The sequence below is a fragment of the Allobosea sp. OAE752 genome, from assembly GCF_050433265.1.
GTDB classification, from domain to species: Bacteria; Pseudomonadota; Alphaproteobacteria; order Rhizobiales; family Beijerinckiaceae; genus Allobosea; species Allobosea spartocytisi.
In genome coordinates, this window is the sequence record NZ_JBNPXO010000012.1 from 56,062 (window position 1) to 111,200 (window position 55,139).

Sequence of the window (55,139 nt, forward strand, 5' to 3'; positions counted from 1 at the left end):
GGTGTCGCGGCCCAGGCAGCAAGTGGGCTCTATGGCCGGCATCAGGCCTGTGCCGGCATCGTCGCGCATGCCGATCTGCGGCTCGGTGAGCGGCTGGAGCCCGTGCTCGAAGCGTTGTCGCGCGCCGGCGGCAGCCGCTTGCGCGGCATCCGCAATCAGACGGCCTGGCATTCCGATCCAGCGATCGCCTCGAACCCGGTTCCGCCCGAGGAGGGCATCATGCGCGATCCGGCCTTTGCCGCTGGGGTAAGGCTACTCGCTCATCGCGGTCTCGTCCTCGATATCTGGGCCTACCACACACAGCTCGACGAGGTGGCGGCGCTCGCTGATGCCTGCCCCGAGACGAAGATCGTGCTCGATCATTGCGGAGGTCCTCTCGGTGCAGGCCCCTATCGCGGGCGTCGCAACGAGGTGTTCGCGCAATGGTCGGCCGCCATGGCTGCCCTCGCTCGACGGCCGAACCTGCGCGTCAAGCTCGGCGGTCTGGCGATGCGGGTCGGTGGCTCCGATTTCCACGAGGCGCTGTTGCCACCTTCATCCGAACAGCTGGCAGAAGCCTGGTCGCCCTATATCCTGCGCTGCATCGAGCTCTTCGGGCCGCAGCGCTGCATGTTCGAAAGCAATTTCCCGGTCGACAAGGGCATGGTCGGCTATGGCGTTCTCTGGAACGGCTTCAAGCGGATCGTCGCAAGCTTTTCCCCTCATGAGCGGGCCTGGTTGTTTCACCGCGCGGCGATGGAAACCTATCGTCTCGACCTCTCGCTCACGGAGACAGGCTGATGTTCTTTGCGCCGCCACCCGAGGTCGCCACCACCGTGTTCACGCGCTTGCCCGATCGCTTCCGCAAGCCTCGTGCGACGGCCTGGGCCGTGGCCAATCGCGGCGGGCTTGCGATCGACTCCTTCCTCGAAGGACCGAGCTTCGACCGGCGGGGCCGGCTGTATGTCACGGATATACCGTTTGGCCGCATATTCCGCATCTCGCCTGCGGGCGAGTGGGAACTCGTCGCCGAATATGATGGCTGGCCGAACGGGCTGAAGATCCACCGCGACGGCCGCATCTTCATCACCGACTACAAGCGCGGCATCATGTTGCTCGAGCCCGAAAGCGGGGCGGTGACGCCGTTTCTGGAGACGGCAGCCTCCGAGAGCTTCAAGGGCGTCAACGATCTCGTCTTCGCGGCGAACGGCGACCTCTATTTCACCGATCAGGGCCAGACCGGGCTGCACGACGCCACCGGCCGCGTCTATCGGCTGACACCAGAGGGCAGGCTGACGCGTCTGCTCGATACCATCCCCAGCCCCAACGGCATCGTCATCGATCCCGACATGACGCATCTGCTGATCGCCGTGACGCGGGCCCAGCAGATCTGGCGCCTGCCGCTCAACGACAGCGGCCTGACGACGAAAGTCGGCGTCTTCGCGCAATTGCATGGCGGGCTCGGCGGGCCGGACGGTTTGGCGCTCGATGCCGAAGGCGGGCTCATGATCGCCCATACCGGCTTCGGTTCCGTCTGGCGCCTGTCACGCACGGCCGAGCCGCTCCTGCGAATCCGCTCCTGCGCCGGGATATCGACCACCAATCTGGCGTTCGGCGGACCGGAAGGACGCGATCTCTTCATCACGGAATCGCAGACGGGCTCGATCCTGCGCGCCAAGCTCGATGTTGCAGGATCGGCGATGTTCTCGCATCAAGACTGAAGGCGGCCGCGACCTGGAAGCGGCGTCGCGGAGGCTTGGAACCATGCTCGACAAGAAGGCGAAGGCGCGACCGAAGCTGGAGGGCGTCGCATCGGCCGACAGGCTGCTGACGGTTCTCACCGCGTTCCGCCGTGGCGACGATGCGCTGGAACTCAGCGAGCTGGCGCAGCGCACGCAGCTGGTGAAGAGCACCATCATGCGCCTGTGCATCTCGCTGGAGCGTTTCGGGCTGATGGAGCGGCTCGACGACGGCCGCTATCGGCTCGGCACCGAGATCGCGCGGCTGGGCTCGGTCTATCTCCAATCCTTCGCGCTCGAAGCCCATGTCATGCCGGCGCTGGAAGCTCTGGTGGCCGCCTCCGGCGAGACGGCTTCCTTCTATATCCGCCGCGGCGACCAGCGCCTGTGCCTGTTCCGGGTCGATTCGCCCTCGCCTTTGCGGATGCATGTCCGGCCGGGCGATCTGCGGCCGATGGATGCCTCCTCGATCGCACAGGTTCTGCGTCGTTTCGATCCCACCAGCAGCGCCGAGGACAAGGCCGTCGAGACACCGATCTATTCCAGCGGCGTCACCGATCCGCATGTCGCCTCGATCGCCACACCGGTCTTCGGGGCCGGTGGTCGGCTGCTCGGCGCGCTTGCGTTGACGGGGCCGGCCTCACGCCTGACGAGCGAAAGCGCGGAGAAGATCGCCCCGGTCCTCAAGCAATCGGCCGGCGTGCTGACTCATGCCCTCGGCGGCGGACTCGATCTATAACGTTTTTTGAAACGCCGTTTCATTTTATCTTTGCTTCCCTGCTCGGCCGTGCTAGGTCGTTGCAGATGGGACGGTCTGCAAGGCCGCCCCGGCGAAGAGGCGCAGCAAGCGCCCGATGCCGCAGGGAAGAAGCGCCAGGTCCGCCGCTGAAGGGCTGCGCTGACCACACCTTCCCGCCATCGGGCTGCGAGGCTGGAGGGAAACATGGCTGCCACGATCATTGTCACGGGTGCGGCGCTGGCGAAGCCGGCGATGGATGCCGCGGAGCGGCGCGGCGCCCGCATCATCACGGTCGCGCCCTACACGCCGCCGGCCGAGATCGCCGCGCTGGCGGTCGCCGAGAAGGCGGACGCGATCATCGTCCGCGCCGCCCATGTCACCGAGGAGGTGATCAAGGCCGCGCCTTCGCTCAAGGTCATCGTCAAGCACGGCATCGGCGTCGACACGATCGACCTCGCCAGCGCGACGCGCCACCGCATCCCCGTCCTGATCACCCATGGCGCCAACGCGCAATCCGTCGCCGAGCACGCCTTCGGGCTGATGTTCGCCGTGGCGCGCCAGAGTGCCTGGCTCGACGCCCGCATGCGCGGCGGCCACTGGGACAAGGCGTCGAGCTTCGGCAGCGAGCTTTCGGGCAAGTCGCTCGGCGTCGTCGGGCTCGGCAGCATCGGCTCGGCGCTGATTGAACTGGTGCGCCCGCTGCGGATGACCATCCGCGGCTACGATCCCTTCTTCCGCGGCAAGCTCGACGGCGTCGAGATCGTCGAAGACCTCGATGCGCTGCTGCGCGAGAGCGACATCGTCAGCCTTCATGTTCCGCTGACGGCCGAGAACCGCAACCTGTTCGACGCCCGCCGCCTCGGGCTGATGAAGCGCGGCGCCATGCTGATCAACACTGCCCGGGGCGGCCTGATCGATCATGAGGCGCTCGCCGCGGCCCTGACGAGCGGTGCGCTCGTCGGAGCCGGCCTCGACTGCTTCCCGGTCGAGCCGCCGAAGGAGAACCCGCTGTCAGACCTGCAGAACGTGGTGATGACTCCGCATGTCGGCGCCAACACCCGGGAAGCGGCCGAGCGTGTCGGCGTGCGCGCGATCGAGCAGGCGCTCGATGTGATCGAGGGCAAGCCCTTCGATCCGCGCGCCAACGTCAATCCGGACTACGCGGCGGCTGCCGCCTGAAGAGCGCCCTCGAGAAGCCGCTCTCTACTTTGGGAGGATACTGATGAATCAGATCTCGCGTCGCAGTGTCTTGAAGGGCAGCCTCGCCACCTTCGCGGTCGGCGCGCTACCGATCCGGGCACGCGCAGCCACCACCGTGACGATCGCGATGCAGAACGGCATCGGCTATCTGCCGATCATCGTCGCCGACGCGCTCGGGCTCTTCGGCAAAGCAGTGGAGGCGGCCGGCGCGCCCGGCACGCAGGTCGTCGTGAAGAAGTTCAGCGGCGCCCCCGCCATCAATGACGGGCTGCTGTCGAACACCATCCAGCTCGGCGCGATGGGCACGCCCGGCATGCTGGTCGCCTGGGAGAAGACGCGCGGCTCCTACGACATCCGCGGCCTGACGCCGCTCTCGATGGGGCGCTACGCACTCTACACATCGAAGCCGGAGGTGAAGACCGTCGCCGACTTCCCCGACAGCTCCCGCATCGCCGTGACCGCGCTCAACACGCCGCAGGCGATCCTGCTGCGCATGGCTGCGGAGAAGCAGCTCGGCGAAGCCGGCATCCGCCGCTTCGACAAGATGATGGTCAGCCTGCCGCATCCGGATGCGGCGACCATGATGGCCTCGGGCTCGACGGCGATCGACGGCTATTTTGCCAACGACCCCTTCATCACGGTGCTGGAGGCCAATCCGAAGCTGCACGTCGTGACGACGTCGGAGGAAATCCTCGGACATCCCGCGACGAGCGGGCTGCTCGCCACCACAGGCAAGTTCATGACCGAGCAGCCGGCGGTGGCGAAAGGCATCGTCGCGGCGATCGCGCAGGCCGAGGACTTCATCAAGGCAAAGCCCGCGGAGGCCGGCGAGATCTATTTGAAGTCGGAGCCCTTCAATCTTTCGAAGGACGCGCTGACCGCGATGATCCGCGACAACAAATGGTCGACCGAGCCGCACGGCATCATGGCCTATGCGAGCTTCATGACGAAGATCGGCATGCTGAAGAAGGCCCCCGCACGCTGGCAGGACACCTTCTTCGCGCCGGTCGCGAACGGTGCCGGCGACTGAGCCGGCAGGCCAAAGCAACAAGCAAAAAACGACGAGGAGGAAGCAGGATGATCCACCCCTCACGCCGCGCCACGCTCGCGCTCGGCGCCGCCGCATTCAGCGGCCTTGCCTTGCCGGCCCGCGCGCAGACGAAAAAGACCGTGACCATCGCCATCCAGTTCGGCACCAGTCATCTGGCTACCACCGTCGCCGACAAGCTCTCGCTCTTCGCCAAGCATGCGAAGGAGAACGGCATCGGCGACACGACCTTCGCCGTCCAGCGGGTCAGCGGCTCGCCGGCGATCAATGACGGCATCTTCAGCGGCAATCTCGAGGTCGGCGCCTATGGCCCGACCGCGCTGCTCGCCGCCTGGCTGAAAACCCGCGGCTCCTTCGACATCAAGGGCATCGCCGCCTGCAACGAAGCCGTTCTGACGCTCTACACGAACGATCCTTCGGTGAAGTCCGTCTCCGACATCAAGCCCGAGATGCGCATCGCGGTCACCGCGACGACGGCGCCGCAGGCGATCCTGCTCAGGATGGCAGCGGAGAAGGCCTTCGGACCCGGCCAGGCCGGACGCTTCGACAAGCAGATGGTGATCATGCCGCATCCGGATGCGACGGCGGCGCTGATCTCGAAGGCCGCGATCCAGCTCTACTTCGCCGCCCCGCCCTTCATCTCGACGCTCGAATCGTCGGGCAAATGCTTCAAGGTCGTCGACGGCAACGACATCATCGGCCGCTCCTATTCGGGCGCGCTGCTCGGCGCGACAAGCAAGTTCGCGAGTGCGAACCCGGCCGCGGTCACCACCATCGTCGCGGGCCTGCGCGAGGCGATGGATCTGATCAAGTCGAACCCCGCCCAGGCGGCCAAGCTCTACATGGAGGTCGAGAAGACCGCACTCACCCCCGCCGAGGTCGAGGCCGCGATCAAGGCCCAGACCTTCACCGTCGAACCGCAGGGCATGATGGCCTTTTCCGGCTTCATGCAGCGCAACGGGGAGCTCAAGGAAGCGCCCGCCAAATGGCAGGACATCATGTTCCCGCCGGTCAGCCAAGGACAGGGAAGCTGATGCTCGCGACCGAAAAGATGCCGGGCGTTGCCGTCCGGGCCGGAGTGCAGACGCTGCTGCAGGTCGATGGCGTGACCCTGCAATACAAGACCCGCGACCGGCTGGTCACCGCGACCTATCGCGTCTCCTTCGACGTCAAGGAGCAGGATCGCTTCATCCTGCTGGGCCCCTCGGGCTGTGGCAAGTCGACCCTGCTGAAATGCGTCGCCGGCTTCCTGAGCCCGACCGAAGGCACGATGAAGCTCGACGGGCGCGTCATCGACCGCCCCGGCCCGGACCGCATGATGGTCTTCCAGGAATTCGACCAGCTCATGCCCTGGCTGACGGTGCTCGACAACGTCATGTTCGCGATGCGCCGCTCCGGCCGATTCCCGAAGAACGAGATCCGGGACCGCGCCCGCCGCGCGACCGTCAAGGTCGGGCTCGAACGCTTCCAGGACGTTTATCCGCACATGCTCTCCGGCGGCATGAAGCAGCGCGTCGCGATCGCGCGGGCGCTCGCCATGGAGCCGCGCATCCTGCTGATGGACGAGCCCTTCGCCGCGCTCGACGCGCTGACGCGCCGGCGCATGCAGGAGGAACTGCTCGAACTCTGGGACGATGTCCGCTTCACGCTGATGTTCGTCACGCATTCGATCGAGGAGGCGATCATCCTGGGCTCGCGCATCCTGGTGCTGACGCCGCATCCCGGCCAGGTCCGCGCCGAGCTCGATGCCACCGCCTACAGCCACGAGCACCAGGGCGACGCGGAGTTCATGGCCTTCAACCGCAAGATCAACGGCATGCTCTTCGGCACGCAGGAGACGGCCCATGACTGACGCCACCGTCACGCAGCTGCGCAACCGGCCGCGCCCGGATATCGAGCGCGAGCCGGAGGACATCAGCCGGATCGGCGAGATCAGCCGGCCCATCGGTCTGTGGGAAGGCATCTTCGCGATCACGGCGGTGCGCCGCGCTCTGGTCCTGGTCGGGCTCGGCATCGCCTGGGAGGTCTATGCCCGCTGGGTCGGCAACCCGCTGATGTTCCCCTCGCTCAGCGACACGCTCTCAGCCTGGTGGGCGGACATGTCGTCGGGCCGACTGCCGGGCGCCGCCGCAAGCTCGCTGCGCGTGCTGCTGATCGGCTACGGCACCGCGATCGCGCTGTCGGCGGTGATGACGACATTGGCCGTTTCGACCCGCGTCGGCACCGACCTGCTGGCGACGCTGACCGCGATGTTCAATCCGCTGCCGGCGATCGCGATCCTGCCCCTGGCTCTGCTCTGGTTCGGGCTCGGCACCTCCAGCATCGTCTTCGTCATCGTCCATTCGGTGTTGTGGGCGGTCTCGCTCAACACCTTCACCGGCTTCCTCTCGGTCAGCCAGACGCAGCGCATGGCCGGACGTAACTACGGGCTGGGCGGCCTGCGGCTCGTCATCTTCATCCTGATCCCGGCCGCGTTCCCCTCGATCCTCGCCGGCTTGAAGATCGGCTGGGCCTTCGCCTGGCGCACGCTGATCGCGGCGGAGCTCGTCTTCGGCGTGTCCGGCAATGCGGCAGGCCTCGGCTGGTACATTTTCGAGGCCCGCAACGCGCTGGAGACGGCGACCGTCTTCGCAGGCCTCCTGACCGTGATCCTGATCGGCCTTGCGGTCGAAGGCATCGTCTTCCGCTCGATCGAGGCGGCGACGATCCGCAAATGGGGGATGCAGAACCACTGACCACCCGAAGGAGAAGGCCGGGCGGCCGGCTGTCTCCCACGAACATAAACGGAGGAAACATCATGAAGCCTATGCGCATTCTCGCGGCAGCCGCGCTGACGGCCTTGCTGGCGGGGCCTGGCGTCGCCCAGGATTATCCGACCAAGCCGATCCGCATGGTCGTTCCCTTCCCGCCCGGCGGCGGCACGGACGTGGTCTCGCGCGTGGTCGCGCAAAAGCTCGGCGAAGCGACGGGCTGGACCATCGTCATCGATAACAAGCCCGGCTCCGGCGGCAGCGTCGGCCTCGGTCTCGCCGGCAAAGCGCCCGCCGACGGCTACACCATCGTGATGGCGCAGAACGCCAACCTTGTGATCAACCCGATCCTTGGCAAGGCGAATTACGACCCGATCAAGGATTTCGCGCCGATCGGGCTCAGCGCCTCGGCGCCGCAGGTTCTCGTCGTCGCCAAGGATTCCCTGATCAGGACCGTCGAGGATCTGCTCAAGGCGGCCAAGGACAAGGGCGGCAAGCTGACCTTTGCGTCCCCCGGCATCGGCACGAGCTCGCATCTGGCGGGCGAGCTGCTGCAGCAGATCGCGCAGGTGAAGTTTCGCCACATCCCCTATAAAGGCGCTTCGCAGGCATTGCCCGATCTGATGGGCGGTCGCGTCGACTTCTATGTCTCCTCGGTTCCCTCGGTCTCGGTGCAGATCAAGGAAGGCGTGCTGCGCCCGATCGCGCTGTTCGCGACCAAGCGCGACGCCGAATTCCCGGATGTGCCGACCTTCGAGGAAAAGGGCATCAAGAACTCGGATGCCGCGACCTGGTGGGGCCTCGCCGCGCCCGCGGGCACTCCGGCTGAGATCGTGACCAAGATCAACGCCGAGCTCAACAAGGTGCTGAAGGACTCAGACACGCAGGCGAAGCTGCGCGCGGCCGGTGCAGAGGCGACGGGTAGCAGCGCGGGCGAGTTCGCGGCGCTGATCAAATCCGACGTGCCGAAATGGACCGCCGTGATCAAGACGGCCGACATCAAGGTCGCCGACTGAGCTGCGGGCGGCTGCTCCAGGCGCCCGTCGTCCTGACGCGCCGTGCCGGCTTGGGACACGTCGATTCTGGGACCCAAGCCGGCCCATCTGCGCTTTCTCATTCAAGACACGCCATGAGGCCGCCGCTGTCGCTGGCGCGCCGGGAGGCTCCATGAAGCTCAAATCGATCTCGAACCAGGACGCGATTGCCGGCCTGATCTTCATTGCGCTCGGGGCCGTCGGGCTCGTCATCGCTCTCCGCTACAGCTTCGGCACCTCCGTCGAGATGGGGCCGGGATATTTCCCGCGCGCGCTCAGCATCATCCTCATCGCTTTCGGCGCGCTCATCTTCATCCGCGGCCTGCGCAGCGGCGTCACGGTCGAGGGGATCTGGGCGTGGCTGCCGCTCGCCTTCATCACCCTCTCGATCGTCCTGTTCGGAGCCGCGATCGAGCGGTTCGGTCTCGTGCCCGCAGTGATGCTGCTCGTCGCGGCCTCGGCTTATGCGGGCCATGAATTCAAGCTGCGCGAGGTCTCGGTGCTGGCCGTGATCATGGCGGTGTTCGCGACGGCCGTCTTCGTCTGGGGTCTGCGATTGCCTTACCCGCTCTTCGCCTGGAACCTCTGAGATGGAATTCCTCGATCACCTCATGCTGGGTTTCGGCGTCGCGATGTCGCTGCAGAACCTGGCCTATTGCTTCCTCGGCGTGCTGCTGGGAACGCTGATCGGGGTGCTGCCGGGCGTCGGTCCGCTCGTCACCATCTCGATGCTGCTGCCGATCACCTTCGGGCTCTCGCCGGTGGCGTCCGTCATCATGCTCGCCGGCATCTATTACGGCGCGCAGTACGGTGGCTCGACCACGGCGATCCTGGTCAACCTGCCGGGCGAAACTTCCTCGGCCGTCACCTGCCTCGACGGCTACCAGATGGCACGCCAGGGCCGCGCCGGAGCCGCGCTCGCCATCGCCGCTTTGTCCTCTTTCGTTGCCGGCTGCATCGGCACGATCCTGATCGTCGCGCTCGGCGTGCCGCTGGCGGGCTGGGCATTGCGCTTTGGCGCGGAGGACTATTTCGCGCTGATGCTGCTCGGCCTCGTCGCGGCATCGGTCCTGACCCATGGCGACCTTCTCAAGGCGCTCGCCATGGTCATCCTCGGCCTGCTGATCGGGCTCGTCGGTACGGATGTCAATTCCGGTATCGAGCGCTACACCTTCGGCCTGCCCGAGCTAGCCGACGGCATCGGCTTCACCGTGCTTGCGGTCGGCATCTTCGCAGTGGCAGAGGTCGTCTCGAACCTGGAGCAGAAGGAAACCCGCGAGGTCTTCACCAAGACCATCGGCGGACTGCTACCGAGCTGGAGCGACCTCAAGACCGCCGCATTGCCGACGCTGCGTGGCACCGCGATCGGCTCCTTCTTCGGTATCCTGCCTGGCACCGGGCCGTCGATCTCCTCCTTCTCCTCCTACATGGTCGAGAAGAAGCTTGCCCGAGACCCCTCGCGCTTCGGCAAGGGTGCGATCGAAGGCGTCGCCTCGCCGGAGGCGGCCAACAACGCCGCCGCGCAGACCGCCTTCATCCCGATGCTGACCTTAGGCATCCCCGGTACTGCAACGATGGCGCTCATCCTCGGCGCGCTGGTGATGAACGGCATCCAGCCCGGGCCTTCGGTGATGACCCGCAATCCGGAGCTGTTCTGGGGCGTCGTCGCCAGCATGTTCATCGGCAATGCGATGCTGGTCGCCCTGAACCTGCCGCTCGTCGGGATCTGGGTCCGCCTGCTGACGATCCCCTATCGCTGGCTCTTCCCCGCGATCATCCTGTTCTGCGCGCTCGGCAATTACAGCCTCAACAACAGTTCGATTGACGTCTATCTCTGCGCGGCGGTCGGCATCCTCGGCTACGTCTTCGCCAAGCTGAAATGCCCGCCGGCCCCTCTGATCCTCGGCTATGTGCTCGGACCGATGATGGAGGAGAACATCCGGCGCGCGCTGCTGCTCTCCGAGGGCGATCTCTCGATCTTCGTGAAGAGTCCGATCAGTGCGACGTTGCTTGTGATCTCGGCGCTTCTACTCGTCAGCATGATCCTGCCCGCAATTCGAGCGAAGAAGGAGCAGGCTTACGCGGAAGGTTAGGTTTGGCGCCCTTGCGCCAGAAGCTGCCGTTCGGCGCCTGCCAGGAAGCGGACATTACAAAGCAAGCTTGGCGACCGGTCGCAGTCGGCCTAATGCCGGCCTTCGGCACCTCAACTTTAAGGCTCCTGCGCCGGCCAAAGGCGCACGTTCATATAGCGTTTTATGCGATTGGGAGCGGAAGAGCGGCCTGCGCCGCCTCGCGCGCCGCAATAATTTCGTACCATCGCTGTAGGTGCGGCCGCGGCGCCCGTGCCACCGGCATGTTCAGCCATCGGTGCACGCTTGGGCCCAGCACGATCTCGGCCATGCCGAAACGATCGCCGCCGACATAGCTCCGACCCTTGGCGAGATGGGCCTCAAGAATGTCCAGGCAATGCTCGGTGCGGCTGATCGAGCTCGCGATCTCGACGGGATCGGCTGTCGCCGGCTCGCGCATCAGCCCCCAGAACGCCGGCACCATCACCCGTTGCAGTTCGCCGAGGGCCCAGTCCATCCAGCGATCACTTTCGCTGCGCCGCGCCGGATCCTCTTCCCAAATCGTATCCCCGCCGTATCGCGCTGCGATGTATCGGACAATGGCGTTCGATTCCCAGATATGGGCGTCGCCATCCTCAAGGACCGGCACCTGCCCGTTGGGATTCTTCGCCAGATAGGCCGGCTCGCGGTTGCCGCCGAACGGGCCACCGATGTCGATCCGCTCGAACGCCTGACCGGTTTCGCCTGCGGCCCACACCACCTTCTGGACATTGACCGAGCTCAAGCGCCCCAGAATCTTCAGCATCGTGTTCCCCCTCTTGATTCTCTATCGATTAGGGAGATTGGCGGCACCACCGGCGGCTGCGTTGCCGCCGGTGCGTATGTAGCTGCGGGCGACGACTAGGATCCGGCGAGCTTGTCCTGGGTCCGGGTCTCGAAGTCGCCGGCCTCGTGACGCTCGTGAAGCTGCTCGGACGGGTCTCCAACCGCGCGGTTGACCATGCGGCCTCGCTTCACGGCCGGCCGGGCGAAGAGCTGTTCGGCCCAGCGGACGACGTTCTTGTAGTCCTGCACCGAGAGGAATTCGGCCGCACCGTACTGCCAGCCCATGACGAGCCCGCCATACCAGGGCCAGATCGCCATGTCGGCGATCGTATAGAGGTCGCCAGCGATGAACTCGTTGTCGGCGAGGCGTCGGTCGAGCACGTCGAGCTGGCGCTTCACCTCCATGGCGTAACGGTTGATCGGATATTCGAGCTTGCTGGGCGCATAGGCGTAGAAGTGACCGAAGCCGCCGCCGAGGAACGGCGCCGAGCCCATCTGCCAGAACAGCCAGGAGAGGGTCTCGGCCCGCGCCGGCTGCTCCTGCGGGAGGAATGCGCCGAACTTCTCGGCGAGATGCACCAGGATCGCGCCGGATTCGAAGATGCGGATCGGGGTCGGCCCGCTGCGGTCCAGCAGCGCCGGGATCTTCGAGTTGGGATTGACCTCGACGAAGCCGGAGCCGAACTGATCGCCATCGCCGATCTTGATCAGCCAGGCATCGTACTCGGCTCCCGTGTGGCCGGCGGCCAGCAATTCCTCCAGCATCACGGTGACCTTGATGCCGTTCGGAGTTCCCAGCGAATAGAGCTGGAGCGGATGCTTGCCGACGGGCAGCTCCTTTTCATGGGTCGGGCCGGCGATGGGGCGGTTGATGTTGGCGAAGCGGCCACCGCTGGCCTTGTCCCAGGTCCAGACCTTCGGCGGAACGTAGTCTGTCGTGTCGCTCATGAATTGATCTCCAGGCTTCGGCTTCAGGCCGCGGGGGGATAATTCGAGGGGAAGAGCGCCCGCTTCGCCTCCTCGTCGCGGACCTGCTTGAAGGCATGATCCTGCCCGACCGCGCGAGCCCGCGCGACCGCAGGCCGCGCATCGACGCTCTCGAACAGACGCCTGAGATTGGGGAACGGCGCGAGCGGATCCTCGGCGCCCTTGCGCACGCGCGAGGCGCGGTCGAGCCAGCCCCAGGCCGACATGTCTGCGATCGTATAAGTCTCGCCGACGATATAGCTGCGTCCCGCGAGATGGTCATCGAGCACCTGATAATGGCGCTCCGCCTCACGGCGATAGCGGTTCACGGCGTAGTCCAGCCCTTCCGGCGCCGCGAACTGGAAATGCACCGCCTGTCCCGAAAACGGGCCGAGGCCGGAGGCGAGGAACAAGAGCCAGGAGAGCAATTCCGGCCGGTCTTCCGAAGCGCCGAGAAACTGCCCGGTCTTCTCAGCGAGATAAAGCAGGATTGCGGTGGAATCGAACACGCGCGCCTGGCGGCCGCCCGGCCCTTCCGTGTCGACGATGGCCGGCACCTTGCCGTTCGGATTGACGGCCCGGAAGGCGGCCAGGTGCTGTTCGCCCTTGCTGGTATCGACGGGGATCGTCTCATAGGCCAGGCCGGCCTCCTCCAGGAACAGCGCGACCTTCGCGGGGTTGGGCGTGGGATGGAAATAGAAGCGGATCATCGGTTTTCCCATCGTTCATCAGGCGGTGCGGGCTTTCGTGCGGCGAGCAGGACCCCGGACACGATGACGGCGATCGCCACACCCTCAGCCGGCGTCGGGTGCTCGCCGAGGATCGGAATGGCCAGCAGCGAGGCGATCGCGGGGATGAGCGCGATGATCGCGGTCGCGGCCGAGGACCCAAGCAGCGAGACAGCGCGGTTGAAGGTAAAGATCGCGACGCCGCTCATCAGCACGCCCTGATAGACGGCCTGCAGCGCGATTTCGCCCGCGCCGGCGTGATCGAGTCGGCTCAGGCCGCCGAACGAATAGATCGGCAGGAAGAGCACAGCCGACCAGAAGCAGATCAGCGCGGCAGACTCGATCGGAGCAAGGCCGCTCCGGCGGAAGAGAAGCGTATAGATCGCCCACATCGCGGCGGCCGCCGCAAGCGCACCGATGCCGGCTGCGCTCGGCGGCCCGCTCGCCACCGCGCCCGCCAGCAGGAGCAGTGACAGTCCGGCCAGGATGGCGCCGTATCCGCTCCAGCGCCACCGGCCCTGCGCTTCGCCCAGGAAGGTCCAGGCGAAAACGCCCGCGAAGAGCGGCATCAGGGTCGGGGCGATCGAGGCGGCCTGCGCTGCGGAGGTGAAGCTCAGGCCGAGCGCAACCAGCAGCACGAACGGCACGCCCCACAGCACGGCGAAGACGAAGCCCATGCCCCAGGCCGCCGGAGCCAGGCGTGTCCTGTTTCGGACAAGGACCGGCGCCAGCAGCAGCGCCCCGATCCCGAAGCGCAGCGCCGTAATATCCCAGATATGCAGCTCCCGCGTCACGCTGAAGCGCGTGATGACGAACCAGCCGGAAAAGATCGACACCGTAAGTGCCGCCCACGCGATGCCGGCGGCGCGACCGCGCGGGCGCGCAAGGGCCTTACCCCAGGTCGGCTTCGCCAGAACTGTCCGCAAGTCGGACATGGATCAGGACCGGGCCGTCCGCAGGAGCGAGGCGAGCAGGACCCGCCCGGCCTTACCGATGTCATGGAGGGCAACGGGGCCTTCAGGCGCAGTTCGCGTGAAGTCGGCCCTGAAAGGCGCCAGTTCGTTTTCCAAATCCATGGCCGTAAGCCTCTCCGACGCCGGCATCATCTTCAGAGCTGCGCAGTTTAAGTTTTAGTTCGTTCGTTCTAAAATACAAGGTGGGATCGCCTGTGGCACTGTGCGATCGGACCGATCGGCAAGGAGCGTCATGGGCAGACCCAGGGAATTCGATGAAGAGGCTGTGCTCGATGCAACGGTCCAGTGCTTCTGGAAGCGCGGCTATGAGGCGACCTCGATCCGCGACCTGATCGACGGCACGGGCCTGACTGGCGCCAGCCTCTACAACGCCTTCGGCGACAAGCATTCCATCTATCGCCGCGCGCTCGATCACTATGTCGAAGGCAGCATCGGCGACAGGATCCGGCGCTGCGAGGCCATGGAACCGCGCGCGGCGATCGAGGCCTTCTTCCGCGAGATCCTGTCCCGATCGCTCAAGGACGAGGAATGCAAGGGTTGCATGCTGGTGAATGCCGCGCTCGACGTGGCACCAGAGGATCCGGGCTTCAGGGCTGCGGTCGCGGACGTGCTCCAGCGGATCGAAGGCTTCTTCCTGTCCTGCATCGTCAAAGGCCAGGCAAGCGGCTCGATCACGCCCTCTCGCCCGGCAGAGAATCTCGCCCGGCACCTCCTTGGCGTGCTGATGGGTGTCCGTGTGCTGGCACGGGTGCGGCCCGAAAGGGCGCTGCTTGAGGGTGTCGTCGACACCGCCCTGGTGTTACTTGACCGGGTCGCCATCGAGCCGGGCAATCCAGGGCGTAAACCTTGAGAGCGAGCGGGCTAAAGATTTCCTATTCCTGTCGACAAGGTCCCGCTTTCAGCCACTTGGCGGCCCCGTCGTCGGCCTCTGCTCTCATCGGCCCTGCGAAGTTCTTCCCGTGCTGCCCCCCTGGGAATGGACGCGATCGCGGCGAGCGGGGCGAGGTCACCCTCCCCGATCGAGCCGATCATCGGCACGACCGGCTGCACATCACGTCCAATCAGGCTGGCCAGGCCGCGAGCTGCGACGGATCGGGCAGCAGGGCGAGGATTTCCTCGGTGGTCTTGCGATATTCCCCGACCGGGCTTTCGGCTTCGAGAACCGGCATGATCGGCTCAAACGGGTCGCGATGGACGCGGGCGACGCGCTGGATCTGCTTCACGCGCCCGGTTGCGTGCTTGAAGAAGGCGTCGCAGGTGCCATGCCAATCGGGAGCGATGGGCGCAGTTCCGCACTTTGTCGCCGATGGAGAGGCCGCGCTCGGCCAATCACCGATCTCTGGACCGTGGCGCGCTGCACGCTGGATGACGAGGTGCAGTGAACCGTACTTTCAGATCCGTGCAACTTTCATTCGACGGAGACTGCGTTCGATAGAGTGAGCCGCATCGATTGTGTCAATCGAACGTCCAATCATCACTCAAATGCAGACGCCCTTCAGAAGTTTACGTAGCCCAGGTTCCTCGACCAGATCCGCTGCATCTTGCCATTTGAACCAACTGCGTAAGCGCTCACCCTTTTCCGGCCAATCGGGGTGCTCTGCAGCAACATTCAAAACATAGAGACGAACCTTACAAAGGCTGAAATACCCATCCATACGCTTCCAATAAAGATAGCGTCCTATAGGCTTTTTGCGAATGCGGCCGACAACGCCGCCCTCTTCAAACGCTTCTTTAGCGGCTGCCTCTGATCCCTTGAGCTTCTTGACGGGCCAACCTTTTGGAAGCGTCCATCGCTTGGTTGACCTGGTCGTGACCAGCAAAATCTCCGCCGTACCATCGTGCCGGCGCCGCACCGGCACGGCAGCCACCTGTGGGAGAGGCTTGGAGTTAGGTGGTGCTTTGGCCATCGCAGTGCCGGGATCTATAGGCAGTCATTCTGCTTCGGTCGGATGAAATTCTCCTGCCGAAACAGGCTGTTGGGCGGCGTTGAGACCCATGGTGAAGCTTTGGGGAAGAGGCGCCCCATCCATCCAACAGTGGCGGACGATGGCGATACGGCCTGCATCGATCAGGCTGTTCTCGTCACCGGCTCTGTGGCTATGAGGTCGTCCGCGGCGGATGCGCCAGACAATGCGATTGCCGTCTTCCGTTTGGATATCGGCAGCTGCGGCGATCTTGTCGCGACCGATGGAGGCCAGTCCAGCCTCGGCCGGCAACGCCTTCGGCAGGTTGACACTGAGAAAGACGCCTTCGCGCACCCAGTCTTCGCGCTTGATCCAGAGCCGCTCGATCAGTTTCGCCAACGCATCGACGTCCTGCTCCTCGGACGTGCCGCCCTTGGTGCGTGAAAAACCGATTGCCGGAATATCCCAGAAGCTCGCCTCGCGCGCGATCGACAGCGTGCCGGAATAGGCGGCGTCCTCTGCGGCGTTGCGCCCGTCATTGACACCGGACAGCACGAGGTCCGGCTGGCCGCCGTTCCGGAACAGCACCGTCATCGCCGCGACGACGCAATCGGCCGGCGTTCCGTCGAGCGCATAGTGTTGTTCCTCGCGCCGCGTGAGCGTCAGATCGCGGTCGAAGGAGAGATGGTGGCTCGCCGCTGTCCACTTCCGTTCCGGCGCAACCACCCAGATGTCGGAAGCCACGCGAGCCGCCGCACGGCGGAGAAATGCGATACCAGGAGCATCGATACCGTCATCATTGGCGATTAGGATTCGCATGGTCAGACCTCGATGACGTCGCCAGGCTTGAGATCGGCGACGAGGTTTGGAATGTCGGCTGCGAGCGCGCGGGCTGTCGGCTCATCGCAGGAATGAGCGAGCACGAGCCGGGCGCCGCTCGCCGCCGCGATACAGGCGTTCTCGGGCAAGGTCGGATGGGTCGGGAAGCGCAACCAATCGGCCTTCCCCGCTGCGCGCATGGCATCTGCGGGGCTGCCTTTCGGGATGTGACCGGTCAGCAGGACCGGGTGACCGTCGCGGCGCGCCTGGGCGAGAGCGGCTCTCGAAGGCCCCGCGAGCCCCATACCGTCGTCGCAGAGTAGCGCAGCCACCGGCAATGGTTGACCCTCCTGCCATGAAACAGCGTCGGCGAGCCGGGCCGATAACAGATCAAACGCGCCCGGCTTCAGCCAGTCGGAGGCCGCAATCTGTTCGGCCAACGCCGCTTTCATCGACGGATGAATGGCGATCGGCCCCTGGATCAGCCCGAGCAACTCGATGGAACGGCCGGATAGTGGCGTCGGCAGCACTGCGCCTTGCGGATGCCCCGCGAGCCAGCGGGAGATGGTGGCGCCACGCTCTGCCGCGGGGACGCGATCCTCGCCATAGGAGGCGTCGATCAGCAAGAGGTCGCAAGGCGGCAGAGGATCCATGGCGAAGACCGGGCTCGCCGGCACAACGTCGCCGCAGTAGCCGACGCTGCGGCCTTCGGCGCTCAGATGGCACCAGACACCGCCGACGACATGCCCGCTGCGGCCGGTCCGGATCGCAATCGGGCCGAGCCTGAAATCCTCGCCAGCGGTGATGATCTCGGGCGTGCTCTCCGCGGCCACCGCGCACTCCTGCGGCGTCGCATAAGCCGCGAGCGTCGCGTCGGTTTCGGCGGCGCTTTCTGCGGTCATGAGGATGCGGCCGGCAAAGCCGTGGGCGAGGCACCAGCCCAGCGCCGCGACATGGTCCTCATGGGCGTGGGTCACGATGATCGCATCGAGCCGCTTCAGCTCGTCAGGCGTGATCACGGGGTAGTAGCCGGGGCCCCGCGGCGCGCTGGTGTCGACGCCGACATCGAGCAGAAGCCGGGTCCCGCCATGTTCGATACCGATACAGGTCCGACCCTTCTCGCCGACCCCGCCATGGATCTTGATTTTCATGCGGCCGGTCTCATGCGGCTTTGTCCATGATCCCGGCTTCGGGGATGACCCAGCCATCATGGATCGAGATGCGGATCACATCGCCGGCCTGGGCCGGCGCGGGCTCGGCGGCATCGAGATGCAGCACAAGGTCGTTGCTGGCGGCGGGGCGTGCCTCGAGCCGGAAGAAGCCGCCCTGATAGGAGAGCCGTTCCACCATGGCCGAAAGCCCCTCCCGTCCGGAGGGAGCGATGCCGATGTCGCGTGCCCGCAGGCAGAGCTTCGCCTGGTCGGTAACGGCCTGATCCGGCCGGCAGCGCACCACCGCCTCGACACCGAGCACGCTGACCTTGCAGCGGCCAGCCCGGGGCGTCGACAGCACGGTCGCCGGCAGCACCATGCCGTCGCCGATGAAGCCGGCGACGGTGATGTTGGCAGGCTCGCGATAGAGCATCGAGGGCGTGGCGAGCTGGAGCAGCCGGCCGCGATCCATCACGGCGATGCGATCGGCCAGCGCCATCGCCTCGGCCTGATCATGGGTGATGTAGACCATGGTGGTGCCGGTGCGCTCATGGAAACGAGAGAACTCCTCCTCCATCGAGGCACGCAGATGCACGTCGAGATTGGCGAGCGGCTCGTCGAGCAGAACGAGCGAGGGTTCGGTGACGAGGCAGCGGGCGAGCGCGACGCGCTGGCGCTGACCGCCGGAGAGCATGCCCGGTCGACGCTCGGCGAAACCGTTCAGGCCGACGAGATCGAGCGCCGCCGCGACGCGGCGGGCCCGCTCGGGATCACGCACGCCGGCGACGGTCAGGCCATAGGCGACGTTCTCCGCCACCGTCATATGCGGCCAGAGCGCATAGGACTGGAAGACGATGCCGAGCTTGCGATGCTCGGGCGGAACATGCTGCTCGGACGAGGAGACGAGCCGGTCGCCGATGCGGATCGCGCCGCGGTCGAGCTTGTCGAAGCCGGCGATCTGGCGCAGCAGCGTGGTCTTGCCGCAGCCGGACGCACCGAGCACGGCCAGAAACTCGCCGTCCTCGACATCGATCGAGACGTCGTCCAGGGCGATATAGGAGCCGAAGCGCTTCTGCGCCCGGTCGATGGTCAGTCGCGCCACGGCAGGACTCCCTGGGGCAGTTTTTGGGCGAAGAGAGTGGTCGAAGCCATCAGGGCCACCGTGACGAGAACGGTGATCGTCGCCAGCGCCGAGGCATAGGTGGAGTCGCCGCCCTGCTCGAAGGAGAAGACGACGACGCCGAGCGTCTCGGCCCCGGAAGACCAGAGCAACGCCGAGACCGTCAGCTCGTTGAAGGCCGTGAGGAAGATCAAGAGCGCGCCCGCCACCGCCGCCGGCGCAACCAGCGGGAAGATGATGGTGACGAGGCGGCGCGGCAGGCCGGCGCCGGCAATCTGCGCGGCCTCCTCCAGCGTGCGGTCGATCTGAAGATAACCGCTGACGATCGGCCGCAGGCCGAGCACGAGGAAGCGGGCGAGATAGGCGAAGACGATGATCCAGACCGTGTTGTAGAGCGAGACGCCCAGCACCGGCAGCGGCTTGAGGAAGAGCAGGATCGCGGCGATCGCGAGCACCACGCCAGGCATGGCATAGGGCAGCTCGGCGGCGAGGTTGAGCAACCTGAGCGCCCGCGACTTCTTCCAGACGATGAAGTAGCCGAGCGGGACGCAGATCAGCACGATCAGGATCGCTGCTCCCGCCGACATCAGGAAGCTGTTGACGAAGGCGCGCTTCGAGGCGGCGTGCTCGAAGAGGACATAGGCATAATTGCCGAATGTCGCCGTCGCCGCATTGAGCGGCACGCCGAAGGCTGGGATCAGCGACGTGCTGAGCAGGCCGAGCAGCGGCAGAGCCAGGACGAGGATCGCGAAGGTCCAGAGCAGCGTCTCGATCGGCGCGCGCCAGCGCCCGAGCTCGAAGGGCCGCGCGGCGCTCGAAGTCGTGGTGATGCGGAAGTCGCGACGGCGCATCATGAAATCCTGCAGCAGGATGCCGGCCATGGCGATGACGCCGATCAGCAGCGACAGGATCGCGACTTCCGAGAGCACGCCCGGCCCGAGGCCCGCGAGGCGCTGGTAGATCAGCGTCGGCAGGACGAGGAAGTTGCCGGGGATGCCGAGAAAGGCCGGGATGCCGAAATTGCCAAGGCAGGAGACGAAGCAGAGCGCGATGCCGGCGACGAGCGGCGGGGTCATCAGCGGCAGCACGACGGTGCGCAGCACGGTGAGCGGGCTGGCGCCGGCGGCAAGGCCGGCCTCGATCAATTCCTTGGGCAAGGCGCGCAGGCCGGCACGCAGCGTCAGGAAGACCAGCGGCGCATATTGCAGGCCGAGCAGCAGGATGATGCCCTCGCGCGAATAGAGCGGATTGCGGCTGCCGAGCGGCGGGGCCATGCCGATCAGCTTCAGCAGCGTGCTCGACGGGCCGAAAAGCTGGAGCCAGGCTAGTGCCGTGACCTGTGGTGCGATCATCAGCGGCAGCACGAAGCAGAAGGTGAAGGCGTTGCGGGCGCGGATGTCGGTCAGCGTCGCCAGCAGCGCGACGGTACCGCCGATCAGCACCGCGAGCACGGTGCCGGATATCGCGGTGACCAGGCTGTTGGCGGTGGCCGTCCAGGTCGCCGGGCTGGCGAACACCTTGCCGAGCGCCGTCGCCGAGAGCTGGCCACCGGGGGCCAGCCCTTCGACGACCAGCCGCCCGATCGGCAGCAGCGAGAGCAGCGCGACGAGACCGACGAGGCCCCAGAGGAGCCCCGTCTCCTCGACGCGCGTGCGCAGCGTCGCGGTGTCGGCGAGGGACATGCGCACCCGTCCGGGCTCAGTTGCCGAACATGGTGGCGAAGCGGGCCTTGTCGGCTTCCGTCACCTTGACCACGGCTGCGATGTCGGAAGGCATGACGTTGATCTTGGTGCCCTCCGGCAGCCAGGACGGCGCGCCGACGCTGGGCTTGGCCGGGATATACCCCATGGCGAGCGCAAGCTTCTGGCCGTCATCGGAGAGGATGAAGTCGACGAAGGCCTTCGCGGCGGCCTCGTTCTTGGTCGTCTTCACGATCGCGACCGGCTCGGTCACCGCCGGGGCGCCTTCCTTCGGGAAGACGAAGTCGATCGGCGAGCCCTGCTTCTTGGCGTTGTAGGCCATGAAGTCGACGAGCACACCATAGGCCTTCTCGCCGGTGGCGACCGAGCGCAGCACGGCCCCATTGCCTCGCACGGCGACCGCTTCATTGGCCTTCAGCCCCTCGAAAAGCTTCCAGCCGAGATCGGCACGCGCCGTCATGGTCGAGAGCATGATCGCTGCGGCGCCCGAATAGAGCGGGCTCGGCATCGAGATCTGGCCCTTGTAGCCGGGCTTGTCGAGATCGGTCCAGGAGCTCGGCTTCTCCTTCGCGGCAGTGTTGTAGGCGATGCCGGTGGTGATCAGCTTCGAGCCGAAATAGGTCTTGTCGGCGTCAAAGGAGCCGGGCTGCAGGCCGTCGGTCTTGGCGGCGGGATAGGCGAGAAGCTGCTTCTGCGCCTTCAGGATCTCCATGCTCGCGGCATCGGCGATCAGCAGCACGTCGGCGCCGGGCTGGCCGGCCGATATCTCGGCGGCGAGCTTGCCCATCACCTCGGTCGTGCCGGAGCGGAAGATGTCGACGTCGACGCTGGGATAAGCCTTCTTGAAGGCGGCGATGGTCTGGGCCGCATCCTTCTCCGGCTGCGAGGTGTAGAGCACGAGCTTGCCCGAGGGGGCCTGCGCGAAGGCCGGGCCGGCGGCGAGCAGCGCGCCGAAGGCTGCGGCCATCACGAATTTGCGTCTCGTCTGGGTCATCATTTCGTCTCCTCCGTTATTCGCCGTCGACCTTTGCGCCCGTTGCGGTGGCCGATCTTGCATTCTGATGGTCTATAGCTGGCAATTCACGGCCTTGCGCGGCCGCGACCGCCCTTCAATCACAAAAGCACCTCGGGGCTTTCCAGCGCCTCGCGCAGATCGGCCATGAAGCGGGCGGCGGCGACGCCGTCCACGATCCGGTGGTCCGAGGACAACGTGAAATTCGCCATCGGCCTGAGCACGATCTGGCCGTCTCGGCCAACAGGCTTGTCGACGGTTCGGCCGACCGCGAGGATCGCACCCTGCGGCGGATTGATGATCGCGGTGAAGCTGTCGACGCCGTACATGCCGAGATTGGAGATGGTGAAGGTGCCGCCGCCGAGCTCGGCCGTTGTCAGCGTGCGCCTGGCTATGCCGTCGCGCAATCTGGCGAATTCGCGCGTCATCGCCGGCATATCCATGTTGCCGGCATCGCGCAGCACCGGCACGACGAGATCGCCGTCGCGCTCCATGGCGATGCCGATATCGATGCGCTCGTGGAAGCGCGTCGCCTCGCCCTCGGCGGATGCATTGATGACCGGGTGGTCGCGCAGGATGCGGGCAGCGATGCGGGCGATCAGCACGGTGATGCTGGGCTTAGGCGCGCCGATGCGCTCGTGACGGGCAGCGAGGCGGCGCAGCAGATCGCGGGATGCGCTCATCTCGATCTCGGAGGTGAGATAGAAATGCGGCGCCGTGCGCATGCTCTCGGAGAGCCGGTTCGCGACGATGCGGCGGATCGCCGAGAAGGGCTGCAGCCGGCCCTCGGAATTGCTCGCGGCCGGGACCGGCGCGGGACGTGTCTCCTGCGCGGGGGCGCAACGTGGGCGTTGCTCCAGATGGCGCTTCACATCGGCTTCCCCGATGCGTCCGCGTGGTCCAGTGCCGGCCACTGCCTTGAGATCGAGGCCATTCTGGCGCGCGATACGGCGGGCGAGCGGCGTGGCGCGCAGGCCCGGCGCCACAGATTGAGCCGCAGAGGCGCCTGACGCCGGGGACGCGTCCTCAGGGTTGGAGGTGGCAGCCGCCACGGAAGCCGCAGCGACTGCCGGCTCGGACGGCGTGGTGGCGGCCTCGCCGTCGAGGTAGATCCAGGCGACGGGCGTACCGACCGTGATCGGCACGCCCGTCTCGAGCTTGATGCCGCGGATCGCGCCGCTGGCCGGCGCCTCGACCTCCATCACGGCCTTGTTGGTGCCGATTTGGAAGATCGTGTCGCCCTGGCGGACAAGATCGCCTTCCTTGACATGCCAGGCCTCGATCGTGCCCGTCTCCATGTCCATGTCGACCTTGGGAAGGATGACCTCGACCGGCATCAGGCTTCCCCGCGACGCACGAGATTGGTGGCGGCGGCAACGATGTCGTCCTCCTGCGGGACGGCGGCCTTCTCCAGCACCGGATTGTAGGGAATCGGCGCATCCGCACCGCCGAGCCGGATAATCGGCGCGTCGAGGAAGTCGAAGACCTCGCTCTCGGCGATCATCGCCGAGATCTCGGCGCCGATGCCCATGGTCTTGACGCCCTCGTAGACGACCAGCAAGCGGTGCGTCTTGCGCGCGCTCTCGGCGATCGTGGTGAAGTCGATCGGGCGGATCGAGCGCAGATCGATGACCTCGGCCGAGATGCCGTCCGCTGCAAGGCGCTCGGCTGCAGCCTCTGCCTTGCGGGCCATGATCGAGGAGCCGACGATGGTGACGTCCGTGCCCTCGCGGCGGATCGCCGCCTGGCCGATCGGCACGCGATAGGCCTCGGCCGGGACATGGCCCTTGGTCTTGTAGAGCAGCTTGTGCTCGAAGATCAGGACCGGGTTGGGGTCGTCGATCGCGGCAAGCAGCATGCCCTTGGCGTCATGCGGGGTGCTCGGTTGCAGGACCTTGAGGCCCGGGACATGCGCGAACCAGGCCTCCAGGCTCTGGCTGTGCTGCGCGGCCGCGCCGGTGCCCGAGCCGCCGGGCAGGCGCACCACCATCGGCACGCTCGCCTTGCCGCCGAACATGAAGCGGATCTTGGCCGCCTGGTTGACGAGTTGCTCCATGGCAAGCGTGACGAAATCCGAGAACTGGATCTCCAGCACCGGGCGCATGCCGGTGATTGCGGCGCCGACTGCGGCCCCGGCAATGCCGAGTTCGCTGATCGGGGTGTCGATCACGCGGTCCGTGCCGAAGCGGTGGACGAGATCGCCGGAGACGCCGAAGGCGCCGCCATAGACGCCGACATCCTCGCCGAAGAGGAAGACGCGCTCGTCGGACTCCATCGCCTGGCCGAGCGCCTCGCGCACGGCCTCGGCATAGGAGAGCTCACGGATCTCGCTCACGGCTTCGAGGGTGTCAGAGGGCATAGACGTCACGGGTCAGGTCTTTCGGATCGGGGTCCGGGCAGGCGCGGGCGAATTCGACGGCGGCGTCGATGTCGCGCTGGGCATCCTCTTCCAGCTTCATCAGCGCCGCAGCATCGAACCGGTCATGCGCCTTGAGCTCGTCCTCCAGGCGCCGGATCGGGTCCTGCGCCCGCCATTCCTCGATCTCCTCCTTGGAGCGGTAGAGATTGCGGTCGCTCTTGGAGTGGCCGCGCCAGCGATAGGTCTTGCACTCGATCAGCGAAGGGCCTTCGCCGGAGCGGGCCCGCGCAATCGCTTCGCGCGCCACGGCCGCGACGCCGGCAAGGTCGTTTCCGTCGAGGCAATGGCCGGGCATGGCGTAGGCGGCGGCACGGTCTGCGACATTCGTCACCGCCATGGCGCGCGAGATGTCCATCGACATGCCGTATTTGTTGTTCTCGCAGACGAAAACGACCGGCAGCTTCCAGATTGAAGCCATGTTGAGCGCCTCGTGGAAGGCGCCCTCGTTCGAGGCGCCGTCGCCGAAGAAGACCATGCAGACCCGGTCGTTCTTCTGGGCCTTGATGCTCATGCCGACGCCGACTGCGATCGGCAGGCCGCCGCCGACGATGCCGTTAGCGCCGAGATTGCCGCCCTCGACATCGGCGATATGCATGGAGCCGCCGCGGCCCTTGCAATAACCGGTCTCCTTGCCGAAGAACTCGGCGAACATCAGCTTCGGCTCGGCGCCGCGCGCAATGCAGTGGCCATGGCCGCGATGGGTCGAGAGGATGTAGTCGTGGGCTTCGAGTGGCAACGTCGTGCCGACGGCGCTGGCTTCCTGCCCGATCGAGAGGTGCATCGTGCCGTGGATCAGGCCGCGCATATAGCTCGCCTCTGCGGCTTCCTCGAACTTGCGGATCAGATGCATGCGCGTCAGCGCCTGCGCCACCGTCTCGTCGTCGAGCGCGGCGAGTTCGGGCCGCTGGTTGGGCCTCGGCGCGGCGCTTGCCATGTCGTCTGTCTTGCGTGCGCTCATGTCTGGGCTCCGGAGGTCAGCGCGGCAATCATCGCGTCCTGAGCGCGGCGCACCTCGACGATCTTCAAGCGCTCGTCGGGGGCGGCGTCGGCGAGCGTGATCAATTCGCCCTTGGCGACGGCGCGCGTCATCGTCGCGCCCTGAGCGAGGCCGATCGGCAGCGCCTTGCGGGCCTGCGCGTCGGCGCGGGAAAGGGCGAAGCCGCGATAGCCGTATTCGCCGATGGCATCGAGCGTCTCGCCGGCCGCGAGATCGCGCTTGGCGACGCAGCCGACTTCCGAGGTCGGCACCGGCAGCGGGCGCATATGGCTCTGGTTGAAGATGACGGCGGCAGCGGCCGAAAGCGGCACTTCCAGGCTCGTCAGGTGATAGGGCCGGAAGAAGGAGTAGTAGGGGCCGGGGCCGAGATGCAGGTCGCTCATCCGCTCACGGACGCGGGGATGGCGCATCTCGGCGATGGCGAAGACGCCCGGCGCCACGCCCTTGGCCACGGAGAAATCGACCACGCCCTTCCGCGAGAGCAGACCGCCCTCTTCCTTCGGGCAGAAATAGTTCTGGAGTTCGTCCTTCGGCGCGGCCGGACCGTGCATGCCGGGGATATCCGGCACGAAGCCGCAGGCATTGGCGATGGCGACCATCTCGACCATCGTCTTCGAGCCGTCGACGAATTCGACAAGCATGCGCGGGTTCATGTTCCGGCGGGTGGCTTCCTCGACATAATCGGCCGGCACCGCGTCGATGCGGAACGGGTTGTTCTTGCCCTTCCCGGCGGCGACCACCGGATAACCCATGGCGCGGATGAAATTGATCAGCTCCATCGCGGCGGCGGGCTCGTCGCCGGCACCCAGGGTGTAGACCACGCCAGCCTTCGCCGCCTCGGCTGCGAGATACGAGCCGATGGTGATGTCGGCCTCGACATTCATCATCACGATGTGCTTGCGCGCGGCAATGGCGGTCAGCGCGACCCGCGAGCCGGCTTCCGGGTTGCCGGTGGCGTCGATGATGACGTCGACGTCGGGCGAGCGGCAGATCAGGTCGAGCGAGGTCGTGGCGGCAATTCGACCCTTGCGGCGAGCGCCATCGAGCCCGGCCTCGTCGGTGACATTATCGACCTCGCCCTTGCGCCCGGCGAGTGCGGCGGCCTCCGCGACGCGATCCGGCGCGATATCGGCGACGGCGGCGATTTCGATACCGGTCATCTGGGAGATTTGAACGACGATATCGGTGCCCATCTGGCCGGCGCCAATCAAGCCGACGCGGACTGGCTTGCCGGCTTTGCCACGCAGTTCGAGCGCCTCGGCCAATGACAAGCCGGCAGCGGGTGCCGCCAAAGGCGGTTGCGTCAGGATCGCGGCCATTCTCGTGGCATCTCCCTAGGACATATGTTCTTTTGTAGGAACAGAAGATCAGATCTTTCGTTCTGTCAAGCGCACATATGTTCAAGTCGGTTGCCTTTCCCGCCCCGATCCTGCGATGATGCAAATAAGGCTGTGCAGCTAGGCGACGGAACGTTGGAAGACATCATCAACTTCGGACATTCTCACCGCGAGGAACCGATCGCAGACGCCAAGGTCCGCGCGGCATGGCTCTATTACGTCGAGGGGCTGACGCAGGAGCAGATTGGCGAGGCGCTGGGTCTCAGCCGGATCAAGGTGGTGCGCATGCTGGCCGCGGCTCGCACCGAGGGTTTGGTAAAGATCCGAATCGACGCGCGCTCGGCGCGGCAGGCGGGGCTGGAGCGCGGCCTCGTTACCTGTTTGGGCCTCGATGAAGCGGTGGTGGTGCCAGCGGCCCGCGATCCCGCCAACATCGCGGCCATGGTGGGATATGCGGCCGGGCTATGGCTCTCCGGCAAACTGACAAACGGGACCGCCCTTGCGGTCGGCTGGGGCCAGACGCTGCACCAAGCCTTGCGCGGCATCCAGCCGCGCCATCTTGAGAGGATGTCAGTGGTGTCGCTGCTCGGCGGCCTGACCCATTCGCGCAGCATCAATCCATCGGCGGTGGCGCGACGGGTCGCCGACATGTTCGGTGCCGATTGCTTCCAGCTCACCGCGCCGGTCTTCGTCTCGGATGCGGCGCTGCGAGAGGCGCTATGGCGTGAGCCGACCCTACGCGAGCTGCTGGAGCGCGCGCGTGCCGCCGATATCGCCCTAGTCAGCGTCGGCGACCTTGTTGCCGACTCGACACTGTTCCGGGAAAGGCTGCTGCCCCAGTCCGATCTGGCTTCGCTTGAGAAGGCCGGCGCCGTTGGCGACCTCGTTTGCCATTTCATTGACGCCGAAGGCGAGCAGGTCGATCATCCCGTCAATCAACGGGTGATGGCCGTGAGCCCTGCCGACCTCAAAGGGATCGGATTGGTGGCCATCGCCGCCGGAGGAGCCCACAAGGCAAAGGCTATCCGAGCTGCCTTGCGGGCGAGCGATGCCAAGGTCCTGATCACGGATGAAAGCGCTGCCGAGGCGCTCTTGGGCACCACGGATTTCGCACGTCAGCGAACGACGAATACCGACATAGGGGAGGCAGGTTATGGCCAATAACTTCGAGCTCTTTGCTCGCAACTCGCTTCAGTTCCGTCCCTCGGACATCAGGCTGATGCTGGAGCGGGTGCATTCGCACGTCGTGAAGCCCCGGATGTCGGCTGAGGAACTGCTGGACGTCGTCAAAGGGCTGGGCTTCGAGACGGTGGAGGCCTTTGGAGAGCGCATAGGATTGGAGGCCCGGACGGCGGAAAGCTGGGCTCGCTATGGATTGTCCCGGGACGCCGCGCAGTTGTTGCTCGCCCTTCTGAATTATCGCCAGCGCTTGGTCGATGCGATGGATGATTTCGAGAAAACCACACAGATTCCCCTGGATGGCTTCTTCGAAGCCCAAAAACTGCCCTGACCGCTGAAAGACCGGGATCGGGTTATCTTCTCGACCCGCCACCGGGGAAAGACCGCACGAAAAATGGCCAATGGCGAGAGCGCGACCGCGATCCTGATTCATCTGGCCGGCGGCGTTGCGCTGCTGATCTGGGCGGTCAGATTGGCCCGAACGGGCGCGATGCGCGCCTTCGGCTCGCAGCTCAGGCATGCGTTGCAGAGTTTCACGCGCAATCGCTGATCGTAGATAGAGCCTTGTGTACATGATCGGTGGTGATGGCATCGAGCGGGAGATTGTTCAGCACCCAGCATGGGTCTTCAGGGTGCTCGACCACTGGGCCTTGTGCTTGTCATTTCGGAAGCCCTTGCAGATTTCGGGCAATAGCTCGTCGGCAAAGGCCGAAAACGTCGGCATCGCACTGGCTTCGCTCTGGCGTGCGAGCGGCTCGACGATCGGGTTTTTGCCTTGCGCCGGCATCGCTCTGACCTCGCTCGCGAGCGTACGCGCTTGCGCCAGAGGCACGCGAGACAGGCCACCTAACCCCATCTCTTTGAGCTTGCCATCGCGCCGGAAGAGAAACAGCCATCGCTTGGCACCACTACCATCGACCTGCAGATAAAGACCGTTTCCGTCTCCATGTCGGCCCGGCTCGACCAAAGTCTCAACCTTGCGCGCTGACAGCTTGTTGATCGCGCGAGCCATCTCGCCTGCCTTTTCACCCCAACTCTTACCCCAACATGCATCGTGGATTGATGTGAGCTAAGGCGGCTTGGAGCGATTTGTTTATGTAGCAAGCTGTTACAATAACGAGGGTTTTCGGCTCATAACGACCTCGGACTCCGCAACCGCGGAAGGTGCCGCAGCGATCACGAGCGCCACGCCCTCCGTCGACGTCCTCGTCAACAATCTCGGCATCTATGAGAGCAAGGCCTTCGGCGACATCACGGACGCCGACTGGAGCCACCTTTTCGACGTCAATGTCATGAGCGGGGTTCGCCTGTCGCGCGCCTACCTGCCCGGCATGCTGGAGCGGAACTGGGGCCGGATCATCTTCATCTCCAGCGAATCCGGCCTCGCCATTCCGCAGAACATGATCCATTACGCAACCACCAAGACGGCGCAGCTTTCGGTCTCACGCGGTTTGGCGCAGCTGACGCGCGGCGCCAATGTCACCGTCAATGCGGTGCTGCCGGGGCCTACCCGTTCGGACGGCATCGAAGCCTTCCTCCGCAGCCAGGCCAGCGATCCGTCCGCCCCCATCAAGCAGATCGAGGCCAGCCGCGACCTCGGCCGGCTTCTCACCGATTTCCACGCCAAGGGAAAGATAACTGCGCTTGTCTGTCATGGCCCGATCGCCCTGATGTCGACCCTGAATGAGCCCACGCAATTCGCCGCGCAGCTCGAAGCGGGGGAGAAGCCCAATCCCGGCGCCTGGATCTACGAGGGCTACAATTTCACAGTGATCGGCAACCAGGAGGAGCAGCAGGCCAAGTCGCTCTTGCAGGGCGGCGAGATGAAGTTCTACCCGCAAACCGCTCTCGAACAGGCAGACGGTCGCTTCAGCGGCAACGCAACGCCGTGGACGCCGCATGTCGTGACGGACCGCGACGTGATCACGGGCGAGAACCCGGCTTCCGCTTCGCAGGTAGGACTGGAGGTTCTCAAGCGGCTTAAATGAGTGCGCCCATATCAACCAACGGCGGTGACGAAGACGTAACCGCCGTTGTTTCTTGGCCTGTCAATGGGCAGTTGCCTTACTTGCAGCGCGCGCCCTCTGCGCCATCAAGCTGACCTTGGCATTCTGCCCCGAAGCAGACGAAGTGCTCGATGCCGGTGGTCAGTAGACGCGGTCTTGACCCTTCGACTGCCCACCTCAACGGGCCGCGAGAGCCCGTTGGCTGTGGGGATAGGATTAAAACTCCTCCCATCCCGAATCGCTGGCCCGGCCGCCGCCATTGGCGACCTTGCGCGGGGCGGGCATGGCCTTGGACTGCACGAAGGCGGCCTCGGCGAGCTGGCGCAGACGCGCCGGTTCGCCGGCGGGAGCTGGCCCCATCGGCGCCTTGACCGCGCGCGCTGCCGTCGCGGCCGGCTGGGCATAAGCGGCCTGGCCAGCAGGCTCGCGCCGGATCTTGAAGGCCGCGACCAGCGCGTTGAGCTGCTCGATCCGGCCGGACAGCGAGTTGGCCGAGGCCGCGCTCTGCTCGGACAAGGCCGCGTTCTGCTGCGTCATCTCGTCGAGATGCGCCACCGCCTGGCTCATCTCGTCGATGCCGTTGGCCTGTTCGCCCGACGCCGCCGAGATGTCGGCGATCGTCGCCGCGACCTTCTGCGAGGCCGCGAGGATGCGGGCGAGCTGGTCGCCCGCCTGCCGCACCAGCTTCACGCCGTCGCCGACCTCAACATTGGACGAGGAGATCAGCCCGGAGATGTCCTTGGCTGCGGCGCTCGAGCGCTGCGCCAGCGTGCGGACTTCCGAGGCGACGACCGCAAAGCCCTTGCCGGCATCGCCCGCGCGGGCCGCCTCGACCGCGGCGTTGAGCGCCAGCAGATTGGTCTGGAAGGCGATGTCGTCGATGACGCGGATGATGTCGGAGATCTTCTGCGAGGCGCTCTCGATCCGAGCCATGGCCTCGACCGCCTGGCCGGCGATGGCGCCGCCCGACTGGGCCGCCTGCATGGCCTCGTCGGCGATGCGGGCGGCATCCTTCGAGGCCTGGGCCGAGGCCTTCACGGAAGCGGCGAGCTCCTCGGTCGTCGCGGCGGTCTCTTCCAGCGAGGAAGCCTGCTCCTCGGTGCGCTTGGAGAGATCGTCGGCGCCCATGTTGATCTCGCGGGCGGCGAGCCCGACATCGGCCGAGGTCGTCTGGATCGTCGCGACCGTGTCGGAGAGGCGATCGACCGTCTCGTTGATCGCGCCCTTCAAATCGGCGAAGCGGCCGCGATAGGCCGTCTCGACCCGGCTCGTCAGGTCCCCGCCCGCGATCCCCTGCAAGATCTCCGCGAACTCCGTCGTCGCACCGTCGACCACGCTGTTGATCTCGTTGATGCCGGCGACCAGCCTCTGCATCTGCTCGTCGGCATCGTCGATCTGGAGCCGGGCGGAGAAATCGCCGGCCGCCGCCGCCGCGACGACCTCTCCGACATCCGAGACAATGAGAGCCATCGACTCCGCAGCGTGAAGCCGTTTTGCTGAAGACTCGCGTTCCTGCTCTTCAAGCGCGCGTACGCGCAAGCCGTTTTCTTTGAATACCGTGAGAGCGACAGCCATTGCACCGATCTCATCGCGGCGCGACCCATGCGGCACATCGATTGACAGATCACCTGCGGCCATAGCGCGCATCGTGTCGGTCATGTCGGCTATGGGTCCTGTGACACGCGATCGCACGACAACAAAGCCAAAGCCCGAGAGCAGTAGTGCTCCAATGAACAGCGCTGAGTAGGTGGCCAAAACGTACGAAGCGCGGCTAGCTGCGGCCGCAGCGCTCTCATTCAGCGCCTTGAGCGCTGCGCTGGCGACGTCACTAACGGAATCAAGCGCTGGAATAACGGTTTCCCGCCACTTCTCGGTGCTCATCGCGACCGTTTGCCCAGAGGTGAGTTTCTGGGTCATCTCGTCCTTGAGAGCCTTAAAGGATCCGGAGAAGTAGCTGGTGTCGGCTTGAGCAATGGCGCTGCGGATCTCGGGTGCGGTCTGTGGCGTGTTGGCGACGGCTTTGACGGAAGACCAGCCGAAGGCACCCTGCGCCTCAGCCAATACCAACGCTTTGGCCTCCTTCTCATCGAAGGGACGACTTTGCGCCAGGATCGAGCTGAACATCTGACCAGAGGTGCCGATCGCGGCCCGCACTGACCAGGCGAGGTTGCGCGTGATGATCAGCTCCGACAGGCGCGGATTCAGAGCGCGGATCTCGATCTCTGCCGCTGAAGCCGCCTCTTCCAAGCTCTGCAGATAGGCATCACCAACCGACAGGACTTTCGCGACAAGTGTCTTGTCGCGCGAAGCGGGAACCAGCTTTGCATCGCGGTCGACAGCGTCCCGCAGCGCATTGTAATCGGTGAAGCGCGCCGACAGTGTATTGGCTGCTGACTTCAACGCCGGGAATGGTGTCGTCGCCAGCGTCTCGCGCGCCGCCGCCATGGCAGCGTCGACTTCCTTGCGGCGAGTTTGATAAGTCGCGATCGAGCTCTGGTTCTTGTCGAGCGACTGGATTACGGCCGTCTGCAAAGAGGCGCGCTCATAACGCGCGCTGACAAGCGCATTAAAGAGGTCCTGATCGAGCTTTGCCAGCTCAGCTGCTTTCACAGCAGCACTGTGCTGCCAATACGACGTCCACATCTGCTGCCCGCAAAGGGCGGCAACAATCAAGCCCATCAGGCCGATCAGGCAAGCAAGCGTCGTCCGGATGGACAAATTGGCAAACAGTTTAGTCACCTGAGCCCCATTAGTTGTAAAGCGCCTCCTGACTGGGCGCTTTACAACTAAAATGCGCGATAAGCCTTTATACTCCGTTTAATCAGCCCAATCGGACAACCTGTCGAGGGTCCCAAAAGCGCCCCAAGCATGCGTAATCGGGCGGACCCACGAGGGGTCGAGCTCCCATTAGGATCTAGGTAGATCCAAGAGGGAGATACGCGATGTTCTACGCTGCGCTGGATGTATCGCTGCGCTCGGTGGCGATCTGCATTATCGACCATGAGGGGAAGATTTGCCTGGAGCGCTCGGTGCGCTCGTGGTCGTGGCGATTCAATCGCTCAATTTCCAAACCGCGGCGGATGCCACGGTCGAGGTTCAACGCACACGGGCACGATTGCTGCTGGACGGCGCCTTGCAGGTCGAGCTCGAGCGCATGTTGATGGGTATCGCGCCGGAGCAGGTCCATCGTCGACAAGTGCCTAGCCCTGACGGGACGGGCTCGACGATCACGTTCAGCGTCTCTTTCGAGGACGGCAAGATCGATGTGAATGCCGGGCCGACACCGTTGCTGCGGGATGCGTTGCGGGCGGGCGGGGCCGATGCGGACTCCATTTCGGAGATGCTGGCGACGGTCACATCCGTGCGGCAACGCCAGGGCGCATTCGCGGATGCGCGCCAAATCCTGCCATTGTCGCTGAGGCTCGCACCGGGCAGCGACAAGATCGTACGCTTCCTGACGACGTCCTCCCGCACGCAGAGCTTCAATCCACGCCTGGCCGAGCCCGAGCTCCTCGGAGATCTGCAGGCCCTGCCCGATGCTGTCAGAGCAAGGGTCATTGCATTGGGGCGCAACGAGCCGACGGCCGGACCTCCTCCGGCTCCGGGCCCCTGGCAAGGCTGGCTCGGCTCGGCTCGGGATACGATAAAGCTGGCCGCCACATTGCAGGGCACAGGGGGGCTCTCGATGGCGCGGTCCGTCGTCTTTCGCATCGACAGAAACAGGCAGAGATTAAATTTACTTCGGTCGCTTTAGATTTAAACGAATATAATTCAATAAAAAAGTCTTTAGAATTTCAGAACTCATCGTTAAGGCACATTATTATGAACTAAATCTTCTAAATAAATTGTAATTAACTTTAGATCTAATGTACTCAATGCCTATTGATTCATTTCTGTATCTGTATCTTATAACTATAGAGACAAAAATAGAAAAACCAATTATGATAATTCCTGCCATCATCATGAGATCGACTAATTCTATCAAGTAATCAATAATTCTTTTTTTATCATAAAATCTCAATATGCTGAAAAGCATCACAATTGTAATTATCAAAAAAATCATCCTATACATATCAGAAATCATAACCGATGTGTTGTAAAATAAAATCTTCAGATATTTCATGATAATAATCCAATTTCTCCGACAAATGTCACAATATCGAAAGCAGGTCATATCGCCGGAGGCCAGACTCAAGCATTCGGCTCATGATCCGGATCAATAAATTGTATCACCTTCCGTCAGCGTTTGGATCCGAAGAATTACCCGAAGGTGCGCTTGCGGATTCAGTTCCCATACTTGTTCCCGCCGCTGCTTCATTGTTTGCAGGCGCGGTCGAACTCGAAGAGTTGGCATTGGTCGTTCCAAAGGCGGAAGCTGGCGTCTCTTGATTTGATTTCGGCCCCTTAGCGGCTCCCAGCGTATCTCCATCCTTTTTGGTAGCCGATTCGACTACGGCCTCTGTGGACTTTCCAAACACCTGATTGAGGAATTCGCCCAGCATAGCTTGCCCAAAATGACCCGTTCCTTTCGCAAGGCCGGATGCAGGCGCCATTGTGTTGCCAACCATGGTTGCTAATGCGCTTGGCAAATCAACCTTTTCATTGCGTGTTGCTTTAACCGCGCCATATCCTGCGAGCGCAGGTCCGACCGTTGTTAGTGCAGTCATGCCCCAGCTTGCGGCCAGTCCCATTCCCGCCAAACCTGATCCAACACCGACAGCAGCTCCGAATCCGCCCGTGGCGGCGCCAGCCACACCAGCCATCGCGTGACTCTTAGTGGTAGACTTAGGGTCAGCTTTTTCCATTCCCCACCCGAAGAGACCACCGGCGATAGTGCCGCTGACGACAGCGCCTAACATGCCAAATGCAAAGGCATTATGCCCACTTGGGTCGCTTTTATTAATGGGATCGTTTTCGGAGTAGGAGTAGCGGTTGGTGCCGACGCCCTCCTTCCAGGGGTCGAGCCAGTCGGGCGAGATGAAGCGGGCCAGCACCGGGTCGTAGTAGCGGGCGTTGAGATAGATCAGCCCGGTCTCGGCATCGGCGGTCTCGCCGATATAGCCCTTGGTCTCGTTGTCGTTGGCCGCCGGCCCCGTCGCCGCGCCGATCTGCTCACCGAAGGCCTGGTAATGCTGGCGCTTGGCGAGGTTGCCCGACGCGTCCGAGGTCACCCGCACCGAGGCGAGATGGTCGCGATGCAGCCAGGACGCCACCGTGCCGACGCGGCGCGCATCGGCATGGACATGCTTGCGCCATTCGGCCGCGACCGGCGCGCCCGTCATCGTGCCGTCCTGCGCCAGCGGAACTTCGAGATCCGCGCCGAGATAGAGCGTCGTCTTCAGCGCGGCGCCGGCCCCGCTCGCCTTCTTCAGGCGCCGTCCGTCCGGCCCGTAGACGAACTGCGTCTCGACCCCGTTCAGCGTGATCGAGACCGGACGGTTCTCCCCGTCATAGATGAAAGTCCGCGACGACGCGGGCGCGCTGATCGAAGTCGCATTGCCGTTGGCATCGTAGCCGAGCGTGTAGGAACCCGCCGAGGTCGCCGCATGCGGCCTGACCGCTCCCGCCCCTTGCGCCGGATAGCTGTAGCTGCCGATCCCGGTCTGCGAGGTGATGCTGTGGGCGGCATTGTAGGTGAATACCTTGTTCAAGGCAGAGCTGCTCGCGTTACCGGCGTTGGTCAGCCGGTCGAGCTCATCGTACCAATAGCTCCAGCTTTCACTCGGTTGTCCAGCCGTGGTCGAGCTCAGGATCCGGCCGACCGCGTCATGCGTGTAGGCGACGTTGAGCAGCGCGACGCCGCCGGCGCCGGTATGGGCTGTCTGCTTCAGCCAGCCCTTGACCCCACCATAGCTGTTGGTTGTCACTGCGCCGTTGGCGTAGCTCGCCATGAGCACCTGGCCCCTGGCGTTGTAGCTCATCCCCGTGATCAGCGTGGGAATCGACTTCAGCCGGCCGGCTGCGTCATAGCCGAAGGCCGTGCCGGAGCCGGCCACCCGCCCGACCGTGTCGTTGTCGGGATAGCGCTTGCCGATGACCTGACCGATCACGTCGCGCTCGGTCAGCGTGACATGGGCGCGGCCATCGACCGTTTGGGTGCGCTTCACCTCCAGCCCGTTCTTGTCGAAGTCATAGGCGAAGCTCGCCGCCGCATTGGCCTCGGTCGTCAGCTTGCCGATATTGTAGAAGCCGGCCCGTGTCTCATCATAGGTATAGCTCGTCGTCTCGGCCTGGGCCGTCCCGTCGCGCGACACCTTGGTCTTGACCCGGTTGAGCGCATCATAGGTGAAGCGCGTCGTCTGGTTCTTGGCGTCGAGCTGGGTCAGGACATTGCCCATATTGTCATGGGTGAAGGTCCAGGTGCCGTGGTCGGGATCCGCGACCGAGGTCCGCCGCGAGAGCGTGTCGTAGGTGTAGCTCCAGGCATTGCCGGCCGGGTCGGTCATGCCGGTCACCCGGTTGAGCGCGTCCCAGCTCGTGCTCTCGTTATGAGCGATGCCGTTAAGGTAGCGTGTCTTGAGCACCGTGCGGTCATAGGCGTCCCGATGCTCCACGCCAGGACGGCCGAGTTCGTCGACCGTCGTCACCTTGCTGAACGACGTCTCGGACGCGCCATAGCTCTGCGTCAGTTGCGCCGTGGGACCGGCGACGCCGCTTTCGACCGAAATGAAGGTGCGGACGATCTCGCGATCGAGTCGATCGTAACCATGCAGCGTGTAATAGAGAGGCTCTACCTGCCAATTGCTGTAAAATGGCTGGTAGTAAACGACGCGCGGCGACCCTCGGCGGTCATATTCGATGTTGGTACTTATTATGGCCTTCGAAGAATCCGGTCCGTTCGAGTAGGAATAATACATCCGCTCGAACCCATCCAGATAACTCTCGCTGAACGCAATGTTGATACCGTCTTTCGTCGGGCCGGTAATGTTGATCCTTTGCGCCCCCGGCTGGCCGAAATCGAAATAGTTGAGCGTCTTCCAGCGCCCGCTTGGCTCGATCGTCGTTTGCGGCCGGCAGAGCATGTCATAGGTCATGGTCGTGACCTGGGCGTTGATGTCGGTCACAAAAACTCAAGAGACTGACGAGAACCGCGCGGGATTTACGCTTGAAAAACAACGGAATGCGCAGGCTGGTAGGCATATTAGTCTCTAGTCGAGAGGCAAATCAGCTCAAAATGAGAGGAGTCAGAGTAATATGTCAACGATCAGCTTAAAAGCCACAGGAGCGCCGTATTTAATACCGAAAAGCGACATAGTGTCCAGTCATTAATCGCCTCGCTCCCGACGCGGAGCGCTTCGCTGGAGGCGTTACACCAGGTCCGTCTGAGCGGCTCTCAAGGCGCGATACATCTCATAACGTCTTCAGCCGAAAGGCACCCGCAGCGGCGGTATCTCAGCCGCCCAGCTCCAGCCAAACCTAAACCGAGCGCACTTTGAGATGGCCAAATCTCCTCAGATTTGTCCCGCCCAATTGAGTCGAGTTCGATTTATAAAGTAATTTCAATCACATAAGTATTCGCGGTTTTATCCTGAATGGCGCGCCAAATTCCGCCGATTGCCCGCCGCAACACGCTGTAGCCGCCAAGCGTACGCCTTGCATCTGGAAGAGGCCTGCGAACACGCGGAAGAACGTGGAAACGGCGGCGTTCGGTGGCGGAAAAGTTCGAATCGCTTCCGGTCAAACGGTCGTTTTTTGACCCGCCGCAGGCATCGGTATTGGCATGAATACCCTCTATGCGCCTTCTCATTCCAGCCGCAAGCGGGACGGCACAGCATTGGGTTTGGTCGCCGAACGGCCAAGCCGCGGGCGGCTGGCGCTAATCAATGCCGGAATTTGATGACGGTGGATTGGCACCGCCGAAGCCATCACTACGCCGGACGCTGATCGCTGGGAGCGGATCGTGGCTGCAGTTTCCGAAACAGCACCAATGGGCAAACCACTGCCGCGGATCGGTGTCGGCGCTGCAAACGGCCACCATGGAGAACTGCTGCAAGGGGTCTTTGAAGATCGGAACGGGCAACTTCATCGCGGCCTAGTCACCCTCCCTCTCGCCAAGTTGGTATCGAAGGCGACATTCACCTGTGCGGCTACCCGCGACCTCACCGTGCGTCCGGTCGACAAGGCGAAAGCAGGCTTGGCTGCACGTAAGACGCTGCAGCATCTGGACGTCGCGGAAGGAGGCTTGCTCAATATCGAGAGCAATATTCCAATCGGCCATGGTTACGGCTCCTCGACCGCGGACGTTGTCGCCGCCATTCGCGCTGTGGCAGCAGCCCACACCGTCCAGCTGCAGTCCTCTCGTGTCAGTCAATTGGCGGTCTCCGCGGAACGAGCCAGCGACGCGATCGCCTTCAATGGGCACGCCGTCCTCTTCGCGCAGCGAGAGGGTACCGTCCTGGAGGATTTCGGCGGCGCACTACCACCTCTGTTGCTGGTCGGCTTCAAGTCGACTGGAGCACGACCTATCGATACGCTGCATCTGCCCCCAGCACGTTACGATAAGATCGAGATTCAACAGTTCCACGTCCTGCGCGCACTGATCGCCTATGCGGTCCGCTACCAGGATCCGAACTGCCTTGGGCGTGCGGCGACCGCCAGCGCGCGGCTCAGCCAGCGCCACCTGCCCAAACAGCATCTCGAACGCGTCATCGAAATCGCGGAAGGCGCTGGCGCGTGCGGCGTCCAGGTGGCGCATAGCGGCTCACTGCTCGGCATCCTCTTCGACCACGCCGGCAAGAACTTGCGACAGCGCGCGGAAAGCGTCGCGGCATCGGTACAAAGATGCGGCTTCTGCGACATCGAGTTTCACCAGATCAACGACGACGGCGCGAAATGGTAGCTCTGAACGACGATTATTTCCGCGCGCTCGAAACTCCTCGGATGGCCGCGCTGGCTCCCAATCTGATCGCGGCCGCCTTCCCGCTGATGAAGCTGATGCCGGCGCGCTATATCCTCGACCGCGCAGCTGCCGATGGCGCACTCGAACCCGGGAGGCACATCGTCGAGACGACATCCGGCACATTCGGCATGGCGCTCGCGCTGCTTGCCGCGGCGCGGGGGTACCGGCTCTCACTGGTCTCCGCCTCGAGCCTAGTAGACGCAAAGTACAGGGCACGCCTCGATCGGTTGGGCGCGCAGATGATTATCACAGAGGACCAGGCCGGCAACGGTGATCAACTGGAGCGTCTGCAGCGGCTCGAGCAGCTTCGCCGCCAGGAGCCCAACTGCTTCTGGCCGCGGCAATATGACAATCCAGGAAACGCGCTCGCCTATGCACGGCTGGCCGAACAGCTTGTGCGAATGGTCGGCGAGATCGATTGTCTTGTTGGCTGTGTCGGCAGCGGCGGTTCGCTGTGCGGGACGGGAATGTTTCTGCGCGAGGTCTTTCCGCATCTCATTGTCATCGCGGTCGACACTCACCGAAGCATCCTCTTTGGACAACCTGCCGGCAAGCGGCTGTTGCGCGGTCTCGGCAACAGCATCTTGCCAGGCAATCTCCGGCATGACCTGATCGATGAAGTCCACTGGGTCGGGGCATATCCGGCATTCAGCGAGTCTCGCCGCCTGTTGCGTGAGCATGGCATCTTTCAGGGCCCCACCAGCGGAGCTGCGGCCCTCGTTGGCAGGTGGGTTGCGAGCATCCGCCCCGGAGCCCGGGTCGCGGTCATCATGGCGGATGAGGGGCACCGATACGCGGAGACGGTCTTTGATGACGCGTGGCTCGGCTCGTTACCGGGCTGGCCTTGCTCGCCACCTTCCGAGCCCCGTGAGCTGACGATCATCGAGCCGGGGACCGAGGCAGACTGGACGCGGTTCGAGTGGGCAAGACGCAGCCTCGACCAGCTCGTTCATGATGTATCCGGGAATGAAGGGCGCCCGCACTAATCGGGAGCCGTCTACCTTTGCCAAGCCAACAGCGCAGCGGCATTGTGGCCAAGCCAATCCCAGGCTTCGCCCGTCGATCGAAAGATCGTATCATCTCCAGCTTGGCCCACCGATCGATCCAGATCCTTCAACCCGCTGGCGGTGGCAACCGCTACCACATGATCGTCAGGGGTTATGACACCTTCTTCACGCAATCGCGCAATCGCAAGAAGCGGTGTGACCGAGGCCAGTTCGGCGAAAATCCCCTCATCCTGGGCGAGGCGCTCCTGCATTTGAACAAGCCCGTCATTGTTCAGCGGTACGGCGCGGCCGGAGGACTCGCGCAGGGCTTTCAGGGCCTGATAGGCGCTGCGTGGCGCTCCGATCGAAACAGCAAGGCTTTCGAATGCTGGGCTGCGTTCTTCGAGCCTGTCGCTCCCCGTGGCGAGCGCTTGCGCCAGCGATCCATGCACTTCGGCCGCCACCATCCTGGGCAGTCCCAAGATCGCGCCTTGCGCAAACAGTTCCTGAAATCCCGTCCAGACACCAAACAGCGCGTCACCATAGCAGACGGGCAAAACACACCAGTCGGGCGCGATGCCGCCCGACTGCTCGACGATTTCATAAGCGATGGTCTTGTAGCCCTCGATACCCAGGGCGTGGCTGCCAATGACGGGCACGCGATAGGGCGATGTGATGAACCAGCCATAGCGTGTCGCGGCTTCGGCAAGCAGGGTCCAGCGATCCATCTTGTTGGCGAGCGGCAGCACGGTCGCGCCGTATTTCCTGATCTGCGCCAGCATGGCGTTGGCTGCTCCACCGAACGTCGCGACAACACAGTCCAGCCCAGCGCGGGCGGCGTAGGCTGCCAGCGAGGCTCCAGCATTACCGGATGAGGCCGTCGCCACCACCGTTGAACCTTGAGCGCGCGCCACCGACACCGCAACCGTCGAGAACCTGTCCTTATGCGACCAGGTCGGGTTTCGGCCCTCGTCCTTGATGAAGAGGTTCGGGACTCCCATCGCACGACCGATCCGGGCGGCCTCGATCAAAGGCGTTTGCCCCTCTCCGAGCGACACGGCGTCGTCGAGCGAGCATGGCAGCGCATGGGCATAGCGCCACATTGATCGCGGCGCGTTTGGTGCGATCGACAGCGGATCGACGGGCGAAGCGTAGACGGGTTTGAGATTGACCGGCGCAGCCTCACGGCAAGCCGGACAGCCCCTGGAATCGATCTCGGTGCTGCCCGAATAGGAGGCGCCGCAGCGGATGCAGCTGAGCCCGATGATGTTCGCACAGCCAGGCACTGCGTGATCGTTCGGAGGCCTGTTCTCCAGCTCGGATCGATGCCTGGATGCCGGGTCCGAGCCGCATGTTGGGAGCGCGCTAACAGGTTGGCTGGCCATCGCAATTCCGCTGTAAAGGATCGTTCGGTCGCCAACCGGTTCAAACAGGCGCCTACTTCTCTGTCAACGCGGAATGTTCACTAGAGTGTGTCGCACCATAGTGTGCGTCGCCGCACCTTTCGCGGGATGAAACTTCGCGCCGTGTTTGGTCTGAACGTGCAGCGCCTCCGAAGGGAAAGAAAGCTCTCGCAGGAGCAGTTGTCTTTCGTCTCGGGGCGCACGCGGGCCTATATCAGCAGCGTCGAAGCCGGACGGCGTAACGCTACTCTGGACACGTTGGAAATCCTGGCGAAAGCGTTGGACGTCGAACCTCAGGATCTGATCACCGCAAAAGCGCCGGAGCGACGCGCTGGACGTTCAGCCAAGCGGTCGACGCCACCTGCAACGGACTGATTTTCAGTCTCCGGCTCGCTGTATGACGGCCAAAGATCGTGAGCCGGCTTGACTCCTACATTGGACAATCGACGTTCACGGCATTGAGGCCAATCGCAAAACACGCTTAGGTTGAAGCAGACATTGCAAGACCTGCCGAGGTCTATCGATGAACAACGCGACCGTTTTGGAGCTTTTCGCGGCGATAACCGAGATCGACGCCGCCCATTCATCTGAACGCGCCGTCGAAATATTTCAGGGGCTTCTCCGGCGCTACGGCCTACACAGTTTCTTGATCGCCAGGTTGCCGGTCCCTCACGACAGGCAGTGGCATCGTGCGATCCTGCATGATGGATGGAGGAGTGAGTGGTTCGCTCGTTACAAGTCCGCCGGCCACTTCCTTCACGACCCTTGCGCCGCTCACTGCCGCCTCGCGGCGCAGCCATTCCTCTGGCATCAATTGCCCAGGGGCAGTTTGACGCCGCGAGGCCGTCTCGTCATGGATGAGGCCGCTGAATTCGGTATGAAGGATGGAATTTGTGTTCCGATCCATGTCCCGCTTGCCGGCCCAGCCGTGGTGACGGCAGGCAGTGACCGCGTCGAGGTACCGCCCAGCGCAATGCCTCTGATCGAAGCACTTTGCGTCCACATGTTTCGCAAAGTGGGCTTGAAGAGCAAATCGGATAACGAGGGAGGTTCGCCCTTGACGCCGCGGGAGCGCGAACTGTTGCAGTGGAGCGCGCAAGGCAAAACGACGGATGACATATCCAGTATTCTTGGGATATCGACCAACACCGTCGAGAGTCACCAACGCAACATTCGCGAAAAGCTCGACGCGATTAACGTCGCCCACGCCATCGTAAAGGCGTTGCGCAGGTACGAAATTCAGATCTAGCAATACCGGAATTCTGGCATAAATTTTCCAGCGCCGCCGACCTAACCCGTTCCTGTATCGTCGGGAGGGATAATGGCTGCAATTCACGTTGTCACCTGGAACAACAGACGGCAATACAGACGTGAGCTGGAGCGATATTTTCGCATCCGCTACGATATTTATGTCAAACGGCGGCAATGGCATGCGTTGGCGCGACCCATCAATATAGAGATGGATGCATTCGACACCGAGCATGCCGTCTATTTGCTGGCGCTCGACAGCGTCGGCAAGATCGTCGGCGGGTCGCGGCTTGTCCCGACGCTGCAGCCCCACCTGCTCGCCAACGTGTTTCCTGGGCTCGCGCCCGCCGGACCGCCGCGAGCGCCAGACATCTTCGAATGGACGCGTTTTTTCGTCAGCCCGGCGCTGCGCAGCCGCGGCAGATCGTCTCCGGTTGCCGGCATCGTCCTATGCGGCGTGCTCGAGGTTGCGCACAAACTCGGCATCCGGCAGATCAGCGTCGTATGTGAATCATTCTGGCCGAAGCGTCTGCGGGCCTTCGGGTGGAGCATTGTAGAACTGGGCGATATTCTGCAGCACCAAGACGGCGACATCATCGCGCTGCTGATCGACGTCACACCGGAAGCGATCGCAAGCACCCGCCGAGCCTATGGCATTCGGGAGCCGATACTCGCGGAAGCCTCGATGACGGGCTGAACCGTCGCGCGCAGCTGGGCATGTCGTCCCCGAGAGCCGGCAGAGTTACGGAGCCCAGAATCGGTTTCCGGAGCCAGAGCTTTCCCGGACATCGGCCACGATGTCATCTGTACGATCCGGCAGCCAGATACGCCTTCGGCCTCGATTGGCAGCACGTCAAGTCCATCCCCGGATTCCGTCAGGCTGAGCTGGAACAATACGCGCAAGACTGATCACCGGTTTGACGGACCGGAGGAGATCAAAATGGCGGTCTCGTTGCGTGAGCTCGGTCTTGACGATGAGGCTGCCGTCGCCGGCATCGCCATCGATCCTGACAAGGAACCCTATTCCGGCGGGCCGATCGGCGACGTCTTCGATCAGCTGCGAGCCTCGCCGCCACGCCAGATTCCCTTTGCGCTTTGCGACGGCGGCAGAGTCGTGGGCTTCATCGTCGCTCGGGAAGAAGCCGCTCTGCCCGCCTGGGCGGAGAAAGGTTGCATGACGCTGAACAATCTGCGGATCGACACGCGCCTCCTGGGTCGTGGCTATGGCAAGGCGGCCATCCGCCTTGCTGCGCAATGGATCGCACGGGAACGGCCAGCCGTCACACATGTCATGTCGAGCGTGAACGTCGCCAACCTCGCCGCCTTCAACTTGAACCTGGCCTGTGGCTTGACTCCCACCGGACGGGTCGTCGAAGGGCGCATCGGTCACCAGCGGATCATGATGGCTCCGGTCGAGCGCCTTTGCGGCGATCAGCCCGGGTCAATGTCGATGAGGAGCTTGTAAAGGCAATCGCCGGCCTCGGTCAGCATCGGAGCACGCCGACAGGCAACCATCCCGCTCTCGGTGAAGGAGACGGGCTCCGGGTCCTGCCACGGCCGATCGATGGCATGGATGACGCCGGCAAGCTGGCCGGCGTCGACGTCAGCGCCCAGTTCGGCTGCCGGTTCAAATAGCCCCTTGCGCATGGCGTAGACAAAGGCCCCCCTGCCCCGAACTCGCATGAAACGCGTTGGCGAGCCAGGATCGGCGGTCGTGCCGGACAACAGGCCATGGCGTTGCAGAACGCGTCGCAGTCCTTGCTCCGCGATCGCCAGGCCTTCCCGCGACAGCGCGGCGGCGCCGCCAAGTTCGGCGGTGAGCACCGGCACCCCCATCCTCTGCCCGGCGGCCGAGAATGTGGTCCTGCCGCCGCCGCCGGAGCCGTCACTGATGGAGGTGATCGGAGCGCCGAACGAAACCGCGAGGTCGGCAAGCTCCCGTTGCTCCTTCTCGCTTCCACCGCTTCTGATCAGGGCGCATGGCACGTAGTCGCACGAGCGTCCGCCCGCGTGAAGGTCGATCGCAAGGTCCGCCATGGGGAGGAGCACGGTGGCCACGTAATGCGCGATCATGGCCGTTGGGCCGCCAACGGAATCGCCTGGAAAGGAGCGGTTGAGGTTGCCCGCGTCCAGCGGCGAGACGCGCCGGCCGGCCTCGACGGCAGGGGTGTTGAGCGCGGGCAGGATGATGATCCGGCCCCTCACATCGGCCGGATCGATTTGACGCGCCAGCGCGGCGAGCGCGATCTGCCCTTCATATTCGTCGCCATGACTGCCAGCCAGGAGCAGGGCCGTGGGACCCGCTCCGTTCCGGATGCACACGATGGGAATCGGCACCACGCCATATCCCGACAAATCCGTCGAATGAGGCACGCGCAGCCAGTCGCATTGCTTCCCATCCGCCTCGAAGTCGAGCGGCGTCCAGACCTGCGTGTAACCCGTCATCGACGTTCTCTCAGTGCTTCAGGATCGTTTTCAGGAAAAGTCGTGAGCGGGGGTGGCCCGACATGCCGAAGAAGTCGCGCGCGGATGCGCGATCGATGATGCATCCTTGATCCATGAAGACGACCTGATCGGCGACTTCGCGGGCGAAACCCATCTCGTGGGTGACGCAGATCATGGTCATGCCGTCACCAGCCAGCGCGACCATGACGTCGAGCACCTCCTTGATCATCTCCGGATCGAGCGCCGAGGTCGGCTCATCAAAAAGCATGATGCGCGGGTTGAGGCAGAGTGCGCGGGCAATCGCCACGCGCTGCTGCTGCCCACCAGAGAGCTGCCCGGGATAGGACATGGCCTTCTCCGGTATCCTGACCTTTTCCAAATGAGCCATGGCGATGTCTTCGGCCTCGCCGCGGCTGCGGCCCGCGACGCGCCGCAGCGCCAGGGTGCAGTTGGACAGCACCGTCAGATGTGGAAACAGATTGAAGCTCTGGAATACCATGCCGGTCAGGCGGCGCGCGGCGGCCGTCTCCCTGGCATTGACGCCAACCGTCGTTCCCGCCAGACGCAGCGTGCCTTTCTGATAGCTCCCCAACCCGTTGATGCAGCGGATGAGGGTCGATTTGCCCGAACCCGACGGTCCGCACACCACGACGCGCGCGCCGCTTGCGACCCTTAGGTCAACATCGTTCAGCACGTGCAGCGCGCCGAACCATTTATTGAGGCCCTGGATATCGACGATAGCATCCAATTCCTCGCTCATGTTCCGATCCGGCTTCGGTGAGTCATCGCGCGCCGACTGCAAGCAGGCGCCGTTCGAGGCGCTTGACGCCATGGGAAATCACCAATGCGAGCACCAGGAAGATGAGACCCGCCACGACCAGCGGCTCGGTGTAGCGATAGGTTTCCGAGGCAATATCGAAGGCGCGTCCGAGCATTTCGGGAACCGCCAGCACTGCCAGATAGGGCGTCGCCTTGAGGATCGAGACGAAATAATTGCCGAGCGGGGCCACGATATTGCGCAACATCTGTGGCGCGATCACGTAGATGACCGCATCGCGCCGGCTGAGGGACAGCGCCCGGGCCGCCTCCGACTGGCCTTTCGGAATGGCGTCGATCCCCGCCTTGAAGACCTCGGCCAGATAGCCGCTGTAATAGAGGCTGAGGCCCATGACGCCAACTGTCATCGAGCCGAGGCGAATGCCGTAGAATGGCAGGACGAAGTAGAGAAAATAGAGCCAGGCCAACACGGGTGTCGACCGGATGAAGTCGATCACGAAACCGGTCGTGAGGCCGGCGACGCCACCGCCGCGTCGCACCATCTCGAAGAGAAAGCCGATTGAGGCGGCACCGATGCAGCTTAAGAGCGCCACGCATAGGGTTATCCCGACCGCGCCAAAAATGGTCGGCACGCTGGACAAGGCGAAGGCCAGATCAAATTCCACCGGAGCGGCTCCCGGGTGCGGCGACACGCGCCTCCAGCCAGCGTCCGGCCAGGGCGATCGGGTAGCAAACGACAAAGAAGGCAAGGAGCAGCGCGGTGTAGATCGCGACGGGATTGTATTCGACCTGCGCGATTTCCTTGGCGCGGAACGTCATGTCGGTCAGTGTCACGAGCGAGACCAGCGCTGTCGCCTTCACCAATTGGATGAGCGTGTTGACGAAGGTCGGGCTCATCGCGATCAGCGCCTGTGGCAGCTCGATCAAGAGGAGGATCGCCGGGCGCGACAAACCGAGAGCCGCGCCAGCCTCCTTCTGCCCGGCCGGAATCGCCTGCAGACCGGCCCGCACCGCCTGACTGGCGTAGCCGCCGGCGTTCAGACCGAGAACCATGGCGCTCACCGTGAGGGCCGACAAGGTGATCCCGACGACAGGCAGCGCGTAATAGAAGACGAACAGCAGGATGATGACGGCGGAGCTGCGCCAGAATTCGATAACGCCGGTCACCAGCAGACGGGTGATGCCCTGCGTGAGATATTGGGCGACGCCGAACACGAGCGCAAAAGGAACGGCAAAGACAAGGCCATAGGCGGTAACCGCCGCCGTTGTGCCGAGCCCTTGCAGAATGCCCAGCCAGATGTCGAACAGGCTCATCGGCATCCCTATTGCTTCCGGTTGCAGAGGTCGGCGGTGGCGATGCCCGGCGGAACGGCTTCCTGCTCGCCGAAGCCGTATTTCTTCATGATCGAGGCGAAGGCCTGGGTGCCTTTCAGCTTGGCCAGTTGCTCGTCGTAGATGGCGCGCAGATCGACATCCTGTTTTCGGAAGGCGATCGCCGCGAAATTGGTATGTGCCTTACCTACGTCAAATGGCGCGACGCGTTCGAGGCCGTCCGCGCCCTTCCCGGCCAGAAGACCGATGACCGTCGGCGATGCCATGAGTGCCGTGTCGATCCGGCCGGCGCGTAGCGCGGAGAGGTTGGATTCGATGTCCGGAAACAGCAGCATCCGGCTGTTGGGCACGCCGGCCGCCCCGGCGTTGGTGGTGACGACGCTGCCGCGACCGGCTCCCATCACGATGTCTTCGCGAGCGGCGATATCGGCATAGCCATGGATCTTCTTTGGATTGCCAGCCAGGACGATGGCTGCGTCCGGGGCCTGGAGGTCCGGCGCACCGAAGGCGACCTGCTTGCAGCGGTCAGGGGTGATCGAAAGTCCCGATGCGACAGCATCGAAACGGCCCGCCAGGAGGCCCGGAATGAGCGCTCCGAACTCGGTCACCTGGAACTCGAGGTTCTTCACGCCGAGATCGGCGAAGGCAGCTTTGAGAATGTCGGGGTGCCATCCGGTGGGTTCGCCTGTCTTCTCGTCGCGAAAGCCCCAAGGCGAGCGGTTATGGATACCGACGACGATCCTGCCCTCGCGCAGGATCCGTTCCTTGGTCGTTTCGGCAAACGCGCTGCTTGCGTTCGAGATCATCAGCAGGGAAGCCGCCATCGCGAACAGCCCGATCCCTTTCACAGCCCGTGCTACCATTTCAGCTCTCCCGTTGGATGACTTGACGTTGCGCCCGGCAAGAGTCGGTTCCGCCGACGTCTTCGCGGTCGCTCTTCGGAGCCGGGCATGAATCGACGATCGCGCGGCCCATCAAACGCTGGAGATCCTCCAGAGCGGACCGGACGTGCGACACTGGAAAATCCGCCAGGTCCGTATTGTCCTCCGCTTCGATCGCGATGACGGAGAGCTTCGCGGCAATTCCAGCCAGTGAGCTAGCGGGCGTTCGGACGAGGCGTTCCAGCAGCTCTCGTTCGTGCGCAGCAGCCAGTGTCTCGGCGGCCTTTGCTTTGGAGTAGGCCCGGCTCAGGCCGTCGCGGCCCCCTGCCCTGCTCGCTGGTTTTCCGTCGACGCATTCCGAAGAAGGCCCTCGCTCCAACAGCGCGGTCTCGAGCTGCTGCTGCTTCAAACACTGCTCGGCCGTTACGGCGTGAGCCTCGGTCCATGCCAATGACAACGCCAAGGCCGGGTCCGCCAATGTCGCTGTGCCTGTCGACTCGAAATGCGTAGGACGGGGCATGGACGTCATCCATTCTCCCGCCCAAGGGTGACGGAAGACAAAGTCGTGGTATTGTCGGAATCAGCCGGAAAGCGGCTTCCGAACAACGTCGTGAGGTAGTGTCATGCGAAGTCGCTCGCGCAACCGCCGCCAGCATCAGCCGACACGAGCATAAAGCCGTTGTTTTTGACCACTGTCAACCAAAAAGAACGACATTCAGAATGATTTTGATTTCCCTCGCGCAATGTCGGGCGGCGAGAGCCATGCTTGGATGGAGCCAAGGAGATTTGGCAGATGCGGCCAAAGTATCTCGAACAACCGTCGTCGATTTTGAACGCGGCCTCCGAACGCCTCACCGAAATAACCTCGACGCAATTACGCGAGCCTTCGAGAAGGCAGGGATAGAGTTTATCCCTGAGAACGGTGGCGGAGCTGGGCTGCGTTTAGCCAAGCGATCCGATCAGACTTGAGTCGGTCCAGAACTTTCGACCGGAGGATGTCAGGCGAAAGTGGATCGCGCCATTGGTACCTGTTTCGGCAATGCCGCGGAGACTTGGTGAGCTGTAGCCGTCTTTGAAGACGCGCGCGAGAAACGGGGCCGTGAAGCTGGGCTTGTCGAGCTTCAGACTCGGATGGCGGCGTTCCAGCAGTTCTAAGATTCCGCCCCGCACTGCCGCCCGCATGCTGCGTTTAATGCAGTCGGAAGACGCCTGTCGCGCTGGCACAGAGCCTGTCGGCGGCAAACAATCCCACTTCGCCGAAGCTGAGGCTCGGCGACTGCCTAAGGATTCTGGGCCGGGCCACGATCAGGTCACCGATCTCGATGCGGTCGAGAAAGGTCATGTCGAGCTTGATCGTGACCTGTGGCCGATTGCCGGTGAGTGCACGCGACGCCGTTCCCAGCGCACGATCGGCCAATGCGCAGATCACACCGCCCTGGACGATGCCGGATCGGTTGCGGTGCTTCTCGGCGGTGGCGAGCGCAAGTTCAAGCTCATCGCCCCGCCCTCGCTGCCAGAATGGACCGATCAGGCCGCGTTACCAGACGCTCCGAGTGGGCGGCTAGCTCGCCAGCACTATCGCTCTCAAATATTGGCTATCAGCCGAAGACGGCGGATTGATTGATTTCAAAGGATTCCCGGCCGGGTTGCCGGCATGGTTCGCCCACCGGTATTCAGCCACCTTTTTCGGCCTTTTGACGAACTTCACAACCTTACCCATGCCGGCTCGCCAAGAGCGCCTATTTCGCTTCGCGCGAGTAGAGCTCGGCGTGCTTGATATCTGTATGGCCGACGGTGTCCATGATCCCTCGGGGGAGACCCGCTCCCCCCGCGCAACCGCTACCGCTCGAGATCACTGAGAAATAGTTTTCGGAAGTTCTCGTCATCGAGTTCCCTCCGGATGACCGCACAGGCATCGTCCCTTACGTCAGCCGGGATGGCCTCGGTCGATCCCGTGGAAGCGGCGAACCTTAGGCTGAGACGCTCGATGGCCAAGATGTGGATCCTTTGCAGCTCGGCTCTCCCGCATTCGACGGCTTGCCAATCTGGGGGTGGAATGCCCAGCTCCTCGGCCAGCTGACTCCGAGACATGCCCATCGCCTTGCGCAGGACCATGATCTCGCCAAGCGTCATGATTGCCTCCCAATTGATCCGTGCGCCGGCAACTCAACGTTGGTTAGGCATCTGCGTTCCAGAGGTTTAACGCGAGGCACGGAAACGGGCGAGGCCTATCCGCCAGAGACGGAGTGATAGACGCCGCCGGAAACGCGGGAGCGCCGGTCCTCCTCTTCGGGTATCAGAAGACACGTGTATACACGCCCCCGGGGCTCTCTCGTTGAAACAGTTCGACGAGCTGGTCGGGTAAACATCGCTGCGTGCGACGATGGCCCTGCTCGGAAGGATGGGCGCCCGGATCGTCGATGCTGACATTCCATTAGCCTTTTCTGCTGTAGCGTCCCGGGACCTGATCGCTTTGTCCCCCCGGAGCATCAGGAACCTGGGACGCGTTTCGTTCACGCAGCCCGAAGCCCCGCCCTCACCGGCGGGGTTTTCCATTTCGAGGACGCCGATGCTCAGCCTCGGCCTGACCGAGTTCGAGAGAAAGGCCAAGAGCATTGGCGGCGTCTCCACCAAATGCCGTTCGGCTGGCGCTCTGAACGACGCGCTTTTCAAGGCCCGGGACCGCATCAGCAACAACAGCCCGCCTCACTCGGTCACGGTGCGGAACTCCAGCTTCGTCCGCGCAGCCCTGCAGGTCGAGAAGGCAACCAAGGCAAATCTGAGCGGCGCCGTCGCTGGTCGCCTCGGCAGGGCCAGCCTCAAGCTCCGCCCAAGGGAGGCCCGAAGATGGCACGAAGCAGGCTGGCCATCTCCAGCACACAAGCGAAGGAACAGCGCACCGCCAAGGGCGTGCCTAAGCGCCTACGCCCCAACCAAATGCCAACACGTTCCTCAAAGGTGAATGCCATCTTCCAGCGCGTAGGCTGACAGCCCAAAGGCAGCAGGGTCACGAGGGGAAGCGCAGGGACAGCAGTACGGACAAGCGCCGCGTGCAGCTCTTGTAGACGCTCAAGCTCCGCGGCAAGCCCATTTCTCACGTGACGATCGAAGACGACGTGACGGGAGCTCCGATCAAGATCGGTGTGTACGATCCTGAGCGAGAAGCTACCGCGCAGAAGTTTCGCGCGATCGCCATGGAGCTGGGGACGCCCGCCGACGAGCACCACAAAGCCTACATGAGCGGCCTGAATGTCACCTACCGGACTAGATCAGATGATTATAGGGCTATGCAGTACCTGCGAGATTGGTGCGATCGGAAAAACGTGCCTTTCACGCTTGAGGGTTTGCGGAAGCCGCACGCAAAGGCTTTCTGCAAGGAGATGGGTCCGATCGACGAGGACAACAGCCGCGGCATTCAGATGGAGGTCGACACCAACCTCGATCCGGTGACCCGCAAAAAATATCTGACCAGGTTGTCTGCCTATTGGTCGGACATGGCGCAGAACGAGAAGGTAAGGGTCAACATCTGGGAAGACTGCAAAATCAGCGTGCCCAAGAAGCCGGCTCACATCAAAGAGCGTCACTTCACGAACGACGAGGTTCGCAGGCTCCTGATGGGCCCTGCCAAACAGGCGATGAACGACCTCATGAAACTCGGCGCCCTCTCGGGCGCGCGTATCGATGCTATCGTCTCGCTGAAGGTGGGAGATACAGCCGACGGTGCATTCACCTTCAAGGCCATGAAGTCGGAGCCTGGCCCCCGCGACGTCCCGATTCACCCAGATCTGGAGGAAATCGTGGCGCGCCGTTCCCTTGGGAAATTGCCCACCGACGACTTTTTCCCTGAATGGCCGCCCGTCAAGAAGAAGGACAGCATGCGGGAGCGGTCATTCAAGGCCAGCAACCAGTTCACGGACTACAGGAGGCAATGCAAGGTCGACGACGTCCACGCGCGGGTCAAAATCGCTCCCGACGGTAGGCGCCACTACGATGATGAGCCGATTTTACCGGGGGAAGATACCTCGGGAATGCTCAAGCTGCGTCGGTCCCGCGTTAACTTTCACAGCTTCCGGCGGTGGTTTATCACGCGACTGGAGCAAGCAGGCGTCTCGCCGGATCTCGTCTCAGCGATGGTTGGGCATGGTCGGGCTGGTACAACCATGAGGATCTACTCCGGCGGCCCCTAGTTCGAACAGGCCCGACAGGCGCTCGCCTTGTTGAAACTGCCTGAATTGACTGACGGCCCCACTCCAGAACCGCGGGCCCTCCGCCGCGCCCGATAGGAGCCAGCCGCTTTGCCCGCCGATTGCGGCAAGGAGACAACTTGGCTGCCCCTTGCGGCCGCCGATCACCTGATCACGTGCGCGGCACATCAATGCCAACGGCCCCGGGGTCACCGGGGCCGTCTTTCGCAATTGGGCGAGCGATCAGATGACCGCTGGCGGCACGCGCCCGGTCGCCGTGGCGTCGCGGACATACGGATCGGCGTTCTCGTCAAAGCGCGACCAGCCGCCAGCGCGGTAGTCGGCCTCGCGGGTCGAGCGGTCGATCGGCGTGGCGCCGTCGAGGATCGCCTGGACGGTGGCTTCGTGCTCCGGCTCGGTCCGTACGGAGACCACCGAGCCGCCGCGGCGAACCGTCTCGGCATAGTAGTTGGCCTCATCCTCGTCGTGGCCTTCCTTCACGAAGGAGCCGACCAGTCCGCCGGCGGCGGCACCGGCGACGGCGCCTGCCGCCGTGGACGCCAGCCAACCGGCCGCGACGACGGGACCAACGCCCGGAATCGCGAGAAGTCCGAGGCCGGTCAGCAGGCCAGCGGCGCCGCCGACGCCCGCGCCGATGCCGGCGCCCTCTGCGGCATTGGTCTCACCGGTGTCGCCATCTCGTCCGACGATGCTGATGTCGCTGCTTGAAACGCCGGCGGCCTCCAGCTGCTCGACGACCGAGCGGGCGGTGGCGTGATTGTCGTAGGATCGGGTCAGGGTGCGGGTCATGTCGTTCTCCAGAGTTCGGGGTGCGAGCGGCACGGATCAGTTGCGGGTGATATTGCCGCGATAGTCGACGGACACATTGACCTGCGCACCGGAATGAGTGGCCGTTCCTTTCCAGACGCCGTTGCCGTCCTTCTTGAGGGCGCCGACGTTGGAATAGCCGTTCGACTCCAGGCGGCTCTTGGCCTGGCCCTCGGTGAAGCTGTTGGCACCCGGCAGCGGGGCGTTCTTGTCGGCATCGGCCTTGGGCGCCGGCATGGGCGATGTCGTCGACGTCTGGGCCAGGGCGGCGAAGGACGTCGCGGAGGCGATCAACGTTGCGATGAGCAGCTTCTTCATGATGGTCTCCATTAGGCAGGTGGCGGCGTTCGCCGAGATGCGAAAACAAACGGCAAGTTGCCCGCCAAAGTTCCAACGCCAAGCGCTCGAAGAGGGAGGAACACGGAGCCTCGGCGCCCGTTTGGCCTCCACCACCCACCCAATGCTGGAGGAAGACCATGGCCACGACGCCGAAGCCGCTCGACGACCTGTTCCACGACATGCTCAAGGACGTCTATTACGCCGAGAAGCAGATCCTGAAGACGCTGCCCAAGATGGCGAAAGCAGCTCAGTCCGCAGAGCTCAAGAAGGCCTTCGAAACCCATCGCGAGGAAACCGAGGGCCATGTCGAGCGCCTCGCGGAGGTCTTCGAACTTATCGGTAAGGCCCCGCGCGGCAAGACCTGCGACGCAATCCTCGGGATCATCGAGGAAGGCAAGGCGGTCATCGAGGATTACCGCGACAGTCCGGCGATAGACGCAGGCCTGGTGGCGTCCGCGCAGGCTGTCGAGCACTACGAGATGGCCCGGTACGGCACGCTCAAGGCGTGGGCGCAGCAGCTCGGCCACAAGGACGCAGTGAAGCTCCTGGACGCAACCCTCGCCGAGGAGACTAAGACCGACAAGGCGCTGACGCAGCTCGGCGGTCCGGCCAACAGCGCTGCCGTGGCGAAGGCCGCCTAATGCTGCGAAGCCTCGGCGTTGCTATCGCCGAGGCTTCAAAAGAAAAAGGGCGGGCGCCTTTCGGCGACCGCCCACTTGCGAAGTCGCAGCCGCTTAGGCCTTATCGACGACGTTCTTAACGGCTTCCTTGCCCTTGCCGAGCGCCTGCTGGGCCTCGCCCTTGCGCTCCTGCGCCACGCCTTCGGCATGCAGCCCGGGCTTGTCCATCGCTTTGCCGGCGGCCTGCTTGACGTTACCGGCGGCCTCGTTGGCCATGCCCTTGATCTTGTCGGTCGTGCTACCCATCGGAGCATCTCCTATAACCTTACCGCCCATGCGGCGTCGTGGGTTCCAACGCCACCTCGGTTGGGATGTTCCGGATCACCCCGCGGCGGCGGCGACCTCCTCGGTTACGATCTCGAAGCACTGGAGCACGTGAGGCCCGAAGGTGTGGATCATGGGGATGTCGGCAGCGTCCCGCCCTCGTGCCACCAGTATGCGACCAATCCGCGGCGTGTTGTGGCGCGCGTCGAAAACGTACCACTTGCCGCCGAGATACGCCTCGAACCAGGCGTTGTAGTCCATCGGCGCGGGGTCCGGGGGAACGCCGATATCGCCGAGGAAGCCGTTGCAGTAGCGAGCGGGAATATTCATGGCCCGGCATAGCGCGATGGCGAGGTGTGTGAAGTCACGGCAGACGCCGACGCGCTCATACATCGCCTGCGCGGCGGTACGAGTGTTCCTGGCGAACTGGTAGTCGAACCTAATCTGCGCATTGACGTAATTGCAGATCTGCTGGACGCGGTTCCAGCCAGGAGCGAAATTGCCGAACAGGCTCCATGCCGCGGCCGACAACTCGTCGACCTCGCAGTACCGACTGGACAGGAGGTATTCGATGACCTCGGACGGGAGGTCGTCCGGTGGGACCTCTGGCGCGTCCTTGTCCCACTGGTCGGGGACGCCGGCATCACGGACGATCATGTCGTTTGTGAAGAGTGCGCCGCCCGTGGGCACCATGAGCCGCCGGCACCTGTTCCCGAACCCGTCGGTGTATTCGCGGACCGGCACGTCCGTGCCGTCGGCAAGCGACGTGACTTGAGGCGTCTGGCCTCCGACCACATCTCCGTCGCGGCTGGGGTGCGGGTCGAGCAGCGTCATGCACGAGAGGGGCTGCGTCGTGGTGATCTCGATGCGGTAGCCGACGCGGATATCCATGCTGCGATCCCGATGGTGACGGTCAGTAAATCGCAACACCTCGGGATGGCCGCTGTTCCTCCCGCCTTTGGCGAGATTTCAGGCATCTGTGCCGGCTCCGATTATCGCGGAACCGCACCTGCTGCTTTGCGGCCAAGAACGGCTCTTTGCAGAGCCACGCCGTCTTTTCGGCACAGTGGCTTCCAATGTCGGCAGGCCGATAACGATCGGGCGCCGCCTTCTTAAAGTACCGGCCCTTTCGGCTATCCGATTGCTGAATATCCGAGTCCGATCAACTCGGGTTCTCC

General features: G+C 63.9%; 56 protein-coding genes and 2 pseudogenes (1 of these 58 running past the window's edge). 27 read left to right on the forward strand and 31 right to left on the reverse strand.

Features of this window, described 5'->3' with window-relative positions; genetic code table 11:
- The 11 genes from GGC47_RS24070 to GGC47_RS24120 all read left to right on the forward strand — a co-directional run.
- On the forward strand, positions 1-780 hold the 3' portion of the coding sequence (locus GGC47_RS24070) for an amidohydrolase family protein (protein ID WP_429069298.1). Its footprint begins 267 nt before the window's first position; the window shows 780 of its 1,047 coding nt (coding positions 268-1,047); its start codon lies off the left edge, out of view; it ends in the stop codon at positions 778-780.
- On the forward strand, positions 777-1,700 hold the full coding sequence (locus tag GGC47_RS24075; protein ID WP_429069495.1) for an SMP-30/gluconolactonase/LRE family protein: 924 nt from the start codon (positions 777-779) through the stop codon (positions 1,698-1,700). The genes GGC47_RS24070 and GGC47_RS24075 overlap by 4 nt, the downstream gene beginning before the upstream one ends.
- 43 nt (positions 1,701-1,743) lie before the next feature.
- A complete protein-coding gene (locus GGC47_RS24080; protein ID WP_429069300.1) occupies positions 1,744-2,457 on the forward strand; it encodes an IclR family transcriptional regulator in 714 nt (237 codons plus the stop codon).
- Positions 2,458-2,661: 204 nt separating this feature from the next.
- A complete protein-coding gene (locus GGC47_RS24085) occupies positions 2,662-3,636 on the forward strand; it encodes a hydroxyacid dehydrogenase (RefSeq protein WP_133564988.1) in 975 nt (324 codons plus the stop codon).
- 43 nt (positions 3,637-3,679) lie between these two features.
- On the forward strand, positions 3,680-4,687 hold the full coding sequence (locus tag GGC47_RS24090) for an ABC transporter substrate-binding protein (protein ID WP_038366257.1): 1,008 nt from the start codon (positions 3,680-3,682) through the stop codon (positions 4,685-4,687).
- Positions 4,688-4,734: 47 nt separating this feature from the next.
- A complete protein-coding gene (locus GGC47_RS24095; RefSeq protein ID WP_429069304.1) occupies positions 4,735-5,739 on the forward strand; it encodes an ABC transporter substrate-binding protein in 1,005 nt (334 codons plus the stop codon).
- Entirely contained in the window at positions 5,739-6,557 is an 819-nt protein-coding gene (locus GGC47_RS24100) for an ABC transporter ATP-binding protein (protein ID WP_429069306.1), read from the forward strand. The genes GGC47_RS24095 and GGC47_RS24100 overlap by 1 nt, the downstream gene beginning before the upstream one ends.
- Positions 6,550-7,440 carry an ABC transporter permease gene (locus tag GGC47_RS24105; RefSeq protein WP_038366260.1) on the forward strand — a complete coding sequence of 297 codons (891 nt, stop codon included), beginning with the start codon at positions 6,550-6,552 and terminating at the stop codon, positions 7,438-7,440. The genes GGC47_RS24100 and GGC47_RS24105 overlap by 8 nt, the downstream gene beginning before the upstream one ends.
- Positions 7,441-7,502: 62 nt before the next feature.
- Complete coding sequence (locus GGC47_RS24110) at positions 7,503-8,471, forward strand: Bug family tripartite tricarboxylate transporter substrate binding protein (RefSeq protein ID WP_429069308.1); 969 nt, start codon at positions 7,503-7,505, stop codon at positions 8,469-8,471.
- A 151-nt stretch (positions 8,472-8,622) separates the two neighbouring features.
- Positions 8,623-9,078 (forward strand): tripartite tricarboxylate transporter TctB family protein, encoded by a 456-nt coding sequence (locus tag GGC47_RS24115; RefSeq protein ID WP_429069311.1) that lies wholly within the window; start codon positions 8,623-8,625, stop codon positions 9,076-9,078.
- A gap of 1 nt (position 9,079) precedes the next feature.
- Positions 9,080-10,582, forward strand: coding sequence for a tripartite tricarboxylate transporter permease (locus GGC47_RS24120; RefSeq protein WP_429069314.1), 1,503 nt, complete (start codon positions 9,080-9,082; stop codon positions 10,580-10,582).
- A gap of 160 nt (positions 10,583-10,742) precedes the next feature.
- On the opposite strand, the gene GGC47_RS24125 is transcribed toward GGC47_RS24120, so the two are convergent.
- The 4 genes from GGC47_RS24125 to GGC47_RS24140 all read right to left on the reverse strand — a co-directional run bounded on the left by GGC47_RS24125 (position 10,743) and on the right by GGC47_RS24140 (position 14,012).
- Complete coding sequence (locus GGC47_RS24125; protein ID WP_429069315.1) at positions 10,743-11,363, reverse strand: glutathione S-transferase family protein; 621 nt, start codon at positions 11,361-11,363, stop codon at positions 10,743-10,745.
- Positions 11,364-11,458: 95 nt separating this feature from the next.
- A complete protein-coding gene (gene yghU / locus GGC47_RS24130) occupies positions 11,459-12,331 on the reverse strand; it encodes a glutathione-dependent disulfide-bond oxidoreductase (protein ID WP_429069318.1) in 873 nt (290 codons plus the stop codon).
- Between the two features lie 23 nt (positions 12,332-12,354).
- Positions 12,355-13,059, reverse strand: coding sequence for a glutathione S-transferase family protein (locus tag GGC47_RS24135; RefSeq protein WP_429069320.1), 705 nt, complete (start codon positions 13,057-13,059; stop codon positions 12,355-12,357).
- Positions 13,056-14,012 (reverse strand): DMT family transporter, encoded by a 957-nt coding sequence (locus tag GGC47_RS24140; RefSeq protein ID WP_429069322.1) that lies wholly within the window; start codon positions 14,010-14,012, stop codon positions 13,056-13,058. The genes GGC47_RS24135 and GGC47_RS24140 overlap by 4 nt, the downstream gene beginning before the upstream one ends.
- A gap of 271 nt (positions 14,013-14,283) precedes the next feature.
- Here GGC47_RS24140 and GGC47_RS24145 point away from each other — a divergent pair, with 271 nt between their 5' ends.
- Complete coding sequence (locus tag GGC47_RS24145; RefSeq protein WP_112764691.1) at positions 14,284-14,901, forward strand: TetR/AcrR family transcriptional regulator; 618 nt, start codon at positions 14,284-14,286, stop codon at positions 14,899-14,901.
- 11 nt (positions 14,902-14,912) lie between these two features.
- On the opposite strand, the gene GGC47_RS24150 is transcribed toward GGC47_RS24145, so the two are convergent.
- The 12 genes and pseudogenes from GGC47_RS24150 to GGC47_RS24205 all read right to left on the reverse strand — a co-directional run bounded on the left by GGC47_RS24150 (position 14,913) and on the right by GGC47_RS24205 (position 26,492).
- The gene (locus tag GGC47_RS24150; protein ID WP_465247590.1) at positions 14,913-15,101 is read right to left on the reverse strand and encodes a hypothetical protein; all 189 of its coding nucleotides are present in this window, start codon (positions 15,099-15,101) and stop codon (positions 14,913-14,915) included.
- A gap of 41 nt (positions 15,102-15,142) precedes the next feature.
- Positions 15,143-15,322, reverse strand: a pseudogene (locus GGC47_RS24155) (hypothetical protein); the annotation flags it as partial.
- Between the two features lie 207 nt (positions 15,323-15,529).
- Entirely contained in the window at positions 15,530-15,958 is a 429-nt protein-coding gene (locus tag GGC47_RS24160) for an NUDIX hydrolase (protein ID WP_112764692.1), read from the reverse strand.
- Positions 15,959-15,982: 24 nt separating this feature from the next.
- Positions 15,983-16,774 carry a 5'/3'-nucleotidase SurE gene (surE, locus tag GGC47_RS24165; RefSeq protein WP_429069325.1) on the reverse strand — a complete coding sequence of 264 codons (792 nt, stop codon included), beginning with the start codon at positions 16,772-16,774 and terminating at the stop codon, positions 15,983-15,985.
- Between the two features lie 2 nt (positions 16,775-16,776).
- A complete protein-coding gene (locus GGC47_RS24170) occupies positions 16,777-17,925 on the reverse strand; it encodes an MBL fold metallo-hydrolase (RefSeq protein WP_429069328.1) in 1,149 nt (382 codons plus the stop codon).
- Positions 17,926-17,935: 10 nt separating this feature from the next.
- On the reverse strand, positions 17,936-19,027 hold the full coding sequence (locus GGC47_RS24175; RefSeq protein ID WP_429069330.1) for an ABC transporter ATP-binding protein: 1,092 nt from the start codon (positions 19,025-19,027) through the stop codon (positions 17,936-17,938).
- Positions 19,015-20,727: an ABC transporter permease gene (locus GGC47_RS24180; protein WP_112764696.1), complete on the reverse strand. Its 1,713-nt coding sequence runs from the start codon at positions 20,725-20,727 to the stop codon at positions 19,015-19,017. Before GGC47_RS24180 ends, GGC47_RS24175 begins: the two co-directional genes overlap by 13 nt.
- 16 nt (positions 20,728-20,743) lie before the next feature.
- The gene (locus GGC47_RS24185; RefSeq protein WP_051988341.1) at positions 20,744-21,742 is read right to left on the reverse strand and encodes an ABC transporter substrate-binding protein; all 999 of its coding nucleotides are present in this window, start codon (positions 21,740-21,742) and stop codon (positions 20,744-20,746) included.
- A 116-nt stretch (positions 21,743-21,858) separates the two neighbouring features.
- A complete protein-coding gene (locus GGC47_RS24190; RefSeq protein WP_429069334.1) occupies positions 21,859-23,094 on the reverse strand; it encodes a dihydrolipoamide acetyltransferase family protein in 1,236 nt (411 codons plus the stop codon).
- Positions 23,094-24,092, reverse strand: coding sequence for an alpha-ketoacid dehydrogenase subunit beta (locus tag GGC47_RS24195; RefSeq protein WP_429069337.1), 999 nt, complete (start codon positions 24,090-24,092; stop codon positions 23,094-23,096). The genes GGC47_RS24190 and GGC47_RS24195 overlap by 1 nt, the downstream gene beginning before the upstream one ends.
- Positions 24,093-24,105: 13 nt before the next feature.
- Positions 24,106-25,110, reverse strand: coding sequence for a thiamine pyrophosphate-dependent dehydrogenase E1 component subunit alpha (locus GGC47_RS24200; protein WP_429069498.1), 1,005 nt, complete (start codon positions 25,108-25,110; stop codon positions 24,106-24,108).
- 20 nt (positions 25,111-25,130) lie between these two features.
- Positions 25,131-26,492: an NAD(P)H-dependent oxidoreductase gene (locus GGC47_RS24205; protein WP_429069340.1), complete on the reverse strand. Its 1,362-nt coding sequence runs from the start codon at positions 26,490-26,492 to the stop codon at positions 25,131-25,133.
- A 153-nt stretch (positions 26,493-26,645) separates the two neighbouring features.
- Here GGC47_RS24205 and GGC47_RS24210 point away from each other — a divergent pair, with 153 nt between their 5' ends.
- From GGC47_RS24210 to GGC47_RS24220, 3 genes are all read left to right on the forward strand, one after another.
- Positions 26,646-27,674, forward strand: a complete 1,029-nt coding sequence (locus tag GGC47_RS24210; protein ID WP_429069343.1) for a sugar-binding transcriptional regulator — start codon at positions 26,646-26,648, stop codon at positions 27,672-27,674.
- Positions 27,664-28,020 carry a hypothetical protein gene (locus GGC47_RS24215; RefSeq protein ID WP_429069346.1) on the forward strand — a complete coding sequence of 119 codons (357 nt, stop codon included), beginning with the start codon at positions 27,664-27,666 and terminating at the stop codon, positions 28,018-28,020. The genes GGC47_RS24210 and GGC47_RS24215 overlap by 11 nt, the downstream gene beginning before the upstream one ends.
- 63 nt (positions 28,021-28,083) lie before the next feature.
- A complete protein-coding gene (locus GGC47_RS24220) occupies positions 28,084-28,239 on the forward strand; it encodes a hypothetical protein (RefSeq protein ID WP_429069349.1) in 156 nt (51 codons plus the stop codon).
- A gap of 57 nt (positions 28,240-28,296) precedes the next feature.
- On the opposite strand, the gene GGC47_RS24225 is transcribed toward GGC47_RS24220, so the two are convergent.
- On the reverse strand, positions 28,297-28,701 hold the full coding sequence (locus GGC47_RS24225; RefSeq protein WP_429069351.1) for an Arm DNA-binding domain-containing protein: 405 nt from the start codon (positions 28,699-28,701) through the stop codon (positions 28,297-28,299).
- A gap of 130 nt (positions 28,702-28,831) precedes the next feature.
- Between GGC47_RS24225 and GGC47_RS24230 the strand changes: the two are divergent.
- Positions 28,832-29,275 (forward strand): annotated as a pseudogene (locus tag GGC47_RS24230) (SDR family NAD(P)-dependent oxidoreductase); the annotation flags it as partial.
- A gap of 636 nt (positions 29,276-29,911) precedes the next feature.
- Here the strand turns inward: GGC47_RS24230 and GGC47_RS24235 are convergent.
- Entirely contained in the window at positions 29,912-32,434 is a 2,523-nt protein-coding gene (locus GGC47_RS24235; protein ID WP_429069354.1) for a methyl-accepting chemotaxis protein, read from the reverse strand.
- Between the two features lie 274 nt (positions 32,435-32,708).
- On the opposite strand from GGC47_RS24235, the gene GGC47_RS24240 reads away from it, so the two are divergent.
- Positions 32,709-33,449 carry a hypothetical protein gene (locus GGC47_RS24240; RefSeq protein WP_429069356.1) on the forward strand — a complete coding sequence of 247 codons (741 nt, stop codon included), beginning with the start codon at positions 32,709-32,711 and terminating at the stop codon, positions 33,447-33,449.
- Positions 33,450-33,924: 475 nt separating this feature from the next.
- On the opposite strand, the gene GGC47_RS24245 is transcribed toward GGC47_RS24240, so the two are convergent.
- Complete coding sequence (locus tag GGC47_RS24245; protein WP_429069358.1) at positions 33,925-36,759, reverse strand: RHS repeat domain-containing protein; 2,835 nt, start codon at positions 36,757-36,759, stop codon at positions 33,925-33,927.
- A gap of 836 nt (positions 36,760-37,595) precedes the next feature.
- Here GGC47_RS24245 and GGC47_RS24250 point away from each other — a divergent pair.
- The gene (locus tag GGC47_RS24250; protein ID WP_429069360.1) at positions 37,596-38,534 is read left to right on the forward strand and encodes a GHMP family kinase ATP-binding protein; all 939 of its coding nucleotides are present in this window, start codon (positions 37,596-37,598) and stop codon (positions 38,532-38,534) included.
- Complete coding sequence (locus GGC47_RS24255; RefSeq protein ID WP_429069362.1) at positions 38,528-39,580, forward strand: PLP-dependent cysteine synthase family protein; 1,053 nt, start codon at positions 38,528-38,530, stop codon at positions 39,578-39,580. Before GGC47_RS24250 ends, GGC47_RS24255 begins: the two co-directional genes overlap by 7 nt.
- Positions 39,581-39,591: 11 nt before the next feature.
- Here the strand turns inward: GGC47_RS24255 and GGC47_RS24260 are convergent, their stop codons facing one another.
- The gene (locus tag GGC47_RS24260; RefSeq protein WP_429069363.1) at positions 39,592-40,866 is read right to left on the reverse strand and encodes a threonine synthase; all 1,275 of its coding nucleotides are present in this window, start codon (positions 40,864-40,866) and stop codon (positions 39,592-39,594) included.
- A 225-nt stretch (positions 40,867-41,091) separates the two neighbouring features.
- On the opposite strand from GGC47_RS24260, the gene GGC47_RS24265 reads away from it, so the two are divergent.
- The 4 genes from GGC47_RS24265 (at position 41,092) to GGC47_RS24280 (ending at position 43,696) form a co-directional block, all read left to right on the forward strand.
- Positions 41,092-41,358: a helix-turn-helix domain-containing protein gene (locus GGC47_RS24265; protein ID WP_429069365.1), complete on the forward strand. Its 267-nt coding sequence runs from the start codon at positions 41,092-41,094 to the stop codon at positions 41,356-41,358.
- Positions 41,359-41,506: 148 nt separating this feature from the next.
- Positions 41,507-42,232: a LuxR family transcriptional regulator gene (locus GGC47_RS24270; protein WP_429069366.1), complete on the forward strand. Its 726-nt coding sequence runs from the start codon at positions 41,507-41,509 to the stop codon at positions 42,230-42,232.
- A 72-nt stretch (positions 42,233-42,304) separates the two neighbouring features.
- Positions 42,305-42,928: an acyl-homoserine-lactone synthase gene (locus tag GGC47_RS24275; RefSeq protein ID WP_429069368.1), complete on the forward strand. Its 624-nt coding sequence runs from the start codon at positions 42,305-42,307 to the stop codon at positions 42,926-42,928.
- A 243-nt stretch (positions 42,929-43,171) separates the two neighbouring features.
- Complete coding sequence (locus tag GGC47_RS24280) at positions 43,172-43,696, forward strand: GNAT family N-acetyltransferase (protein ID WP_429069369.1); 525 nt, start codon at positions 43,172-43,174, stop codon at positions 43,694-43,696.
- Here GGC47_RS24280 and GGC47_RS24285 read toward each other — a convergent pair.
- The 6 genes from GGC47_RS24285 to GGC47_RS24310 are packed head-to-tail and all read right to left on the reverse strand — an operon-like array spanning position 43,663 to position 48,195.
- A complete protein-coding gene (locus tag GGC47_RS24285) occupies positions 43,663-44,676 on the reverse strand; it encodes a succinylglutamate desuccinylase/aspartoacylase family protein (protein WP_429069371.1) in 1,014 nt (337 codons plus the stop codon). The two genes, GGC47_RS24280 and GGC47_RS24285, sit on opposite strands and share 34 nt — an antisense overlap.
- Positions 44,677-44,686: 10 nt before the next feature.
- Positions 44,687-45,436 (reverse strand): amino acid ABC transporter ATP-binding protein, encoded by a 750-nt coding sequence (locus tag GGC47_RS24290; RefSeq protein ID WP_429069372.1) that lies wholly within the window; start codon positions 45,434-45,436, stop codon positions 44,687-44,689.
- A 22-nt stretch (positions 45,437-45,458) separates the two neighbouring features.
- Positions 45,459-46,118 (reverse strand): ectoine/hydroxyectoine ABC transporter permease subunit EhuD, encoded by a 660-nt coding sequence (ehuD, locus tag GGC47_RS24295; protein ID WP_429069374.1) that lies wholly within the window; start codon positions 46,116-46,118, stop codon positions 45,459-45,461.
- Positions 46,108-46,767 (reverse strand): amino acid ABC transporter permease, encoded by a 660-nt coding sequence (locus GGC47_RS24300; protein WP_112765066.1) that lies wholly within the window; start codon positions 46,765-46,767, stop codon positions 46,108-46,110. The genes ehuD and GGC47_RS24300 overlap by 11 nt, the downstream gene beginning before the upstream one ends.
- 8 nt (positions 46,768-46,775) lie before the next feature.
- Positions 46,776-47,648 (reverse strand): ectoine/hydroxyectoine ABC transporter substrate-binding protein EhuB, encoded by an 873-nt coding sequence (gene ehuB, locus GGC47_RS24305; RefSeq protein ID WP_429069376.1) that lies wholly within the window; start codon positions 47,646-47,648, stop codon positions 46,776-46,778.
- A gap of 1 nt (position 47,649) precedes the next feature.
- Positions 47,650-48,195, reverse strand: a complete 546-nt coding sequence (locus tag GGC47_RS24310) for a hypothetical protein (RefSeq protein WP_429069378.1) — start codon at positions 48,193-48,195, stop codon at positions 47,650-47,652.
- 191 nt (positions 48,196-48,386) lie between these two features.
- Between GGC47_RS24310 and GGC47_RS24315 the strand changes: the two genes are divergently transcribed.
- Both GGC47_RS24315 and GGC47_RS24320 read left to right on the forward strand, forming a co-directional pair.
- Complete coding sequence (locus GGC47_RS24315) at positions 48,387-48,635, forward strand: helix-turn-helix transcriptional regulator (protein ID WP_038366305.1); 249 nt, start codon at positions 48,387-48,389, stop codon at positions 48,633-48,635.
- 130 nt (positions 48,636-48,765) lie between these two features.
- Positions 48,766-49,290: a hypothetical protein gene (locus GGC47_RS24320; protein WP_429069379.1), complete on the forward strand. Its 525-nt coding sequence runs from the start codon at positions 48,766-48,768 to the stop codon at positions 49,288-49,290.
- 215 nt (positions 49,291-49,505) lie between these two features.
- Here GGC47_RS24320 and GGC47_RS24325 read toward each other — a convergent pair whose 3' ends face one another.
- A complete protein-coding gene (locus GGC47_RS24325) occupies positions 49,506-49,799 on the reverse strand; it encodes a helix-turn-helix domain-containing protein (RefSeq protein ID WP_038366308.1) in 294 nt (97 codons plus the stop codon).
- A 965-nt stretch (positions 49,800-50,764) separates the two neighbouring features.
- Between GGC47_RS24325 and GGC47_RS24330 the strand changes: the two genes are divergently transcribed.
- The gene (locus GGC47_RS24330) at positions 50,765-51,853 is read left to right on the forward strand and encodes a site-specific integrase (protein ID WP_429069381.1); all 1,089 of its coding nucleotides are present in this window, start codon (positions 50,765-50,767) and stop codon (positions 51,851-51,853) included.
- A gap of 240 nt (positions 51,854-52,093) precedes the next feature.
- Here GGC47_RS24330 and GGC47_RS24335 read toward each other — a convergent pair whose 3' ends face one another.
- Together GGC47_RS24335 and GGC47_RS24340 are read right to left on the reverse strand one after the other, a co-directional pair.
- On the reverse strand, positions 52,094-52,660 hold the full coding sequence (locus GGC47_RS24335) for a general stress protein (RefSeq protein WP_429069382.1): 567 nt from the start codon (positions 52,658-52,660) through the stop codon (positions 52,094-52,096).
- Positions 52,661-52,696: 36 nt separating this feature from the next.
- The gene (locus tag GGC47_RS24340) at positions 52,697-52,996 is read right to left on the reverse strand and encodes a PepSY domain-containing protein (protein ID WP_429069384.1); all 300 of its coding nucleotides are present in this window, start codon (positions 52,994-52,996) and stop codon (positions 52,697-52,699) included.
- A gap of 158 nt (positions 52,997-53,154) precedes the next feature.
- Between GGC47_RS24340 and GGC47_RS24345 the strand changes: the two genes are divergently transcribed.
- Entirely contained in the window at positions 53,155-53,658 is a 504-nt protein-coding gene (locus GGC47_RS24345) for a YciE/YciF ferroxidase family protein (RefSeq protein ID WP_429069386.1), read from the forward strand.
- A gap of 93 nt (positions 53,659-53,751) precedes the next feature.
- Here the strand turns inward: GGC47_RS24345 and GGC47_RS24350 are convergent, their stop codons facing one another.
- On the reverse strand, positions 53,752-53,943 hold the full coding sequence (locus GGC47_RS24350) for a CsbD family protein (RefSeq protein WP_310094194.1): 192 nt from the start codon (positions 53,941-53,943) through the stop codon (positions 53,752-53,754).
- 75 nt (positions 53,944-54,018) lie between these two features.
- The gene (locus GGC47_RS24355; protein ID WP_429069387.1) at positions 54,019-54,852 is read right to left on the reverse strand and encodes a transglutaminase-like domain-containing protein; all 834 of its coding nucleotides are present in this window, start codon (positions 54,850-54,852) and stop codon (positions 54,019-54,021) included.
- Positions 54,853-55,139: the final 287 nt, after the last annotated feature.

Coding starts and splice junctions, on each gene's coding strand:
- GGC47_RS24080 (WP_429069300.1), top strand. CDS start 1,744: ATGCTCGACAAGAAGGCGAAGGCGCGACCGAAGCTGGAGGGCGTCGCA.
- GGC47_RS24085 (WP_133564988.1), top strand. CDS start 2,662: ATGGCTGCCACGATCATTGTCACGGGTGCGGCGCTGGCGAAGCCGGCG.
- GGC47_RS24090 (WP_038366257.1), top strand. CDS start 3,680: ATGAATCAGATCTCGCGTCGCAGTGTCTTGAAGGGCAGCCTCGCCACC.
- GGC47_RS24095 (WP_429069304.1), top strand. CDS start 4,735: ATGATCCACCCCTCACGCCGCGCCACGCTCGCGCTCGGCGCCGCCGCA.
- GGC47_RS24100 (WP_429069306.1), top strand. CDS start 5,739: ATGCTCGCGACCGAAAAGATGCCGGGCGTTGCCGTCCGGGCCGGAGTG.
- GGC47_RS24105 (WP_038366260.1), top strand. CDS start 6,550: ATGACTGACGCCACCGTCACGCAGCTGCGCAACCGGCCGCGCCCGGAT.
- GGC47_RS24110 (WP_429069308.1), top strand. CDS start 7,503: ATGAAGCCTATGCGCATTCTCGCGGCAGCCGCGCTGACGGCCTTGCTG.
- GGC47_RS24115 (WP_429069311.1), top strand. CDS start 8,623: ATGAAGCTCAAATCGATCTCGAACCAGGACGCGATTGCCGGCCTGATC.
- GGC47_RS24120 (WP_429069314.1), top strand. CDS start 9,080: ATGGAATTCCTCGATCACCTCATGCTGGGTTTCGGCGTCGCGATGTCG.
- GGC47_RS24125 (WP_429069315.1), bottom strand. CDS start 11,363: ATGCTGAAGATTCTGGGGCGCTTGAGCTCGGTCAATGTCCAGAAGGTG.
- yghU (WP_429069318.1), bottom strand. CDS start 12,331: ATGAGCGACACGACAGACTACGTTCCGCCGAAGGTCTGGACCTGGGAC.
- GGC47_RS24135 (WP_429069320.1), bottom strand. CDS start 13,059: ATGATCCGCTTCTATTTCCATCCCACGCCCAACCCCGCGAAGGTCGCG.
- GGC47_RS24140 (WP_429069322.1), bottom strand. CDS start 14,012: ATGTCCGACTTGCGGACAGTTCTGGCGAAGCCGACCTGGGGTAAGGCC.
- GGC47_RS24145 (WP_112764691.1), top strand. CDS start 14,284: ATGGGCAGACCCAGGGAATTCGATGAAGAGGCTGTGCTCGATGCAACG.
- GGC47_RS24160 (WP_112764692.1), bottom strand. CDS start 15,958: ATGGCCAAAGCACCACCTAACTCCAAGCCTCTCCCACAGGTGGCTGCC.
- surE (WP_429069325.1), bottom strand. CDS start 16,774: ATGCGAATCCTAATCGCCAATGATGACGGTATCGATGCTCCTGGTATC.
- GGC47_RS24170 (WP_429069328.1), bottom strand. CDS start 17,925: ATGAAAATCAAGATCCATGGCGGGGTCGGCGAGAAGGGTCGGACCTGT.
- GGC47_RS24180 (WP_112764696.1), bottom strand. CDS start 20,727: ATGTCCCTCGCCGACACCGCGACGCTGCGCACGCGCGTCGAGGAGACG.
- GGC47_RS24185 (WP_051988341.1), bottom strand. CDS start 21,742: ATGATGACCCAGACGAGACGCAAATTCGTGATGGCCGCAGCCTTCGGC.
- GGC47_RS24190 (WP_429069334.1), bottom strand. CDS start 23,094: ATGCCGGTCGAGGTCATCCTTCCCAAGGTCGACATGGACATGGAGACG.
- GGC47_RS24200 (WP_429069498.1), bottom strand. CDS start 25,110: ATGGCAAGCGCCGCGCCGAGGCCCAACCAGCGGCCCGAACTCGCCGCG.
- GGC47_RS24205 (WP_429069340.1), bottom strand. CDS start 26,492: ATGGCCGCGATCCTGACGCAACCGCCTTTGGCGGCACCCGCTGCCGGC.
- GGC47_RS24215 (WP_429069346.1), top strand. CDS start 27,664: ATGGCCAATAACTTCGAGCTCTTTGCTCGCAACTCGCTTCAGTTCCGT.
- GGC47_RS24220 (WP_429069349.1), top strand. CDS start 28,084: ATGGCCAATGGCGAGAGCGCGACCGCGATCCTGATTCATCTGGCCGGC.
- GGC47_RS24225 (WP_429069351.1), bottom strand. CDS start 28,701: ATGGCTCGCGCGATCAACAAGCTGTCAGCGCGCAAGGTTGAGACTTTG.
- GGC47_RS24255 (WP_429069362.1), top strand. CDS start 38,528: ATGGTAGCTCTGAACGACGATTATTTCCGCGCGCTCGAAACTCCTCGG.
- GGC47_RS24265 (WP_429069365.1), top strand. CDS start 41,092: ATGAAACTTCGCGCCGTGTTTGGTCTGAACGTGCAGCGCCTCCGAAGG.
- GGC47_RS24270 (WP_429069366.1), top strand. CDS start 41,507: ATGAACAACGCGACCGTTTTGGAGCTTTTCGCGGCGATAACCGAGATC.
- GGC47_RS24275 (WP_429069368.1), top strand. CDS start 42,305: ATGGCTGCAATTCACGTTGTCACCTGGAACAACAGACGGCAATACAGA.
- GGC47_RS24280 (WP_429069369.1), top strand. CDS start 43,172: ATGGCGGTCTCGTTGCGTGAGCTCGGTCTTGACGATGAGGCTGCCGTC.
- GGC47_RS24285 (WP_429069371.1), bottom strand. CDS start 44,676: ATGACGGGTTACACGCAGGTCTGGACGCCGCTCGACTTCGAGGCGGAT.
- GGC47_RS24290 (WP_429069372.1), bottom strand. CDS start 45,436: ATGAGCGAGGAATTGGATGCTATCGTCGATATCCAGGGCCTCAATAAA.
- GGC47_RS24300 (WP_112765066.1), bottom strand. CDS start 46,767: ATGAGCCTGTTCGACATCTGGCTGGGCATTCTGCAAGGGCTCGGCACA.
- ehuB (WP_429069376.1), bottom strand. CDS start 47,648: ATGGTAGCACGGGCTGTGAAAGGGATCGGGCTGTTCGCGATGGCGGCT.
- GGC47_RS24310 (WP_429069378.1), bottom strand. CDS start 48,195: ATGACGTCCATGCCCCGTCCTACGCATTTCGAGTCGACAGGCACAGCG.
- GGC47_RS24315 (WP_038366305.1), top strand. CDS start 48,387: ATGATTTTGATTTCCCTCGCGCAATGTCGGGCGGCGAGAGCCATGCTT.
- GGC47_RS24325 (WP_038366308.1), bottom strand. CDS start 49,799: ATGACGCTTGGCGAGATCATGGTCCTGCGCAAGGCGATGGGCATGTCT.
- GGC47_RS24335 (WP_429069382.1), bottom strand. CDS start 52,660: ATGACCCGCACCCTGACCCGATCCTACGACAATCACGCCACCGCCCGC.
- GGC47_RS24340 (WP_429069384.1), bottom strand. CDS start 52,996: ATGAAGAAGCTGCTCATCGCAACGTTGATCGCCTCCGCGACGTCCTTC.
- GGC47_RS24345 (WP_429069386.1), top strand. CDS start 53,155: ATGGCCACGACGCCGAAGCCGCTCGACGACCTGTTCCACGACATGCTC.
- GGC47_RS24350 (WP_310094194.1), bottom strand. CDS start 53,943: ATGGGTAGCACGACCGACAAGATCAAGGGCATGGCCAACGAGGCCGCC.
- GGC47_RS24355 (WP_429069387.1), bottom strand. CDS start 54,852: ATGGATATCCGCGTCGGCTACCGCATCGAGATCACCACGACGCAGCCC.